The sequence below is a fragment of the Gemmata sp. genome (genome assembly GCF_051859125.1).
Lineage (GTDB): Bacteria > Planctomycetota > Planctomycetia > Gemmatales > Gemmataceae > Gemmata.
This window is the reverse complement of the sequence record NZ_JBHYGG010000212.1, coordinates 1-56,461: the sequence shown is the minus strand read 5'-3', so window position 1 is coordinate 56,461 and position 56,461 is coordinate 1. Positions and strand designations below refer to the sequence as shown.

The 56,461-nt window shown below is 70.3% G+C and carries 48 protein-coding genes and 3 pseudogenes (1 of these 51 cut by a window edge); 27 read left to right on the top strand and 24 right to left on the bottom strand.

What is annotated here, in order from left to right; all coding sequences use genetic code 11:
- A protein-coding gene (locus ACTIGN_RS17780; RefSeq protein WP_439626213.1) for an Ig-like domain-containing protein crosses the window boundary here: on the bottom strand, positions 1–105 show its beginning. Its footprint begins 3,264 nt before the window's first position; only the first 105 of its 3,369 coding nucleotides appear in the window; its start codon is at positions 103–105; its stop codon lies beyond the left edge, outside the window.
- 499 nt (positions 106–604) lie between these two features.
- Positions 605–2,080, bottom strand: a complete 1,476-nt coding sequence (gene pyk, locus ACTIGN_RS17775) for a pyruvate kinase (protein WP_439626211.1) — start codon at positions 2,078–2,080, stop codon at positions 605–607.
- 103 nt (positions 2,081–2,183) lie between these two features.
- Here pyk and ACTIGN_RS17770 point away from each other — a divergent pair, with 103 nt between their 5' ends.
- From ACTIGN_RS17770 to pyrF, 6 genes and pseudogenes are all read left to right on the top strand, one after another.
- On the top strand, positions 2,184–3,932 hold the full coding sequence (locus ACTIGN_RS17770; protein ID WP_439626209.1) for a DUF1559 domain-containing protein: 1,749 nt from the start codon (positions 2,184–2,186) through the stop codon (positions 3,930–3,932).
- A gap of 191 nt (positions 3,933–4,123) precedes the next feature.
- On the top strand, positions 4,124–5,695 hold the full coding sequence (locus ACTIGN_RS17765; RefSeq protein ID WP_439626207.1) for a hypothetical protein: 1,572 nt from the start codon (positions 4,124–4,126) through the stop codon (positions 5,693–5,695).
- A gap of 390 nt (positions 5,696–6,085) precedes the next feature.
- Positions 6,086–8,245 (top strand): elongation factor G, encoded by a 2,160-nt coding sequence (fusA, locus tag ACTIGN_RS17760; RefSeq protein WP_439626205.1) that lies wholly within the window; start codon positions 6,086–6,088, stop codon positions 8,243–8,245.
- 98 nt (positions 8,246–8,343) lie between these two features.
- Positions 8,344–8,774, top strand: a pseudogene (locus ACTIGN_RS17755) (element excision factor XisH family protein).
- A complete protein-coding gene (locus ACTIGN_RS17750) occupies positions 8,762–9,100 on the top strand; it encodes a XisI protein (RefSeq protein WP_439626203.1) in 339 nt (112 codons plus the stop codon). The pseudogene ACTIGN_RS17755 and the gene ACTIGN_RS17750 overlap by 13 nt, the downstream one beginning before the upstream one ends.
- A gap of 14 nt (positions 9,101–9,114) precedes the next feature.
- The gene (pyrF, locus tag ACTIGN_RS17745) at positions 9,115–10,032 is read left to right on the top strand and encodes an orotidine-5'-phosphate decarboxylase (protein WP_439626201.1); all 918 of its coding nucleotides are present in this window, start codon (positions 9,115–9,117) and stop codon (positions 10,030–10,032) included.
- A gap of 12 nt (positions 10,033–10,044) precedes the next feature.
- Here pyrF and ACTIGN_RS17740 read toward each other — a convergent pair whose 3' ends face one another.
- From ACTIGN_RS17740 to uppP, 5 genes are all read right to left on the bottom strand, one after another.
- The gene (locus tag ACTIGN_RS17740) at positions 10,045–11,442 is read right to left on the bottom strand and encodes a right-handed parallel beta-helix repeat-containing protein (RefSeq protein WP_439626199.1); all 1,398 of its coding nucleotides are present in this window, start codon (positions 11,440–11,442) and stop codon (positions 10,045–10,047) included.
- 94 nt (positions 11,443–11,536) lie between these two features.
- Positions 11,537–12,241 (bottom strand): hypothetical protein, encoded by a 705-nt coding sequence (locus ACTIGN_RS17735; RefSeq protein ID WP_439626197.1) that lies wholly within the window; start codon positions 12,239–12,241, stop codon positions 11,537–11,539.
- An 85-nt stretch (positions 12,242–12,326) separates the two neighbouring features.
- A complete protein-coding gene (locus ACTIGN_RS17730; RefSeq protein ID WP_439626196.1) occupies positions 12,327–13,106 on the bottom strand; it encodes a hypothetical protein in 780 nt (259 codons plus the stop codon).
- A gap of 74 nt (positions 13,107–13,180) precedes the next feature.
- Positions 13,181–14,791: a sigma-70 family RNA polymerase sigma factor gene (locus tag ACTIGN_RS17725; RefSeq protein WP_439626195.1), complete on the bottom strand. Its 1,611-nt coding sequence runs from the start codon at positions 14,789–14,791 to the stop codon at positions 13,181–13,183.
- Between the two features lie 214 nt (positions 14,792–15,005).
- Positions 15,006–15,887 carry an undecaprenyl-diphosphatase UppP gene (uppP, locus tag ACTIGN_RS17720; RefSeq protein ID WP_439626193.1) on the bottom strand — a complete coding sequence of 294 codons (882 nt, stop codon included), beginning with the start codon at positions 15,885–15,887 and terminating at the stop codon, positions 15,006–15,008.
- Between the two features lie 62 nt (positions 15,888–15,949).
- Between uppP and ACTIGN_RS17715 the strand changes: the two genes are divergently transcribed.
- The 3 genes from ACTIGN_RS17715 (at position 15,950) to ACTIGN_RS17705 (ending at position 19,568) form a co-directional block, all read left to right on the top strand.
- Positions 15,950–16,471: a hypothetical protein gene (locus tag ACTIGN_RS17715; protein WP_439626191.1), complete on the top strand. Its 522-nt coding sequence runs from the start codon at positions 15,950–15,952 to the stop codon at positions 16,469–16,471.
- Positions 16,472–16,699: 228 nt separating this feature from the next.
- Positions 16,700–17,860: a recombinase RecA gene (gene recA / locus ACTIGN_RS17710; protein WP_439626189.1), complete on the top strand. Its 1,161-nt coding sequence runs from the start codon at positions 16,700–16,702 to the stop codon at positions 17,858–17,860.
- Between the two features lie 172 nt (positions 17,861–18,032).
- Positions 18,033–19,568 (top strand): lipopolysaccharide biosynthesis protein, encoded by a 1,536-nt coding sequence (locus ACTIGN_RS17705; RefSeq protein ID WP_439626187.1) that lies wholly within the window; start codon positions 18,033–18,035, stop codon positions 19,566–19,568.
- Positions 19,569–20,193: 625 nt separating this feature from the next.
- Here ACTIGN_RS17705 and ACTIGN_RS17700 read toward each other — a convergent pair.
- From ACTIGN_RS17700 to rdgB, 3 genes are all read right to left on the bottom strand, one after another.
- Positions 20,194–20,493 (bottom strand): DUF167 domain-containing protein, encoded by a 300-nt coding sequence (locus ACTIGN_RS17700; protein WP_439626185.1) that lies wholly within the window; start codon positions 20,491–20,493, stop codon positions 20,194–20,196.
- Between the two features lie 3 nt (positions 20,494–20,496).
- Positions 20,497–21,468 (bottom strand): site-specific tyrosine recombinase, encoded by a 972-nt coding sequence (locus ACTIGN_RS17695; RefSeq protein WP_439626183.1) that lies wholly within the window; start codon positions 21,466–21,468, stop codon positions 20,497–20,499.
- A gap of 69 nt (positions 21,469–21,537) precedes the next feature.
- A complete protein-coding gene (rdgB, locus tag ACTIGN_RS17690; protein WP_439626181.1) occupies positions 21,538–22,146 on the bottom strand; it encodes an RdgB/HAM1 family non-canonical purine NTP pyrophosphatase in 609 nt (202 codons plus the stop codon).
- 258 nt (positions 22,147–22,404) lie between these two features.
- On the opposite strand from rdgB, the gene ACTIGN_RS17685 reads away from it, so the two are divergent.
- Complete coding sequence (locus tag ACTIGN_RS17685; protein WP_439626179.1) at positions 22,405–23,412, top strand: hypothetical protein; 1,008 nt, start codon at positions 22,405–22,407, stop codon at positions 23,410–23,412.
- 127 nt (positions 23,413–23,539) lie between these two features.
- Here the strand turns inward: ACTIGN_RS17685 and ACTIGN_RS17680 are convergent, their stop codons facing one another.
- Entirely contained in the window at positions 23,540–25,012 is a 1,473-nt protein-coding gene (locus ACTIGN_RS17680; protein WP_439626177.1) for a protein adenylyltransferase SelO, read from the bottom strand.
- Between the two features lie 360 nt (positions 25,013–25,372).
- Between ACTIGN_RS17680 and ACTIGN_RS17675 the strand changes: the two genes are divergently transcribed.
- Positions 25,373–25,717: a hypothetical protein gene (locus ACTIGN_RS17675; protein ID WP_439626175.1), complete on the top strand. Its 345-nt coding sequence runs from the start codon at positions 25,373–25,375 to the stop codon at positions 25,715–25,717.
- A 177-nt stretch (positions 25,718–25,894) separates the two neighbouring features.
- Here ACTIGN_RS17675 and ACTIGN_RS17670 read toward each other — a convergent pair whose 3' ends face one another.
- Complete coding sequence (locus ACTIGN_RS17670; protein ID WP_439626174.1) at positions 25,895–26,056, bottom strand: lmo0937 family membrane protein; 162 nt, start codon at positions 26,054–26,056, stop codon at positions 25,895–25,897.
- Positions 26,057–26,953: 897 nt separating this feature from the next.
- Here ACTIGN_RS17670 and ACTIGN_RS17665 point away from each other — a divergent pair.
- Positions 26,954–28,351, top strand: coding sequence for an FAD/NAD(P)-binding protein (locus ACTIGN_RS17665; RefSeq protein ID WP_439626172.1), 1,398 nt, complete (start codon positions 26,954–26,956; stop codon positions 28,349–28,351).
- Positions 28,352–28,354: 3 nt separating this feature from the next.
- Here the strand turns inward: ACTIGN_RS17665 and ACTIGN_RS17660 are convergent, their stop codons facing one another.
- The gene (locus ACTIGN_RS17660) at positions 28,355–28,549 is read right to left on the bottom strand and encodes a hypothetical protein (protein WP_439626170.1); all 195 of its coding nucleotides are present in this window, start codon (positions 28,547–28,549) and stop codon (positions 28,355–28,357) included.
- 760 nt (positions 28,550–29,309) lie between these two features.
- Between ACTIGN_RS17660 and ACTIGN_RS17655 the strand changes: the two genes are divergently transcribed.
- The 4 genes from ACTIGN_RS17655 (at position 29,310) to ACTIGN_RS17640 (ending at position 33,101) form a co-directional block, all read left to right on the top strand.
- A complete protein-coding gene (locus tag ACTIGN_RS17655) occupies positions 29,310–29,867 on the top strand; it encodes a helix-turn-helix domain-containing protein (RefSeq protein WP_439626168.1) in 558 nt (185 codons plus the stop codon).
- The gene (locus ACTIGN_RS17650) at positions 29,864–30,622 is read left to right on the top strand and encodes a transposase (protein WP_439626166.1); all 759 of its coding nucleotides are present in this window, start codon (positions 29,864–29,866) and stop codon (positions 30,620–30,622) included. Before ACTIGN_RS17655 ends, ACTIGN_RS17650 begins: the two co-directional genes overlap by 4 nt.
- Positions 30,623–31,126: 504 nt before the next feature.
- Positions 31,127–31,672 (top strand): DUF1501 domain-containing protein, encoded by a 546-nt coding sequence (locus ACTIGN_RS17645; protein ID WP_439626221.1) that lies wholly within the window; start codon positions 31,127–31,129, stop codon positions 31,670–31,672.
- A gap of 1,015 nt (positions 31,673–32,687) precedes the next feature.
- On the top strand, positions 32,688–33,101 hold the full coding sequence (locus ACTIGN_RS17640) for a hypothetical protein (RefSeq protein WP_439626164.1): 414 nt from the start codon (positions 32,688–32,690) through the stop codon (positions 33,099–33,101).
- Positions 33,102–33,659: 558 nt separating this feature from the next.
- Here the strand turns inward: ACTIGN_RS17640 and ACTIGN_RS17635 are convergent.
- Entirely contained in the window at positions 33,660–34,136 is a 477-nt protein-coding gene (locus ACTIGN_RS17635) for a molybdopterin dinucleotide binding domain-containing protein (RefSeq protein WP_439626162.1), read from the bottom strand.
- Positions 34,137–34,401: 265 nt separating this feature from the next.
- Complete coding sequence (locus ACTIGN_RS17630; RefSeq protein WP_439626160.1) at positions 34,402–34,728, bottom strand: molybdopterin-dependent oxidoreductase; 327 nt, start codon at positions 34,726–34,728, stop codon at positions 34,402–34,404.
- Between the two features lie 122 nt (positions 34,729–34,850).
- Here ACTIGN_RS17630 and ACTIGN_RS17625 point away from each other — a divergent pair, with 122 nt between their 5' ends.
- The 3 genes and pseudogenes from ACTIGN_RS17625 to ACTIGN_RS17615 all read left to right on the top strand — a co-directional run.
- The gene (locus ACTIGN_RS17625; protein ID WP_439626158.1) at positions 34,851–35,072 is read left to right on the top strand and encodes a hypothetical protein; all 222 of its coding nucleotides are present in this window, start codon (positions 34,851–34,853) and stop codon (positions 35,070–35,072) included.
- 808 nt (positions 35,073–35,880) lie between these two features.
- Complete coding sequence (locus tag ACTIGN_RS17620; protein ID WP_439626156.1) at positions 35,881–36,126, top strand: hypothetical protein; 246 nt, start codon at positions 35,881–35,883, stop codon at positions 36,124–36,126.
- Between the two features lie 262 nt (positions 36,127–36,388).
- Positions 36,389–37,576, top strand: a pseudogene (locus tag ACTIGN_RS17615) (IS701 family transposase); the annotation flags it as partial.
- A gap of 174 nt (positions 37,577–37,750) precedes the next feature.
- Here the strand turns inward: ACTIGN_RS17615 and ACTIGN_RS17610 are convergent.
- Positions 37,751–38,437, bottom strand: coding sequence for an IS5 family transposase (locus ACTIGN_RS17610; RefSeq protein ID WP_439626154.1), 687 nt, complete (start codon positions 38,435–38,437; stop codon positions 37,751–37,753).
- A 364-nt stretch (positions 38,438–38,801) separates the two neighbouring features.
- On the opposite strand from ACTIGN_RS17610, the pseudogene ACTIGN_RS17605 reads away from it, so the two are divergent.
- Together ACTIGN_RS17605 and ACTIGN_RS17600 are read left to right on the top strand one after the other, a co-directional pair.
- A pseudogene (locus tag ACTIGN_RS17605) lies at positions 38,802–39,895 on the top strand (ISAzo13 family transposase).
- A gap of 332 nt (positions 39,896–40,227) precedes the next feature.
- The gene (locus ACTIGN_RS17600; protein WP_439626152.1) at positions 40,228–41,388 is read left to right on the top strand and encodes an FG-GAP repeat domain-containing protein; all 1,161 of its coding nucleotides are present in this window, start codon (positions 40,228–40,230) and stop codon (positions 41,386–41,388) included.
- Positions 41,389–41,586: 198 nt separating this feature from the next.
- On the opposite strand, the gene ACTIGN_RS17595 is transcribed toward ACTIGN_RS17600, so the two are convergent.
- From ACTIGN_RS17595 to ACTIGN_RS17585, 3 genes are all read right to left on the bottom strand, one after another.
- On the bottom strand, positions 41,587–42,240 hold the full coding sequence (locus tag ACTIGN_RS17595) for an IS630 family transposase (RefSeq protein ID WP_439626150.1): 654 nt from the start codon (positions 42,238–42,240) through the stop codon (positions 41,587–41,589).
- 11 nt (positions 42,241–42,251) lie between these two features.
- Complete coding sequence (locus tag ACTIGN_RS17590; RefSeq protein WP_439626148.1) at positions 42,252–42,656, bottom strand: helix-turn-helix domain-containing protein; 405 nt, start codon at positions 42,654–42,656, stop codon at positions 42,252–42,254.
- A 299-nt stretch (positions 42,657–42,955) separates the two neighbouring features.
- A complete protein-coding gene (locus ACTIGN_RS17585; RefSeq protein ID WP_439626146.1) occupies positions 42,956–43,120 on the bottom strand; it encodes a hypothetical protein in 165 nt (54 codons plus the stop codon).
- A 774-nt stretch (positions 43,121–43,894) separates the two neighbouring features.
- On the opposite strand from ACTIGN_RS17585, the gene ACTIGN_RS17580 reads away from it, so the two are divergent.
- The 4 genes from ACTIGN_RS17580 to ACTIGN_RS17565 all read left to right on the top strand — a co-directional run bounded on the left by ACTIGN_RS17580 (position 43,895) and on the right by ACTIGN_RS17565 (position 50,536).
- Positions 43,895–44,362: a hypothetical protein gene (locus tag ACTIGN_RS17580; RefSeq protein ID WP_439626144.1), complete on the top strand. Its 468-nt coding sequence runs from the start codon at positions 43,895–43,897 to the stop codon at positions 44,360–44,362.
- A 48-nt stretch (positions 44,363–44,410) separates the two neighbouring features.
- The gene (locus ACTIGN_RS17575; RefSeq protein WP_439626142.1) at positions 44,411–44,617 is read left to right on the top strand and encodes a hypothetical protein; all 207 of its coding nucleotides are present in this window, start codon (positions 44,411–44,413) and stop codon (positions 44,615–44,617) included.
- A 763-nt stretch (positions 44,618–45,380) separates the two neighbouring features.
- The gene (locus ACTIGN_RS17570; protein WP_439626140.1) at positions 45,381–50,126 is read left to right on the top strand and encodes a beta strand repeat-containing protein; all 4,746 of its coding nucleotides are present in this window, start codon (positions 45,381–45,383) and stop codon (positions 50,124–50,126) included.
- Positions 50,127–50,266: 140 nt separating this feature from the next.
- Positions 50,267–50,536 (top strand): hypothetical protein, encoded by a 270-nt coding sequence (locus ACTIGN_RS17565; RefSeq protein ID WP_439626139.1) that lies wholly within the window; start codon positions 50,267–50,269, stop codon positions 50,534–50,536.
- A 117-nt stretch (positions 50,537–50,653) separates the two neighbouring features.
- Here ACTIGN_RS17565 and ACTIGN_RS17560 read toward each other — a convergent pair whose 3' ends face one another.
- The 3 genes from ACTIGN_RS17560 to ACTIGN_RS17550 form a co-directional block, all read right to left on the bottom strand.
- Positions 50,654–51,079 (bottom strand): hypothetical protein, encoded by a 426-nt coding sequence (locus ACTIGN_RS17560; RefSeq protein WP_439626137.1) that lies wholly within the window; start codon positions 51,077–51,079, stop codon positions 50,654–50,656.
- 237 nt (positions 51,080–51,316) lie between these two features.
- Positions 51,317–51,616, bottom strand: a complete 300-nt coding sequence (locus ACTIGN_RS17555) for an RNA recognition motif domain-containing protein (RefSeq protein ID WP_439626135.1) — start codon at positions 51,614–51,616, stop codon at positions 51,317–51,319.
- A 307-nt stretch (positions 51,617–51,923) separates the two neighbouring features.
- Positions 51,924–52,334: a hypothetical protein gene (locus ACTIGN_RS17550; RefSeq protein WP_439626133.1), complete on the bottom strand. Its 411-nt coding sequence runs from the start codon at positions 52,332–52,334 to the stop codon at positions 51,924–51,926.
- Positions 52,335–52,467: 133 nt separating this feature from the next.
- Between ACTIGN_RS17550 and ACTIGN_RS17545 the strand changes: the two genes are divergently transcribed.
- Both ACTIGN_RS17545 and ACTIGN_RS17540 read left to right on the top strand, forming a co-directional pair.
- Positions 52,468–53,682, top strand: coding sequence for a DNA polymerase Y family protein (locus tag ACTIGN_RS17545; RefSeq protein ID WP_439626131.1), 1,215 nt, complete (start codon positions 52,468–52,470; stop codon positions 53,680–53,682).
- A 21-nt stretch (positions 53,683–53,703) separates the two neighbouring features.
- Complete coding sequence (locus ACTIGN_RS17540; protein ID WP_439626129.1) at positions 53,704–54,171, top strand: hypothetical protein; 468 nt, start codon at positions 53,704–53,706, stop codon at positions 54,169–54,171.
- A gap of 262 nt (positions 54,172–54,433) precedes the next feature.
- On the opposite strand, the gene ACTIGN_RS17535 is transcribed toward ACTIGN_RS17540, so the two are convergent.
- Both ACTIGN_RS17535 and ACTIGN_RS17530 read right to left on the bottom strand, forming a co-directional pair.
- Positions 54,434–54,640 (bottom strand): hypothetical protein, encoded by a 207-nt coding sequence (locus ACTIGN_RS17535; RefSeq protein WP_439626127.1) that lies wholly within the window; start codon positions 54,638–54,640, stop codon positions 54,434–54,436.
- 468 nt (positions 54,641–55,108) lie between these two features.
- The coding region (locus tag ACTIGN_RS17530; protein WP_439626126.1) for a DUF1552 domain-containing protein at positions 55,109–56,461 on the bottom strand (1,353 nt) is incomplete at its 5' end.

Here is a 56,461-nt window from a genome sequence, read left to right as displayed (position 1 = left end):
GACCACCGAATCGGTGCCGTTGTTGGTCCAGCGGGTCCACCCGGACGGGAGGGCGGGGGCGGCGGTCGTGTCGAACGTTTCGGTAACGGGTGACGTGGAGGGCACTTCGCGGGCTTCGAGACACTCAATGCGCAGACAGGTCCGCGTGCGGTCCTTCATGGGGCGTCCTTGCGACGGAGTAGAGCGACAGAAGGTGTGGACAGAGAAATGGTCGGCGGGCGGGCGGCGACTTGAGGACGAAATGCGTTCCGGGAATCGGCGGGCGAATGACACCCCGGTGTCACCACACCGAGGACGGGTGCGACGGGCGCAACGCGACTCTCTTCCCACGGCACGTCGCAGGGGCCGGCACGGTCCCGGGGAGTTTTCCGGCGGGGGGCTCTGACCGGCCCCTCGCCTCCTCACCCACTCGACGCACCGCTCGGCGGTGCGATGCGCCTTCGGCCGCTCCGCGGCCCCGCCTCTGCACACAAGGGGCGCGAGGAGGTCCCGTCCCTTGCGCGTCGGTGGGGCCGGGGAGCGGCCGCAGCGGCGTCACCCCGCGGAGCGGGTGCGACGGGCGGAGAGCGATGCACCGAGCGTGCCCCCGGCCGCCCGCAGCGGCTCACCGTCCCGGTTCCAGAGCCTCGCCGTGCGGCCCGACCCGCACGACCCGCACGGTCGGGTAGTGCGGCCCGCCCTCGACCGGGTACCCGGCGACGAGGACCACCAGGTCGCCGGGGGTGACCACGCCGGCCCGGAACGAGTCGCGGACCGCGGCCGCCAGGCGGTCCCCGCCGAACGCCGTCGGCGACATCCGCACCCCCACGATCCCCCACACGAGCGCCAGCGCCCGCAGGGCCGCGTCGGTCGGCGCGACCGCCACCACCCGGGCGTTCGGCCGGTGCCGCACGATCAGCCGGGCCGTCCGCCCCGACAGGGTCGGGCTGATGATCGCCCGCGCCCCGATCTCGCGGGCCAACTGGCACACGCACAGGGTCAGCGGGTCGTCGATCCCGGCCCCCGGGCGGAAGTACCCGGCCCCGTGCCCGACGCCGGTCGCGTGCGCGTGGGCCTCGGCCTCGACCGCGATCCGGGCCATGCACGCGACCGCCTCCACCGGGTACTCGCCCACGGCCGTCTCGCCCGAGAGCATGACCGCATCGGTCCCGTCGAAGATCGCGTTGGCGACGTCGCTGGCCTCGGCCCGGGTCGGCCGCGGGTTGGTCCGCATCGAGTCGAGCATGTCGGTCGCGGTGACGACCGGCTTGCCGGCGGCGCGGGCCTCGGCGATCAGCGCCTTCTGGACCGTCGGCACCCGCTCCAGCGGCATCTCGACCCCGAGGTCGCCCCGGGCCACCATGATCGCGTCGAACGCCGCGACGATCTCCCGCGCCCGGGCCACGGCCTCGGGCCGCTCGATCTTCGCCAGCACCGGCACGCTCAGCCCGGCGGCGGCGCACGCGGCCCGCACGTCGGCGGCCGCCTCCGGCCCGCGGACGAACGACAGCGCGACCCAGTCGACCCCGGCCCGGGCCGCGACGGTGATCGCCTCCAGGTCGCGGGGCGTGAGCGTGGCGATGGTCAGCGGCGTGTCCGGCAGGTTCAGCCCCTTGTTCGGCTTCAGGAACCCGCCGACCACCACCGTGGCCCGCAGTTGCGTCGCCGTGGCCGCGGCGGCTTCGAGCTGGAGCCGGCCGTCGTCGAGGAGCATCCGCTGCCCGACCCGCACGTCGCACAGCACCTCCGGTTCGGTCAGGACCAGGTCGTCGGCGTGGTGCGGGTCGTTCGACAGGGAGAAGCAGACCGTGTCGCCGGGCCTCAGTTCGCGGGGCGCGTGGAGCCGCACCCGGAGCTTCGGGCCGGGGAGGTCGGCCATGACGCCGGCGAACTTCCCGACCCGGGCCGACGCCTCGCGGAACCGGGCCACGCTGGCGACGTGCTCCTCGGCGGTGCCGTGCGAGAAGTTGACGCGGGCGACGTCCACCCCGGCCCGCAGGACGGCGTCGAGTCGCTCGGGGGTGGCCGTCGCCGGCCCGAGGGTGGCTACGATCTTGGTCTGCCGGGGCATGTGCGCGGCCTCGCGGGGGTCGGTGGGCATGATGGGACGGCGGCTCCGTGCGGGGAGAGGTGGAACGGTCGGGAGAAGAGCACGGCTCGGTCCGCACTAGACTACCGGGAACCGTGCCGGGGTGCGAGGAGTTATGCGACACCGGGGTCCGATTCCGCTCGCGGCGCTGGCCGCGTGGGCCGCGGCAACAACCGCGTGCCTCGCGCTCGCGCTCGCCGACCCGGCCCGCGACCTGCGGCACCCGGCCGTGACGTGCAGTGCCGCGGTCACTGTGGGGTGGATGCTCCTCGCATGGGCCGCCGTGGCGTGCCGCGCCGCCCGCCCCGCCCGCGGGCTGTGGACGCTCGGCCTCGGGGCGCTCGCCGTTCACCTCGCGCTGGCGCTCTGGCTCGCCCACGGGTGGTCGCACGCCGCCGCCGTCGAGCACGTCCGCGAGGTCGGGGGCAGCGGAGCGGGGATTGCCGTGAACTACCTGTTCGCGCTCGTGTGGGCGGCCGACGTGGTCTGGTGGTGGGCCGCCCCCGCGGGCCACGCGCGCCGCCCGCGGTGGGTCGGTGTGCTGGTTCACGGGTTCCTCGCGTTCGTGGTGGTGAACGCGACCGTGGTGTTCGGCCCGCCCGGCGGGTCGCGTACGCCTTGGGCCTGGGCCTCGTCGCCGCTCTCGTCTGGCGGCGCTCGCCGCGGTCGCCGGGGAGCACGCGGTGACCACGGATGGGCGCGGCGTGCCCACCCGCCGGCCGCTCGGGGCTCGCACCCCGTCGCACGCCCTACGTTTCCTGGCGAACGTGCGAAGGGCACGGGAGTTGCGATGCCGTGGCTACGCAAGCCACCCGCAGGAGGTTCACCCGTCATGCCCCGCCCGACACGCTCCGCGTTCACGCTGATCGAACTCCTCGTGGTGATCGCCATCATCGCGATCCTGATCGGCCTGCTCCTCCCGGCGGTGCAGAAGGTCCGCGAGGCGGCCGCACGCGCCCAGTGCGCGAACCACCTCAAGCAGATCTGTCTGGCCACCCACAACTACGAGAGCGCGAACGGGAAGTTCCCCAACTCCAAGCGCATCGAGGCGAACCAGACCCTTCAGGAAGGCGCGAAGGGGTGGGCGCTCGAGATCTTCCCGTACATGGAACAGGGGGCCATCAACAACAACTACGACCGTGCGGCGAACTGGTGGGAACTCGGCGACCCCGTCGCCGAGACCGGGGTCGTGATGACCCACATCAAGATGCTCCAGTGCCCGTCGAGCCCGATCCAGAACCGGTTCCAGGACAAGAACGACGCCGCACCCCGGAAGAAGGGCGCGACGACCGACTACTTCCCGCCGGAAGGGCTCGGGGCGACGTTCGACGGGTTGCTCGGGTCGGACCCGGCGCTCGGGGTGAAGCCCGGCGTCCTCCAGCAGGCGCTCCTCTCCAACCCCGGCGCGCCGCTCGCGAGCCGGATCAGCCTCGACACCCGCACCACCATTCTGATGGTGACGGACGGCACGTCGAACACCATCGTGTACGGCGAGTGCGCCGGGCGCGAGGACATCTGGCGGGGCCGCCTCAGAACGGCGGCGCTCGCCAACAAGTCCGACCCGAACTGCGCTCGCGCCCAGGGCGGGGCGTGGGGGTCCAACGACGGCCCGTTCGCCCTCGGCAAGCCGACCCTCTGGTGCAACACCGGGAACGCCGCCACATCCGCGAACGTCGCCTTCCCCGGGCCGTACAAGATCAACGGCTCGAACGAGTCGGGCGGGCTGTACTACAGCTTCCACACGGGCGGGGCGAACTTCGCGTTCGCCGACGGCTCGATCCGCTTCCTGAGCGAGAGCACCCGGCTGTGGACGCTCGGGGCCATCACCACCCGGGCCGGCGGCGAGTCGGCGGAGCTGAACTGATCCGCCGCCCGTGCGGGCGGCACGCCCCGCCGGGCACACGGCGCCACCCGCACGGGCCGCACAGACGCACCCGATTACCCATCCCGGGTGCGTTTCCCCACTTGTGCGCACTGCCGCACGGTTTACAATTACGGGTATATTCGCGAGAGTAGCCCTTCTCGCACCCATCAACCTCCTGCGGGGTTGCCGACATGGCCGCGACTCACCTGACGCTCGAAGAAGCCGCATCGCTCCTCGGCATTTCCCCGGAAGACTTCAAGAAGCGCCTCAAGACCGACCCGCTGTTCAAGACCCTCGACCGGGGCAAGATCCGCGACGGCACGTCGTTCCGGTTCAAGGACACCGCGGTCCAGGAACTGGCCCGCGAACTCGGGGCCGGCAGCGACCCGGGCAAGAACATGCCGGTCGTCTCGTCCGGCCCGGCGACCCCGGCCCGCGGGACGCCGAAGGTCAAGCCCGAGGAGCCGCTCAAGCTCTCCAACGACGACGACGACATCTTCTCCCTGTCCAACGACGACTCCAAGTCCGGGTCGTCCGGGCCGAAGACCAGCAAGTTCCGCCGCAGCGACCTCCCGCCCGCCGAGGAGATCGCGATCGACTTCAGCGGCCCGGCCAGTGGGGTCGTGAAGCCCGGCGGCAGCTCGACCAAGCTGTCCGCCCCGCGGTCCTCGACCAAGCTGACGTCGTCCGAGAAGAGCGGCAAGAACCTCGGGGGCGGCAAGCCCCCCAGGGCCGGCGGCGGCGACGACAGCGAGTTCGAGCTGAGCCTCGACGGCGGCGACGACTTCGAGCTGAAACTCGGCGGCGACGGCGACGACGACGCGCTCGACCTGGGCGAGATGCCCAAGGACACCCCCGGCGGCAGCCGCGTGGGCCGCGGCGGCGAGAGCGGCATCCTGTCCCGCAAGCCGAACGACACGGGCCGGTCGCTGGAGGGCCGCAAGGACCCCAAGAGCGGGGCCAAGAGCGGGGCCAAGGGGCCGAAGAGCGGGTCGCTCCCCCCGCTGCCCAACGCCGGGGGCGGCGACCAGGACGTGGACTTCGAACTCACCCTCGACGCCGGGGCCAACGTCTCGTCCACCCGCCTGGGCGGGTCGTCCAAGAGCAAGAAGAAGCTGGTCACCGACTCGGACAGCGAGTTCGAGTTGACCCTCGACGAGCCGGGCTCGGGGAGCCTGGAGCACGCGGCCCTGGGCGACAGCTCGGCCGAGGTCAGCAAGGGCGACATCTTCGAGACCGACTTCGAGATCCCCCCGATGGACCCGTCCGGGTCCGAGGTCGTGTCCGACACGACCGACATCGAGGAGATCCTCGAAGAGGGCGGCGAGGACGGCGAGGCCGAGTCGAGCGAGGTCGTGCTCCTCGAGGACGACGAGGAGGCGCCCCGGCCGAAGGGCCGGTCGTCGGCCGCCCGGCTTCTCGACGACGGCGACGTGGACCTGGCCGACGTGGACGTGGACCTCGAGGTGGAAGAGGAGTCCGCGGCCGGCGCGCTGCGGGGCGTCAAGGACACCGGGGCCGACGACGACGAGGAAGAGGAGCTGGCGGTCGCCGGCGCGGCGGCGGGCGTGTACCGCCCCGTGCCGTGGGGCATCTGGCCGCTGCTGTTCCTGCTCCCGGCGTTCACCCTCACGGTCGTCGGCGGGCTGATGGGGTTCGAGTTGCTCCAGACGATGTGGGGCTACCAGCAGCCGCGGAAGCCGAACGCCCCGATCGTCCGCTCGCTGGCCCAGCAGTTCGACATGGAGATCCGCGACCAGTGACGGGGATCGTGGTCGCGGGGGGCGGGGGGGCGGGGGACCCCCCCCCCCCCGGGTGCGGCGCCCTCACAACCCCCCACGGCCCGTAGGGGCGGCGGGCTGGCCCCGCTTTTCGCATTGGTTAGCCGCCCCCGGTGCGGGGTCGGGTGGGGGGGGCGGGGGGGGCCCCTGAGTCCCCCGCTCGCCGCGTTTCCGGCTCCTTCACACACCCTTCGTGCCGGTGGGCTGGACGGCCCGTCCCTCTGCGATACGATATAGTATTGGCCCGCTCACCGCTGAACCCTTTGTCCGTTCGGCGTGTCTAAATTGGCACCGCCGCCCTTCCGTTGAGGGCGGTGGTGCCGTTCCCGTTCTCACCTCGGAAGGAGCCGGTCACAACCCCGGCCGAAGACGATGCTCGACAAAGTACGCAACATCGGGATCATGGCGCACGTCGATGCGGGTAAGACCACCACGACGGAGCGGATCCTGTACTACAGCGGCACCAAGCACAAGGTCGGCGACGTCGACGACGGGGACACCACGACCGACTTCGACCCGCTGGAGCGGCAGAAGGGGATCACGATCAACTCGGCGGCCGTGTCCATCGACTGGGCCGACCGGGCCGGCGACCCCATCGCCATCAACATCATCGACACCCCCGGGCACGTGGACTTCACGGCCGAAGTCGAGCGGTCCCTGCGCGTCCTCGACGGCGCGGTCGGCGTGTTCTGCGCCAAGGGCGGCGTCGAGGTGCAGTCCGGCACGGTGTGGCGGCAGGCCAACAAGTACAAGGTGCCCCGCATCGCCTACGTGAACAAGCTCGACCGCATGGGCGCGGACTTCTGGGGCTGCGTCGAGCAGATGAAGACCAAGCTCGGGGCCAACCCGGTCGTGGTGACGATCCCGGCCGGCCAGGACTCGGCCCTCGAGGGCGTCATCGACCTGATCGAGATGAAGCTGATCACCCGCGACCTGACCGACAAGACGAACCGCAAGTTCTTCACGACCGACGTGCCGGAGAAGTACCTCGCGGAGGCCCAGAAGCGGCGCGAGCAGATGCTCGACGGCGTCTCGGCCGCGTCCGACGAGATCACGGAACTGATCCTCGAGGGCAAGGACGTGCCCCACAACCTGATCCGGCAGGCGCTCCGCACGGGGACGCTCGGGAACATCTTCACCCCGGTGCACTGCGGCAGCAGCAAGCACTTCCACGGCGTCCAGCAACTGCTCGACCTCGTGGTGGACTGCATGCCGAGCCCGCTGGACCGGCCGCCGGTCGACGGGCTGCACCCGAAGACGAAGGAGGCCCTCCTGCGGAAGCCGGACGCGGCCGAGCCGATGAGCGCGCTGGCGTTCAAGACGGTCGCCGAGGTCAACGGCGACCTCGTGTACATCCGCGTCTACTCGGGCGAAATGAAGCCCGGCGAGACGTACACGAACACGACCAACGGCAAGAAGGAACGCATCGCGCGGTTCTACCGCATGATGGGCGACAAGCGGATCTCGCTGGAGAAGGCCGGCCCCGGCGACATCGTCGCGGCGATGGGCCTTTCGGACACGTACACGGGCAACACCCTGTCCGACCCCGACCGGCCGGTCGCGCTCGAGGCGATCCAGTTCCCGAAGCCGGTCGTCGCCCAGGCGCTCTCGTTCAGCAAGACGCTGGACAGCGGCAAGGTCGGCGAGGCGCTCAACCGCCTCGTCCGGGACGACCCCACGCTGAAGACGCACACCGACGACGAGACCAAGGACACCATCCTCTCCGGGATGGGCGAGTTGCACCTGGAGATCAGCGTCGAGAAGCTCAAGCGCGCCGTCGGCGTGTCGCAGGACGACGTGAAGTCGATCGTGTTGGGCAAGCCGCGGGTCGCGTACCGCCAGTGCCTCGCCCGGGAGGTCGATTTCGAGTACAAGTTCTCGAAGCAGACCGGCGGGCGCGGCAAGTTCGCCGTGATCTCGGTCAAGTACAAGCCGCTGACTCCGGAGGAAATCCAGGAGAAGGTGAAGGAGATCGAGGAGCTGGGCGACCCGAAGGTGAAGCCGGACCCGAACAACGTCTACTTCGTGAACGGCATCACCCAGGGGTCGATCTCGAAGGAGTACATTCCGAGCGTGGAGGAAGGGCTCCGGGAGGAAGCGAAGAAGGGGTACAAGTACCCGTTCCCGTTCGTGGACCTGGAGTTCCTGTTGCACTTCGGGAAGATGCACGACGTGGACTCGTCGCAAGACGCGTTCTACCTGTGTGCCCGGGAGGCGTTCCGGGAGGCCCAGGAACGCGGCGGGATCGAACTCCGCGAGCCGGTCATGAAGATCGTGGTGATCTCGCCGAAGGAGTACCAGGGCCAGATCTCCGGGAACATCAGCAGCAAGCGCGGGGTGATCGAGGAGACGAGCGAGGAGAAGGGCGTCGCGATGGTGACGGCGAAGGTGCCGCTGGCGAACCTGTTCGGGTACACCAACGACCTCCGCAGCGCGACGAAGGGGCAGGCGAGCTTCTCGATGGACTTCAGCCACTACGAGCGCGTGCCCGTCGAACTCGCCGACCTGCCGAAGCCCGACGCGAAGAAGTGACCGCCCACGCGGGACCGCGACAACCCACGAACCGGGAGCTTACGGGCTCCCGGTTTTTTCGTTACAGTTCGGGTGCCCGACGGTCCGCGGAGGTGTCGATGAGGGGACCCGTGCCCGCGAAGAACGCCTATCACGACGCGGTTGTCGATGCCGTGAGGGCTGACGGGTGGACGATCACCCACGATCCGCTCACGTTCAAGGTCGGGGAGCGCGACCTGCACGTCGATCTCGGGGCCGAGCGGTTGCCCCTCGCCGCGGAACGGGACGGGGAGCGGATCGCGGTCGAAGTGCAGAGCTTCTCCGGCCCGTCCCCGTTGCCGACCTCCAGCACGCGATGGGACAGTTCACCATGTACCGCCTCATCCTCGCCGACCAGCAGCCCGACCGGGTTCTCTTCCTGGCGATCACGGAGGCCGTGTATGATGGCATCCTGTCCGAGGAACTGGGCACGAAGATGCTGAAGGGCGCGGGCATCCGCACCCTCATTTTCAACCCCCTCACGCGGCGGGTCACGCGATGGATAAAGTAGCCCTTTACCGGGACATCATCCGGAAGGAGTTGCAGGGGTACGCCGACTGGCTGGCCCGGCCGGACCGTCAGGTCCGGTACGAGGTGGTGTTCGACCCGGCGCTCGACCACTTCGAACTCGTCTACAGCGGGTGGGACGGGCACCGCCGCGTTCACGGGGTACCGTTCCACCTCGACATCATCGACGGCAAGGTGTGGATCCAGTACGACGGCACGGACCGGCCGATCGCCGAAGAGTTGGTGCGGGCCGGCATCCCCAAGGACGACATCGTTCTGGCCGAGAGGCCCGCGGACCTGCGCCCGTTCACGGGCTACGGCGTCGGGTAAAGGAGCTGTTGCGCATGACGTTTTCCGACCGCCTCGCCGAAGCCGTTCGCCGCAAGGGGCCGCTGTGCGTCGGCATCGACCCGCGGTGGGAGTCGCTGCCCGCCGCGTACCGCACCGGCGGCCACCTCGACGACGTCCCCGAAATGGCCGATCTGGAGCACCCGCTCCGGGCCGCGGCGATCACCGGGAGCTTCGTCACCCGCGTGCTCGAACTCGTCGAGCCGTACTGCGGGGTGGTGAAGCCGCAGGCGGCGTTCTTCGAGCTGCTCGGCCCGGCGGGGACGGCCGCGCTCCAGGGGGCGCTCGCCGACGCGCGGGAACTCGGCCTCGTCACCATCCTCGACGCGAAGCGCGGCGACATCGCCAGCACCGCGACCGCCTACGCCGACGCCGCGTTCGCCGGGTGCAAGATCGACGGCCACACGCACCCCGTCTGGGACGCGGACTCGCTGACGATCAACCCGTACCTCGGCCGCGACGCCGTCGAGCCGTTCCTGACCGCGGCGCGCGCCGCCGACCGCGGCACGTTCGTGCTGGTGCGGACGAGTAACCCCGGTGCCGGGCTCTTCCAGGACCTGGTGTGCGACGGGAAGCCGCTGTACCGGCACGTCGCGGCCGCGGTCGCCGAGTGGAATGCCCCAACGATTGGGGAGTGCGGCCTGGGCGACGTCGGGGCCGTGGTCGGCGCGACGCACCCGCGGGAACTGGTCGAACTGCGGGCCGCGATGCCGGACGTGTGGCTGCTCGTGCCGGGCTACGGCGCGCAGGGCGGGACCGCCGCCGACGTACGCGCCGCGTACCGGGCCGACGGGCTCGGGGCGGTGGTCAACAGCTCGCGGGGCGTCACGTTCCCGTTCCACCCCGACGACCCCGACTGGGAGGCGAAGGTGGTCGCCGCGGCACAGAAGGCGCAGGCCGAGTTGCGGGGGTGACCGCGGCTCCGCTCACTTCGCGGTCGGCCCGGCCTTCCACCCGTCCACCGTGAACTCGCCCCGTGCGCCGCACTCGAACTTGAGCGGCGCTTCGAGCCCGGCCGGCTTGTCGGTCTTCTTGTTCTCGAACTTGTCGGCGTCGGCCACGTTGGTCAGGGCGTTGTTCTCGACGACCGCCCCGTAGCTCTCCTTCGCCCGCAGCAGGGGCCGCGGGGTGCCGACGCACTCGATCACGTTGTCCCGGATGGTGATGGTCTTGAAGTCGCACTTCGGGTTGAACCCGAACAGCCCCTCCTTGCGGGGCGTCGCGGTGGTGCGAGCGACGACATGGTTGTTGCGGACCACCAGGTTGTCGAACACCTCGTTGACCCAGATCACGCCGCGGCCGGGGTTGCTCACGAGGTTGTTGTGGAAGCTCGCCGGCCCCTTCGCGGCGGCGCTGCCGAACCCGGAGACCAGGTTCCCGTGGTCCTTCGCCGGGTCGAAGTCGAACAGGTTGTGGTCGATCTCGACCCCGTTGCGGACGAACTCGATCGCGTAGCTGTCCTTGAACCAGTTGTGGTGGAGGTGGAACGTGCGGCCGCTCTTGGGCACCGGCCCGCCGGCGTGCTTGGGGATCGAGACGGTGCCGGTGCAGACGTTGTGGTCGATCTCCACGTCCTCGTCGTTCTCGAACGGGAACTCGATCGAGAAGTTCACCTCGATCGTGTTGTGGTGGACCCGGCACCGCTTCCCCTGGCGGACCTTCACGCCGTAGAACTCGTGCTCCTTCGCCTGGCGGGTGCGGGTGAACGTGTTGTCGTGGATCTCGCTGTCGGCCATCCAGATGGCGAAGATCGCGCCGCCGGTGATGCCGCCCTTCACGCCCGGCGCGCCGCGCTCCCACCGGCCGCCCGCGTCGACGAACTCGCAGTCGTGGATCTTCGCGCCCTTCATCCCGAACGTCCGCACGCCGGTCCACTGCGTCTCCTTGATGCGGAGGTGGTGCAGGTGCAGGTCCTTGTTCTCCCACCCGAAGATCGCGCCGTGGAGTTGCGGGCCGCGGAGCGTCAGGTCGGAGATCGTGACGCCGGCCGCCTTGTCCTTCAGCCGGATGAGGTAGGCGTTCGTGTCCATCCCCTTCGTCGTCATCTCCGGGTCCGGGAGCGTCTTGGTCGGCGGCTTCCACCCTGCGGCGTGGGTGATGATCGTCTTGTCGATACCCGCCCCCTTGAGCGTCATGCCGGTCTTCGGCTCCAGCGGCGCGTCCAGCTCGAACGTGCCGGCGGCGACCTCGATGGTCGCGCCCTCGGCACCGTCGCGGACCGCGGCGACGAGGGCGGCGGCGGTGGCGACCGGTTCGGCGGCCGCGGCGGTCGTCGGGAGCGCGAGAAGGGCAATCAGCAGGGCGGGGCACCGGACCGGGGTCATGTGCGTTCCTCGATGGGAGGGAGGGGGCGGGTGTGAACGAGCGCCGCCCGCCCGGGGAGAGTCGGGCGGGCGGTGCGGTGCGGGCGGGGCGTGGTCACTTCTTGGTCTTGGCCTTCCCCTTCGGCGGGTCTTCCTTTGGCGGGTTCTTATCGTGGCCGAGGATGATCGCGTACTTCACCCGCAGGTCGTCCTCCTTGACCTTGTCGATCGGGATCTTGTGGTCGCGGATGAGGATGACCTGGACGATCGCGCCGGGGACGAGGTCGGCGGGCGTGGCCGCGTACCACGGCGCGCCGGCCGGGGAGCGGGCCTCGTTGAGCTCGGCCTGGTTCAGGTTCACCCGCACGCCCTTCTCGTCGGTCTTGATCGGGGCGTGCTTGTTGCGGACGAGCGACTCGGGCACGAACTCCAGGTCGTAGTCGTGGTGCTCTTCCTTGGTCACGAACCGCGGCCGGTTCATGTTGTTCGCGTAGGGGTTGCGGTAGTTCCGGTTGTTGTTCTTGCCGCTCAGGTTCGGGCGGCGGTTCCGGTTCCGGTTGTTGTTGTTACCGCCCTGGTTCTTCTGCTGCTCGGTCTCGAACCACGTGATGCGCAGGACGAGCCGGTTGCCGTCGGCCTTCACGATCTCGCCCACGGCTTCCGCAACGTAAGAATACTTCGACCAGTCGGTCGGCTTCTGGTCCCCAACGTCTGTCGGCGACGCGGGTTTCGTCTCGTCGGCGGCGCTGAGCACCGGCAGCAGCGCCAGCGCGTACCCCAGGGCCACGGTGGCCACGATCTTCGGAACCTTCGGCGACATTGGCAGCCCTCCCGCAAGCCGGCACAGCTACCAATTGGAACACGACCGGGCCTCAAAAGTTCCGCAAAGCGCGATTCCGGTCCGTTCACTTCGGGCTCACGTCGAAGTCGGTGGGCTTCAGCTCCATCGTGGCCCCGGCAATCGCGATCAGCTCGCCGAACCGCCCCTCGGCCCCGCCGCGGACGCCGTTCTCGTGCCAGTACACGATGCGGAACTGACCGGCCGGCGCGTTCTTGATCTCGAAGTTGCCGTCGGCGTCGGTGACCGCGAAGTACGGGTGGTCGAACACGCGCACGTACCCGGTCATCCACGGGTGGATCGTACACTTGTACTGGATCGAGCCGCTCTCCGTCGCGAGTGCGTTCGCCATCGTCCAGTTCTGCCCGGCCGGGATGTTCACGTTGAAGTCGCCGTTCTTTGCGCTGGTCCAGAAGAAGTTGTGCGCGACCGGCGACGGGTTCTTCACGACCAGCGTGTCGCCCACTCGCGCAACGGTCACACGGGTGACGAACATGCAGCACGGCTGGTCGATCGCGACCTCTTGCGGCTTCCGCTTCGCGTCGTCGGGGTGGATCTCGGCCGGCTTGAACTCCTTGTCCTTCGGGTCGAGCGGGCGGAGGAACACGACCACGTTCCGCACGCCGCGGTTCTTCGGGTTCACGATCACCGACTCGTCGAGGATCGCGCCCTTCCCGAGACAGTGCGCCTTGTCCTGGTTGACGTTCAGTTCCGCCCGCTTCGGGATGTCTTTCCCCTCGGGGAATACCACGCGGCCCTTGATGGTCGTCCACGCGGGTTTCGGGTCGTCCCCGCGGGCGAAGGTGGTCACCAGCGCGCAGCACAGCACGCACGACAGCAGTCGCATGGGAAAGTCTCCGGGGTAAGGGACAGGTGTTTGGTGGGCAGGCAAGAATGCCTGCCCCACCAGGAAGGCAGCGATCAGTCGCCCCAGCCGGGGCTCGCGTGGACGAGCGGGCCGAGGTCGAGCGTTCCGTTGGCGGCGACCGTGACGCGGTCGCCGAACCGGCCGGCGGCCCCGTTGCGGTAGCCGACCTTCTCGTGCCACACCACCACCCGCCACTCGCCGGCCGGGGCGCTCGGGATGGTGAAGCGGCCGTCGGCGTCCGTGACGGCGAAGTACGGGTGCTCGAACGCCCGGACGTGGCCCTGGACCCACGGGTGGATGTTGTCGCGGTACGTGTCGATGCCCCGAAGCGCCGGCACCGGGCCGGTGGCGTGCGACCCGCCGCCGGGCAGCAGCACGTTGAAGTTCGCGAGCGCGTCGTCGGCGGCCGGGTCGAGCGCGGCCCCGCGGTGGTAGTTCACGTTGAACGGAACCTGCGTGGGGTTGCGGAACGTCAGCCGGTCGCCGGCCCGCACCGCCAGCACCCGCGGAGCGAACCCGTCGGCCCCCGCGGTCAGGTGGTGCTCGCGGGGCGTCGGGTTCGCGAGCGCCGGGTGGACGCGGTCGGCCGGGAACGCGGCGGCCGGGTCGTCGGTGTCGGGCCGGAGCCAGACCATCGCGTTCGCGATGCCGCGGGTCTTCGGGTCGATCGACACGTCGCCGATCGCCGCGCCGCCGAACAGCTCGGGGTCCTTGGCGAACCCCTCCGCAACGAACCGCACGCTGGGAACGTCGCGTTCCTGTGGAAACACCGCCCGCCCGGTGACCGTCACCCATAGCGACCGCCCGGCCACTCGCGGTGCGGGTGCGGCTTCAGCTTCGTGGCGAGCGTGCAGCGCCTGCGACGGCGCGTCGGCCGGCGGCGCGTTGCTCGTCAGCCCGAGCCCGAGACCCGCGACCGCGAGCAGCGCCACTGCCGCGAGCGCGAGCTTCGCGCCGAGCGTGCCGCGAACGGCTGTCGCGGCGAGCGTCTTCGCAAGAACCGACGGCTCGGCAATGCTCGCGATCAGTGCTTGCGGCACCGCGGCCCGTGCCGACGGCGCGAACGCGCCCGCAAGCAACCCGCCGGCCAGCGTCGCGCCGCGGCGGGTGAGCCGGGTGCGGAGGAGTTCCTTCCCGTGTTCGAGCCGCCGGCGCAGCGTGCTGAGGCTCCACCCGAGGTGCCGCGCCGCTTCGTCCTGGGTGCGCTCTTCGAGGAAGCACGCGACCAGCGGCTCGCGGTACGGTTCGGGGAGTTGGGCGAGTTCCTCGTCGAGAACGCGCAACAGGTCGTCGAAGTCCGGGGCGCGGGGCTCACCCGGCGGCCGCTCGACGCCCGCGAGTCGCTTGTGGCGCTCCTCGTGCCGGCGGGCCGCGAGCCCGACCCGCCGGGCGACGCCGAACAGCCACCCGCCGACTGACGCGGCCCCGGCCGCGCGCTCCGGGTTCCGGGACAGCACGAGGAACACGGCCTGGAAGGCGTCTTCGGCGAGTTGCGCGTCGCGGACGGCCCGGCGGCACACGCCGTACACCATCCGGGCGTGCCGGCCCACGAGTGTGGCAAAGGCCGATTCGTCGCGGTCGGCGGCGAACCGTGCGAGCAGCGCCTGGTCGCCCTCGGCGGCGAACGCGGCGGTCAGCTTGGCGGGGAGGGTGAGACGCGGCATCGGCGGGGCTCCTCTACCCGTATCATGTCCGCCCGCGGGGAAAGGTGTTCAGAAATTTCGCGCGAGAAGGCCGCGAAGCGATGGCCCGCGGACGACGCGGATGAACGCAGGAGGAAGACCGATCAGGCCGCGAGCGATTTCTCGCCACCACGGTCTTCTCTGATCCTCTTGATCCGGTCTTGGTTCCGCGTCGTCCGCGTGCCATCGCTTGGTTCTACCCGCCCACTACCCCCGCAGCGAGGAGCGTCAGGATGACGGCGGCGAGGGCGAGGCGGTACACGACGAACACCGTCATCGTGTGGAACTGGAGGAACCGCATCAGGAACGCGATCGCGAGGTAGCCCACCGCCGCCGACACGACCGTGCCCACCGCCAGCGCCGCGACGGCGTCGCCCGACGCGAACAGGCTCACCGGCTCGTCGGGCTTCGGGGCGGCGAGCTTCTTGTACTCGTCGAGCAGTTCCTTCAGCCCCGCACCGAGGATCACCGGCAGCGACAGCAGGAACGAGAACCGGGCCGCGGTCGCACGCGTTAGCCCGGCGAACAGCCCGCCGGAGATCGTCGTCCCCGACCGCGACCCGCCCGGCATCAGCGCGCACGCCTGCCACAGCCCGACCCACAGCGCCTCGCGCCACGTCAGGTCGGCCTCAACCTTCGCGGCTAGTCCGAGCCGCAGCCGTCGCGCCGACCACCACTCGGCCGCGGCCATCAGCAGTGCGAACGCGATCGACACCACCGCGATCGACGGCAGGTTGAAGAACGTCGCCTTCAGCCACTTCTGGAGCGCGAACCCGACCGCCACCGCCGGCACCGTGCCCAGCACGATGAGCCACCCGGTCCGCGAATCGGGCGTGCTGGCGAGCGTGCGTGAGCGCACGTCGCTCCACAACCCCGCGAGCAGGCGAGCGACGTCGGCCCGGAAGTAGACGAACACGGCGGCGAGCGTGCCGAGCTGGATGACGACGGTGAAGGCGTCTTCCGGGTGCGCGTGGCCGAGCAGCTTGCGGGCGACGAGCAGGTGGGCCGTGCTGCTGATCGGCAGGAACTCCGTGAGCCCCTGCACCACCCCGAGGAGGACCGCTTCCCACACCGACATGCCTGCCTCCGGGCCGCGGATTCGGTATGATGATTATCGGGATCGTCACACCGGAACTCGCCATGCGAACGCGCCTTCTCGTTCTACTTCTGTCACTCGCGGCCGTCGCGTTGTCGCCCGCCGCTGCACTCGCCCACGACCTGCGGCTGGTCGTGAAGCTGCCGCCCGACGAACCGACCGTGGTCGTTCTCGAAGCCGGGTTCGACGACGACGCGCCGGCCGAGGCCGCGACCGTCACGCTCATCGACGCGGAGCAGTACATCATCGCCGAGGGCAAGACGGACGAGCGCGGCGTGTGCCGCCTGCCCCGCCCCGGCCCCGGGAAGTACACCGCAAAGGCCGTCGCCATCGGGCACCGCGACCGCGTGCCGTTCGAAGTGGTCGGCCCGGCCCCGGCGACCGCGGCGGCCCCTGACGCCGCGCCGACCGAGTACCGCGGGTGGCGGCCGGACCAGACGCTCGGCCTGTGGGTCGGCGTCGGCGGGCTCCTGCTGGCGTCGGCCGCGTACTGGTGGCTCCGTGGGCGAAAACGTGCCCCAGTGCTTCCGCACCGGGCTAAAGACGCCGACCCCCTACGGGGGTGAAGAGCACCAGTCCCCGGTTCCGGGTTCCCGCCCCGGAGGGGCCGGCGTCTTTAGCCCGGTGCGGAAGCACTGGGTTCTTGTGGCTCTGTGGTTAAATTCCCTTCCGTGATGCTGCTGACATTCCCCCGCACCCCGCGTCCGGGGTAGACTCCACCCCGTTGCGACGCACACACTCCAAAACACCGCGGCGCAACCACTCACAACCCAGAGCCGAAGAGGGGGCTTACGATGGCCGAGAAGGAAAAGGACAAGCGGGAGGGTAAGGACAACAAGGAACTCAAGACGGCGCTCGCGGCCATCGAGAAGGAGTTCGGTAAGGGCGCGATCATGTCGCTCGGCGACATCAACGTCGACGACATCGAGGGCATCTCGACGGGGTCGCTGTCGCTCGACATCGCGCTCGGCGGCAAGGGCCTGCCCCGCGGCCGCGTGGTCGAGATCTACGGGGCCGAGGCCAGTGGCAAGACGACCGTCGCGCTGCACGCCGTCGCGCAGGTCCAGAAGAACGGCGGCGTGGCCGCGTTCATCGACGCCGAGCACGCTCTCGATCCGACGTGGGCCAAGCGGATCGGCGTGAACCTCGACGAGTTGCTCGTCTCGCAGCCGGGGTACGGCGAAGAAGGCTTGCGGATCGCCGAGATGCTCATCAAGTCCGGGGCGGTCGACCTCATCGTCGTGGACTCGGTCGCGGCCCTCGTGCCCAAGAACGAGATCCAGGACAGCGAGATCGGCGACACGAAGGTCGGGTTGCAGGCCCGGCTTATGAGTCAGGCGATGCGGATCCTGACGCCGGTCATCAACAAGAGCAAGACGTGCCTGCTGTTCATCAACCAGATCCGGCAGAAGATCGGCGTGATGTACGGCGACCCGAACACGACGACCGGCGGGCTGGCGCTGAAGTTCTACGCGAGCGTGCGGATGGAGGTGAAGCGGGTCACCCACGTCAAGGACGGGGACGAGACGATCGGGGCCGAGACCCGGGTGCGGGTGGTGAAGAACAAGATCGCCCCGCCGTTCCGCAACGCCGAGTTCGAGATCCTGCACGACCGCGGGATCAACTACGAGGGCGACCTGCTGAAGCTCGCCATCGAGGACGAGCTGATCGAGAAGGCGAGCGGCGCGCGGTTCAGCTACAAGGGCCAGCAGATCGGCCACGGCGAGGCGAACGCGGTGCAGTACCTCCGCGACAACCAGGCGGCCCGCGAGGAACTCGCGGCGGCGATCCTGGAGAAGCGGAAGCCGAAGGCCGCCGACGCCGCGGAGCTGGAGGCCGCCGCGAAGGAGGAGGCCGAGGCCGCCGCCGCACTCGCCGAACTCGGCGAAGCGCCCGAGGAGCAGCCCGCGAAGAAGAAGCGCGGCAAGGCCGCCGCCGAGAAGCAGGCCGAATAGAGAATCGATTACAAGCGATGGAACGCGGATGACGCGGATGAAAGACAGGATTGAGTACCGATCAGACGAGACCCGTTCTTGGAACTGAGGCCTCGTCTGATCTTCTTTATCCTGTCTTTCATCCGCGTCATCCGCGTTCCATCGCTTCCGCTGCTCGAACAAGGAAGTTCGCATGTCCGCCAAGCGCTCGCTGTTCCTCGGAGCGGCCACGAACTGGGCCGCGTTCGCGCTCGCCCTCGCCGTCAGCTTCTTCCTCGCCCCGTACCTGATCCGGCACCTCGGCGACGGCCGCTACGGCGTCTGGTGCGTCGTCGAGTCGGTCCTCGCGTACTTCACCCTTTTTGACCTCGGCATCGCGGCGTGCCTCGTGCGGTTCGTGGCGAAGTTCCACGCGACCGGCGAGCGAACCGAGTTGAACAAGCTCGTCTCGGCGTGCCTCGTCATCTTCTCGCTCGCGGCGCTCGGGGTCCTGGTGATCGGCGGCGCGGTCACGCCGTTCGTCGCGCCCGGCCTGGAGCGAAAGCTCGGCGAGGCCGGCGACGTCGCGCCGTTCATGCTGCTGATGCTCGCGAACCTTGCCGCCACCCTCCCGCTCAGCGTGTTCCCCTCGATCCTTGACGGGTTGCAGCGGTACGCGGTGAAGAGCGCCGTGCGGCTCGCGTTCCTGTTGCTGCGGGTCGGCGGGATCGTGTACGTCGTGGAGACGCGGCCGGGGCTGTGGCCGCTCGCGGTCGTGTTCACGGTCACCAACCTCCTCGAACACGCCGCAATGGCCGCGCTCGCGTTCCGCTTCCTCCCCGGCCTGCGGCTCTCGCGCCGGAGCGTGGACCGCGAGACGCTGCACCGCGTGAAGGGGTACAGCGTCGACGCGTTCCTCGCGATGCTCGCCGGGCGGGTCACGGTGCAGACGGGCGCGATCGTGGTCGGCGGGTTCCTGACGGTCGCGGCCGCGGCGCACTATGCGATCGCGGCGCGGCTCGTGGAACTGGCGAAGAACCTGCTCCGCTCTGCGACGACGACGCTCACGCCGGCAATCAGCGAGCGCGAGGCCAAGGGCGACCTCGACGGCGTGCGCTCAGTCCTGTTGAACGCGACGAAGTGGGTGCTGTACCTCGTGCTGCCGATCCACCTCGGGATGCTGTTCTTCGGGCGGCCGTTCCTGACGCGCTGGGTGGGCGGCCCCGAGTACGCGGACTACTGCTTCCCGGCGGTCGCGGTGCTCTCGGCGACGCTGACGATCGGCGTCGCGCAATCGGTGGCCGCTCGCATCCTCTACGGCATGGGCAAACTGCGCCTCTTCTCGCGGCTCGCGCTGGTGGAAGCCGGTGTGAACCTCGTACTGAGCCTGCTATTGGTGGGACCGTTCGGGCTGGTCGGCGTGGCGGTGGCGGTGGCGGTGCCGAACGTGCTGTTCTGCCTGTTCGTGATCGGCTACGCCTGCTTCGTCCTCGAAGTGCGTGCGATGCGCTACCTGCTCACGAGCTGGCTCCGCCCGCTGTGTGCGGCCTGCGTCCCGGCGTGCGTCTGGTGGTTCGTGACCCCCGCCGACCCCACCTGGCTCGGCATCGCCACCGGCATCGCGACAGGGCTCGTGCCGTTCGCGCTCGTGGCGGGAGCAGTTGAGCTGGCCCCACAGGTGGCTTCCGTTATCGCCGCGCTGAGGGTAGGCAAACCCCGCTTGGATGAAGTCAATTTCACCACCGATTGACCTCACAAAAGCGGACATCATTCCCGATAGGGCACACAGCACGTCGTAGGTCAGCGTGTGGACCGAGCCGTTGCAGTCGGTGGTGACGTGTGCTACCAAATGGCAAGCACTATCGATGTCACGATCAGCATTATCCCAGCCATCCTAAGACCCCAAAGATAGACACGACTCCGATAATACGCCTCAAGACTGCGCGATCCCATTCTAAGTGCCACCTGGATCTGGTGGTCCTGAATAGGCTTAGCAAAACCCAAAAAAATCACACCAACTGGCAACGCTAGAAAACTCGGGCTACACATTATCAACCCCACAATAATGACTTCAAGGATCGATTTAATCACGAACTCGAGGCCCACTGTGTCAATTCAATAATTGAATGAAGTGTGGGGCGGGCTTCAATTTAGTATTGACAAGTAGTTTTATCTAAAGTTCATTCGGCGATGAATGATTGATATCCTGATTGCAGCGCGGTGGTCCGACGAGTGCCCCGAGCGGTTGCTTCGGCGCGTCTCGGAGCGCGGCCAACATTCTCGCGTGCCGGGCGGCCTCGTCGGTGTCCTGTCTCCCTTTCGGAAAGCCTGTCCGCATAAATGGCTGAAATGAGTAGGTGAATTCCCTCCTCAATTCACACCAACTTCGCCGCGACGAGTGTGCCCAACTCCTCCGGGGTCACGCCGCGGATCAGGAACGTCTTGTTGCGGTTGGTTGCGCCGGAGATCAGCTCGACCTGTGAGCGCTTCAGGCCGAGCCAGTCGCGGAGCAGGTCGGTGAGGGCCGCGTTGGCGCGGCCGTCCTCGGGCGGGGCGGTCACCGCGACCTTCAGCGCGCCGGCCTGCTCGCCCAGAACCGCGTTCCGCTTCGCGCCGGGCTGTGCGCGAACTGCGAGCGTGGCGCCCTCCGCGTGGGCCGTGATCGTGATGGGCATGGCTCACCCCGCCTTTGCGGTGCCGTCGGGGGGCGGTGGGTCGGTCGGTCGGCCCCCGCGGGGGTGGAACTGGCGGTGGATCGCCTTGAGGCGGTCGCGGTCGACGTGCGTGTAGTGCTGCGTCGTCTGGATCGAGGCGTGGCCGAGCATTTCCTGCACCGTGCGGAGGTCCGCCCCGCCCGCGAGGACGTGCGTCGCGAAGCTGTGCCGCAGCGTGTGCGGGCTCACCTTCGCCGGCAGCCCGGCCCGCTTGCAGTACTTCTTCACGAGCGCCCACAGGAAGATCCGCGTCAGCGGCCGCCCGGTCTTGCTCGTGAACAGGTTCGGGGACGCCTCGTCGGGCGAGGAACCGGGGGACTGACGCCCGCCGGTCGTCGCCCCTTCTCCGAGGTACGCGCGGATCGCCGCGATCGCCGGGCGGCCGAGCGGCACCACGCGCTGCTTCTTGCCCTTCCCGAACGCCCGCAGGAACCCCGCGTCGAGGTACACGTCGGCGATCTTCAGGCCCACCACCTCCGACGCCCGGCACCCGGTCGCGTACATCGTTTCGAGGATCGCCCGGTCGCGGAGGAAGAAGCGGTCGCCGGGTTGCGGGGCGTTTAGCAGCTCCTCGACGGCGTGCGGCGGCAGCACCTGCGGGATGCGCTCCCACAGCTTCGGCGAGCCGAGCAGGTCCACGGCCGCCGCGTCGGCGCGCTCTTCGAGCCGCAGGAAGCGGTAGAACATCTTGAGCGAGACGAGGTGCCGCGCGACGCTCGGCGCGGCGAGCTGCTCGTCGTGCAGGAACGCGAGGTAGCGGCCGAGGTCCTTGAGCGTCGGCGTGGTGTACTCGGTGAACCGCACCAGCCCGCACCACCGCACGAACCGGTCCAGGTCGCGGCCGTAGGCCTGAACGGTGTTGTCCGACATCCCCCGCTCCGATTGCAGGTAGTGCCGGAACGCCGCGATGTCGGAGTTGAGTTCGGCGAATGACATGTCGTGCCGGGTGTTGGGAGTCGGGTGTGGGGCGTTGGGAGGACGGCGTCGGGCGCGCGCCACACCCCGCTACCCACCAACCGCCAGGATGCGCTCGATCACCGGCCGCAGTTGCTGGAACGCCATCGCCCGGTGGCTCATCGCCCGCTTCACCTCGGGCGGGAGTTCGCCGAACGTCTTGCCGAACTCGGGCACGAGGAACAGCGGGTCGTACCCGAACCCGCCCGCCCCGCGGAGGGCGTCCACGATGACGCCGTGGCACCGGCCCTCGACCTGCGCGACCACCTTGCCCGTCGGGTCGGAAAGCACCGCCGTGCTGATGTAGTACGCGGCCCGCGCGTCGCCCGTGAGGTTCGCCATCTCGTGGAGGAGCTTGGCGTTGTTGGCCGCGTCGTCGCCGTGGGTGCCGGCGTAGAGGGCGGAATCGACCCCCGGGTCGCCGCCGAGCGCCGGCACGCACAGGCCGCTGTCCTCGCCGATCACCCACTGGCCGAGGACGGGCGCGAGTTGCGTCGCCTTGAGCGTCGCGTTCCCGACGAACGAGCCGGCCGTCTCCTCGACGGGCGGCGCGTCGGGGTACGGCGTCAGGTCGGTTACCTCGACGGGGAGGTCGGCGAGCAGCTCGACCATTTCCCCGAGCTTCTTCTTGTTGCGGCTGCCGAGCACGAGGCGGAGCATGGCGGGACTCCGAAGGCGGGTCACGGACATTATCCGCCGTTCGGGGCGCGGCGGGAATGCGGATCGGGCGCGGCGCGGCGGGGGCGGCGCGAAACTCTGCCTCGCGTTCCGGCTGCGGAAGCTGTGCGGCGCAACTCGGCTGGAACGCGGGGCGGAATTCGGCGAAACTGTCGGCCGCTCGCCCGGGTACAATACGCCGGGGCCGTGGACCGGCCGGAGCGCCGGCGGCCGAGTAATCTTCCGAAAAAGGACCTTTCCATGACTCGTCTGTCCCGCACGCTCCTGGGTGCCGCCCTGGTGGTCGGTGCGCTCGCGTCCGCCCCGACCGCCCGCGCCGCGGAGCCGGACAAGCTCCTGCCCCCCGAGTCCGACCTGGTCGCCATCGTCAACCTGAAGCAGATCCTCGACTCCGAGATCGTCAAGAAGTACGCCCTCGAGCAGATCAAGCAGACCCTCGACGGCCAGGACGCCAAGAAGCTCCTGACCGACCTCGGCCTGGACCCGCTCAAGGACGTCGACACGATCGTGGCCGCGTCGATGGAGACCAAGTTCGGCAACCAGGCCGAGGCCAAGTACATCCTCATCGTCCACGGCACGTTCGACGCCGAGAAGATGTACAAGACGGCCGAGGCCGCCGCGAAGACCAACGGCGACAAGTTCCAGATGGTGAAGGACGGCGCCACCGTCATGTTCAAGGTCCAGCCGGACAACGGCCAGCCGCCGATGTACGCGACCGTGGTGAATGACAAGACGGTCGTCGCCGCCAGCGAGAAGAAGCTCATCACCGCGGCCCTGGCCGCCGACGCCGCGAGCAAGCCGGCCCCGCTCAAGAAGGAACTCGCCGACCTGATCCAGAGGGCCGACGCCAAGGCCTCGGTCGTCGCCGTCTCCCTCCTCAAGGGCAAGCTCGACGAGGTCAAGCTCCCGGGCGGCGGCAACCTGCCGGTCAAGCTCGACAAGTTCGAGAAGGTGCTCCCGGCGATGGAGGCCGTGACCGTGACCGTGAAGATCGGGGCCGACATCAACCTCGACGTGGTCATCGGCATGAAGGACGAGGACGCGGCCAACGACATGCGTAACGCGCTCGACGACCTGATGAAGCAGGTCAAGCCGCTGGCCCAGTTCGCCGGGGCCGCCGACCCCCGCCTCAAGCCGCTGACCGGCATCCTCGAGAGCGTGAAGACTGGCTCGAAGAACAAGGACGTGACCGTGAGCGGCAAGGTCGCCGGGGCCGACATCGGCAAGATCATCAACCCCGAGAACTGACCGCACCGTGAATTGTGATAAACCGACGGGCCGGGGGCAGTTGTGCCCCCGGCCCGTTCGCGTTCCTACCGGGACCCCGCGCACCTCCCGGGTGTGCGAGTCCCGGTTCATCGGGACCGGACCCGGCTCACGTCCCGCAGAACGTCCGGTAGCCGCACTCGTCGGCCGGCGGCTCCTTGAACCCTTCCAGCCCCGGGCGGTCCTCGTACGGCGTCCGGAGGACCTCGACCAACCGGTGCAGCACCGACAGGTCGTCCCGATCCTCGGCGGCGGACAGCGCTTCCTCCACCCGGTGGTTCCGCGGGACGACAACCGGGTTTGCGCTCCGCATCAGTTCGTACGCCGGGCCCCCGGCCGGCCCGAGCCGCTGCTGCCAGCGGGCGTACCACGCTCGGAACCCCTCGTCCTGGTACCGTTCGCCGGCCGGCGGGCCGCCCGCCGACAGGTCGCGGAACGTGTTGGTGAAGTCGGCCCGCGCCGCGTACATCCAGTCCAGCAAGGCCTGGGCCAGTTCGGCGTCGCCGTCCTCGTGGGTCCGCAGCCCCAGTTTCTGGCGCATCCCGGCGAGCCAGTACCCCTCGAACCGGGACGGGAACTCGTTCAGCACCCCCGTGGCCGCCGCGACCGCCTCCTCCGGCTCGGTGCCGATGAGGGGCAGCAGGGTCTCGGCGAAGCGGGCCAGGTTCCACTGCACGATGTTCGGCTGGTTGCCGTAGGCGTACCGCCCGCCGCTGTCGATCGAGCTGAACACGGTGTCCGGGTCGTAGGCGTTCATGAACGCGCACGGGCCGTAGTCGATCGTCTCCCCGGAGATCGCCGTGTTGTCGGTGTTCAGCACCCCGTGGACGAACCCGACGAGTTGCCACCGGGCCACGAGGGCGGCCTGGCGGTCGCTCGTCGCACGGAGGAGTTCCAGGTACTTGTGCGGGGCGTGGGCCAGGTCCGGGTAGTGCCGCTCGACGGCGTAATCGGCCAGGGCCCGCAGGGCGTCCGGGTCCCGGCGGGCCGCGTACTCGAACGTGCCGACCCGCACGTGGCTGGCGGCCACGCGGGTGAGGACCGCCCCCTTCTTGGTCCCGTCCCGGTACACCGGCTCGCCGGTGGTGACGACCGCCAGGCTGCGCGTGGTGGGAACGCCCAGCGCGGCCATCGCCTCGCTGATCACGTACTCACGGAGCATCGGCCCCAGGGCCGCCCGCCCGTCGCCGCCGCGGGAGAACCGCGTCCGCCCCGAGCCCTTGAACTGGACGTCCACGAGCCGGCCGTCGGGCCGGCGGTGCTCGCCGAGGAGGACGGCGCGGCCGTCGCCGAGCATGGTGAAGTGGCCGTACTGGTGGCCGGCGTACGCCTGGGCGATCGGCCGCGAGCCGGGGGGCAGGTCCTGGCCCGCGAACAGTGCCGCCGCGGCCCCCGGCGGTAGGGCGCTCAGGTCGAGCCCGAGTTCGGCGGCCAGACCGTGGTTCAGGACCACGAGCGCCGGCGCTCGCACCTTCGCTGGTTCGGCCGGGGCGAAGAGCGCGTCCGGGAGGCGCGTGTAGGTGTTGTCGAACCGCCAACCGGCGGTGCCGTGTTCCGCAGTCGTAGCCGTCGAAGTGGCCATCGATCCCCCAGGTGAGGCGCACAAAGGCTTCCAGTTTATAGAGGGTGCGATGACGCGGGGGGATTCACCCGGGCGTAGTTTCGCGAGTCGAGAGCCGGCACGGCCCCTTCGCCGCGGTTCCCACTTCGGCGCGACGTGCCCCGTCGCGCACCGGGGCCGCACACGTGAGCGACCGAAATGGGCGGCTCCCATCGCCGGCCGCGGACCGGTCCCGAGCCTGGCGGGGTGCGTTTGGGTCACGCGTACCCTGCTATTGAGTCCGGCGGGGCACGCTGTTAAGTTGCCGCCCCGGCGAACCGCCCCGGGACCGGCTGGACCGGGTGAGCCGTACCTCCACACCACAACCGCGAGCGACCCGCCGTGCGAAAGTTCCTGACCGGCCTCTGGGCGTGCGTGGTCTCGGGCGTGATCCTCTACCTGGGGGTTGGGATCGCGATGTTCTTCTACCGGGACGTGACCGACCGGTCGCGGGCGGGCGAGCAGGCCCGCGCGCAGGTGGCCAAGGACTACCCGTCCGCCACCGTGACGGACGTCACGGTTACGCTGCGGCGGGAGAGCGGGGACGTGCGAGAGTACGCTGTTGAGGCCACCATCTACCTGAGCGGGGAGGCCCGGGTGGCCGGGTTCGTGTCCTCCGCCTGGCACCCCCACTTCCTCCGCTGGTGGCAGCCGACCCAGCAGCACATGGCGGCCAGGGCCGGGTAGCACCGCCCGCGTCGGCCGAGGTTCTGGCCGAAATGTTGCCGGATTGCCCCACACGCCCCGGGCGTCGCACCGGGACCGTACGCTTCCTCGGCGGTGCCAGAGGTCGGTCCTCGTGGTCACCGTCGAGGTCGTTCACGTCTCGGGTTCCCCGGTCTTCGCCCGCCGCGGGTGCGGCCGTCAGAGAACCCGGCGGCCCTGGAGGAGGCGGACCACCACGACCACCAGGATGATGACCAGCAGTAAGTGGATCAGGTCGCTACCCACCGGAGCAATGAACGCCCCCAGCAGCCACAGGAGGACGAGGACGAGGATGACGGTTTCCAGCGCATAGCGGGGCATGTCTGACTCCACGGTTCGCGACTCGGCCGCGGGGTGCGGCATCCGCTCCCTTTATCGCCCCCGCGTCCCGCCTCCGCCCTGGAACCGCGGAAAAGTTGCGACCCCGTCGGACCGCGGCGGCAGGACGGGCGGCGCATGCCGGACCGTCAGCACGGGTTGACGCCACAGATCCGCCATTCGCATTTCGACGCTGTCGTACCCGACTGACTCGCCCGATGGCCGGTGCGGCACGGGAGTCCGGTGTGGTGCGTCCACCGGGCGAGCACTCCAACGTAGTTTCTTCCGGAAGAATGGAATGGTTCCGGACCTGAAACGTTGGTTCCGGACCTCAATAAATGGTTCCGAACGTGGGGTGGGTGAGTCGCCCGGAACCATTCTCGCACCGCACCACAACGACGCGCGACAGCTCATCCCGGATCTGTTGGATGCGTATTGGTCCGAGCCGGAGCGCCGAGCGAGGGTTCACGTTGCTCCTCGCTCGGCGCTCCGGCTCGGACCCGCACCACGGTTCCGGTTCCATCGGACTTGGTATCACCCACTTCGGTCCGGATTCGGGTGGCACGCCCGGACTTCTCGCTGGACCGACCCGCCGACCATCCACCAGGACGAACTGGAGGATCCACCCGCCGTACGGATGACTTGGCGTCGGCAATTGGCGGAGCGACGGCCCCAGGGAACCCGGGTGAGTGGCGGTACGCTGCGCGAGAAGGGACCGTGGCGGGGTCCAATCTGACCGCGACGACCGCGGCTTCAAGAACCGCCCGGGGCTCCCACTTTGTCACCTCGATTCGCTTCGCCCGAACTTGGGTGGACAGACCCGCGGCCCGGTCGCGATGATGGGGGCCGCCCGAGCTCGCGGGAACCGGACCCGCGCACGAGGGTAAGGAGGCCGACGCGATGCACGAGTCGTTCACGGTGGCCGTGGTGGGGGCCGGGTTCAGCGGCGTCATGACCGCCGCGCACCTGCTCAGGGCGCGGGCCGCGGCCCCCGTCCGCGTGGTGATGGTCAACCGCTCCGGCGTGTTCGCCCGCGGCGTCGCCTACGGCACCAACTCGGCCGCCCACCTCCTCAACGTCCCTGCGGGCCGCATGTCGGCGTACCCCGACGACCCCGGCCACTTCGCCCGGTTCGCGAGCGCCCGCGACCCGGCGGTCACGCCGGCCACGTTCGTCCGCCGGTCGGTCTACGGTGAGTACCTCGAAGACACCCTCACGGCCGCCGTCGCCGGCGGAGCGCCCAACGCGCTGGAGCAGGTCGTCGCGGGGGTCCGGTCCGTCGAACCGGGGCCGGACGGCGTCACGGTCACCACCGAGTTCGGCGAGCGCATCCGGGCCGATCGCGTCGTCCTCGCCGTCGGCAACTACCCGCCGACCCACCCGCCGGGGCTGCCCGGGGCGTTCCTCGCGTCGCCGCGGTACGTCCGCGACCCGTGGAAGCCCGGCGCGCTCGACGCGGTGCCCCGTGGCGCGCCCGTGCTGCTCGTGGGAACCGGGCTGACGATGTACGACGTCGCCCTCGACCTCCACGCCCGCGGCGTCCCCGGCGCACTCGCGGTGTCGCGCCGCGGGCTGCTGCCGCGACCGCACGACCCCGCGGTTCCGCCCGCCGAGCCCGCCCACCGGCCGCCGGGGATCGAGGCGGCCGGCACGGTCGTCGCGCTCGCCCGTGCGGTCCGCCAGCAGGTCCGGGCCGTCTCGATGGCCGGCGGCGACTGGCGGCAGGTACTCGACTCGTTGCGACCGATCACTCCCGCGATCTGGCAGCGGCTCGAAGCGAACGAGCGGGCGAAGTTCCTGCGGCACCTGCGGCCCTACTGGGACGTCCACCGGCACCGCACCGCGCCCGAAATCTGGGACGGCGTCGATCGGCTCCGACAGCAGGGCTGGCTCCGGGTCCGGCCGTGTCGGTTGCTTGGAGCGAAGGACGTTGGCGGCAGCGCCGAAGTGAGTTTCGGCCCGCGGGGGACGGACTCTGTTGAGTGTGTGTCGGTGGGGGCGGTCGTGAACTGCACCGGCCCGGCGACCGACGTACGCGCGGCCGGGGACGCGCTCCTCGAAGACCTGTTCCGCCGGGGACTGGCCCAGCCGGACCCGCTGGGGCTGGGGATCGAGGTGGCTGCGGACGGGAAACCTCTGGGCGCGACCGGGAAGGCGTCGCCGGTGCTGTACTACGTCGGCCCGCTGGTCCGGGCCCGCGACGGCGAGGGGACCGCGGTCCCGGAACTCCGCGTGCAGGCCCAGCACGTGGCGCACGCGCTCCTCGACTCGATCGGCGAGCGCCGCGCGGCGGTGTGAGCGTCAGCGGGCGGCCGCGGGCGGCTCCAGAACGGCGGAACGGAGCGCCCGCCACAGCGAGAGTTCGAGGTCGGTAAACGGCCGGTCCGGGGTGTGCCGCAGCGCCACGTCGTAGGCGACGCGGGCGAGTCGGGCGACGAGTGCCTCGGCCTCGGACGGGGTGAGACGGCTATGGGACGCGGTCGCGTGCGCAACCATCGGAACTCTCCAGGAAGAGGTGGGAGAGAAAAACCGCTCGCACCGCCCGGTTCCTGCTCCTCAACAGAAACCGGGGCAGGGCACCGAAGTGCCGCTACCACGCGCCGGGTGCTCTCTCCTTCACCCGGTTGGCTGCGGTGCGAGCGGAAGACGCTGGCGGCCTCAGATTCGGCGAGGCTCGCTACATAGACGACAATCTTCATCGAGATAGTAATGTAGCCTCGTTACTGTTCGAGGTCAACCGCTCCGTGGCACGATTGGCGAACGGGAATCACTACTTCGTCAGGTTGTGGATGCGGGCCGGGCCGGCAGAATTGGTTCGGCAGCGCCACGATCAGAAATTGCGGGTGTAAACCCACCGGGCGGAACCCCCGGCGTTTGCAGTGCTTGGCATACTCCGTGTGCCGCTCTCGGGTGCAGCGCACGGAGTGTGTCTGGTGCTTTTGTTCGACAGTCCTATTCCTACAGCCGTAGAAGCTAGAATTGCCCCGGCGCCCGGAGTGCGTTGGGGGAAGTGGTCACGCCAGGACGACCGGCGGGGCAGGACGTCGCGGAGTGGACGAAAGGACTCGCCGCAGTGGCGGAGCGGATCGGCCGACACTTCACGCGGAGTGAGCCACGCGAGCGGGCGGAGGGCTGCACCCGCGGGCTCGCCGCGGGCCGGGCAGTGACCGGCCTGGAGCTAGTGGGTCACTTGCCTCGCCCGTGGCCATAACTCTCGCTGCGGCTACTCTGGGTGTAACTCACACCAGGAGTAGCAATGTCCCGTCGCCGGAAGGATCCGCTCCGCACGCTGACCGACGACGAGCGTCAGGAACTGACCCGCCTGAGCCGCTGTCGCACCGCCCCGGCCGTCCGCGTTGCACGCGCCGTCATGCTCTTGGCCGTCGCCGACGGCTCCGACCACCAGCAGGCCGCCCGCGCCGCCGGACGCAAGAGTGGTGACGCCGTGTCCCATCTCGTCACCCGGTTCAACCGCGAGGGGTTGGACGCACTCGACCCGCGTCACGGCGGGGGACGCGAACCGACCTACGACACCGCCGCACGAGATCGCATCCTGCGAGAGGCCGCCCGCACCCCGACGCCCGAAGGTGACGGGACTGCCACGTGGTCGCTGACGATCCTCCGCCGGGTTCTGCGTGCCGCTCCCGACGGGTTGCCCAAGGTCTCGACGTTCACCATCGGGCAGGTGCTCCACGGGGCCGGGTACACGTTCCAGCGCACCCGCACCTGGTGCCCGACCGGGTCCGCCGTCCGCAAACGCAGAGCCGGCGTTGCGACTGTCACCGATCCCGACGCCGGTGCGAAAAAAAGTTGATCGAGGACGCCTACACGCTGGGGGTGTCACTGGGATTGGCGGTGTGGTGTGAGGACGAGGCCGGCCCGTTCCAGTCGGTGCCGCACCCCGGAACGTCCTGGCGACCCGAGGGGCATCCGGCCCGCCAACCGCACGAGTACGTCCGCAACGGCACAGCCAAGATGTTGACCCTGTTCCGCCCTTCCGACGGGCGGGTGCGGGTCGAGGGCGCGACCTCGGTCACCAACGCGGTTCTTCACCCGTGGGTGAAGCGGGAACTGACCACCGTCCTGGCCGAGTTGCCCACACCACCCCCGACGGCCGATGCGTCACGAGCCGCATGGGAGCGGTGGCAGATCGGGTTGACCTTGCCGATCACGCTGCCGGAACAACTGCCGGCTTTGCGGGTGCTGTTGGTGCTGGACAACTTGACCGGTCACAAGACTCCGGCGTTCGTGCTGTGGCTGTTCGCGCACGGGGTGATGCCCCTGTACACGCCGGTGGGCGGGTCGTGGCTGAACATGGCCGAGAGCATCCAACGGGTGCTGAAGCGGCGCGCTCTGGACGGAGAGTATCCGGCCAACCCCGGTGAAATCATCGCCCGGTTCGAGTCCGTTGCGGAGCACTGGAACGCGGCCCCGACACCGTTCGTATGGGGCGGCAAGCGGGCCGCCCGGAGGAAGCGAGAACGAGAGCGACGCCACGCGGTGGGGGGGTCGGGAGCCTGCACCCGGCAGCCGATCCGACGGCGTTATGGCCACGGGCGAGGCAAGTGACCCACTAGCTGTACCTGCCCAAGGAATGGGCACAGGACAAGGACCGGCGGAAGGCGGCCGTGCGACGGGATCGCCCGCCGCGAACTGCTCCGCGCCGGCGGCATCGGCGTCGCCGGCCTCACCCTCCCGGCCCTGTTCAGGGCGGAGGCCGCCAACACCGCCGCCCCGGCAGTGACCACGAAGCACGGCACCGCCCGGTCGGTCATCGACTTCTGCACCACTCGGACACGGTCCACCCGTCGGCCCTGTACTGGACGCTGTGCGGGGCGAAGGTCCCGCGGGCGGTGGCGCGGGACTCGGCGACGATGAGCCGGGAGGACCGCCCGCAATTCGGGTCGGTGGCGACGAAGCTGCTCCCGGGCAGCAAGGACCTGCCCGGGTTCGTCATGATGCCCGCGGCGACGGGGCCAAACGGCCCCGAGTGGCCCGGCCAGTTCGCCGGGTTCCTGGGCGCCGCCCACGACCCGTACCGGGTGAACAGCTACGCGGGCGAGCCGAACTTTAATCCCGGCGCGGTCGCGTCCGACCCGACCCTCCCCGGGCCGGATCGAGGCCCGCCGCGCCCTGCTCGCCCAGGTGAGCGAGGGCGCCCGGCACCTGGAGCAGCAGGCCGCGACGAAGGGGCTCGACCCGCACCTCGCCAAGGCGTTCGACATGGTCAGCTCGTCGGCGGCGCAGAAGGCGTTCGACCTCGACGCCGTGCCGCGGGCGGTCCGCGAGAAGTACGGGGCGCACACGTTCGGCCAGCAGTGCCTGCTTGCCCGGCGGCTGGTTGAGGCCGGGGTGCGGCTCGCGCAGATCACCTGGCCCCGGTCGGAACATCGGCGGCCGCGGTGGGCCTGGTACGACACCCACCAGAACGAGTTTCCGGCTGATCGAGACCGACCTGTACCTGGCGACCGACCGGGCGACGAGCCCCGCCGGCCGCCGGCGGCCCCGCGCATCGCCGCCGGCCCCTGGGTGAGCTCCCTCATCGCCAGGGGGCACGAACAATTCTTCGGCCCGGACGGCCTCTTCGAAGGCATCCGGGCCAAGTCGGCCGGCAAGTGAGTTGGGGCAACCGCGTCCGGAGCGCTACCCGTGAAACGGCTCACCGCAGCGGCCGGGTTCGTGGCGCTGGTCCTGTCCGCCGGACCGGGCCTCGCCACGCGCCGGCAGGTGGACCCAGACTACCGGACGTTCGCACCGCACACCCGAGGTGCTCCCCAGCGCGGCGCGGGCGGGAGTGTTTCTCCGGCCCGCCCCCCGCCGCCCCCACCCGACGGAACGACCCGGGGCGGAGCCGTGGACGTGCAAAAGGACCTCTACCCATTCCTCCGCAAACACTGCCTCTCGTGCCACAACAACGTGACGAGGTCGGCAAAGACTTCGCTGACCAACTACCAGGACCCGGCCGCAGTCCGGAAGTACCGTGCCACTTGGCTCGACGCATTACGCTCACTGCCGACGGCTCGATGCCCCCCGCCAACAGCCCACGTCCGCCCGGGAAAGTCGTTGAGCGATTCACTCTGACGGCCCGCCGGGTTCTCAAAGAGAAGTGACGCCTGCGGTTCCGGGCAGGGACGGTGCTCGCGTCGATGGAGTGTTTACTTCACGCACCGGGTTGTGGTGTCAGGAGGAGTTGGGCGATCGCACCGGTGGACGGTACCGCGAGCCTGTCGGACCCAGTCATGCGGGGCCATTCGTCTGTGGAGCGGGCGGCGGTCTGCGGCCCGACCTGGGCCGGGCGTGGGACGTGGCGGCCGGCATGTGCCGGCCGTGGTGGGACTGTACCCGGCCCGGGCGGGCGAGCACAGTCACGACCGGCCCCAGGTCGGGCCGCAGGCCGCCAACGCGATCAACCCGTCCGACGGCCTCGCCACCACGCACGACGGACCCGAGCCGGGGCGGACCGAGACCGGCGCGCCGGCACAATCGGCACGACCGGTCCGTGCCCCGCAATTCCCCACGACCCGGCCGGCCGGCCCATCGACGTTGCACCCGTCGCGTGGCATGATACCTGTACGAACCGCCCAACCGCTACGGACGGCGGCCCCAGGCACGACACCATCGAAGAGGCCGTCCCATGCCGCTCCCCGTCCGGCCCGTGCTCCGCGAGATTCTCGCCAACGACATCGAGCAGTCGACCCAGGACGTCATCCGCAGGGCCCGGGCCCGGGGCGTGACCGCGTCCGACTCGTCCCTCCGTGAGGCCGTGTACGAGGTCAAGGCCGAGCTGCGGAAGGCCAAGCCGAAGCCGGCACCGGCCGCGGCCCACGCGACGAAGGCGAAGACGGAGCCCGCGGCCGACCAGGGCACGGCTGCCGCCGACCCGTCACCGGTCCTGGCGAACGTCGCGCTGGTGAACACGGTCGTGACCGTGGCCGGGGGCGTCGAGCAGGCCCGGAAGGTCGCCGAGGCCGTTCGGGCGTGCGGGGGCGTGGACCCGTTCCTGCTCCACCTCGACCTGGTCGCCCAGGTCCGCGGCACGACCTCGTGATGACCCAGAGCGGGAACGGGCGGGGCCGTCTGGTCTGGCCGGGCACGGCTCGGCCCGGACCCAGGAGCGCGAGAACCCGCGGCCTCACCACCGCGGTGTCCATTTCCTCCGCGGGCCCAACCCGCACGTCAGTGCCCGTCAGCGGGGTGACCGCGTTGGTGGCCAGGGACACGCACCGATCGTCCTCCTCGCATTCCCCCAGAGCCGCTCGTATCGCCGCCTATCGTTTCCTCTTCGTTGAGGATGCCATCGTGTCCGACGCGTCTCTCCGCTCCCGTGCTGGCGCCGCGCCCCGGCGGTGGGTTGAACACCTCGAACGCTTCGCGGCCGACAATCGCACGGTGGTCGTGTGCAGCGCCGCCGGATGGGTGTCCGAACCCAACTTTTACTTGTGGCGGTGACGCCTCATACCGAATCTCATGTATTCGTTTCGATCTGGTGGGGCAGGCATTCTTGCCTGCCTCCAGTCGCGTCCGGAGGCAGGCAAGAATGCCTGCCCCACCAAGGGCAACTGATCCACGCGATTCGGTATCACTCAACCCGTTGCGACGACGGCGATCACTCACCCCAGCCACCGGAGTCGTCGATCGGTGTCACGTCCACTGGGACGCCGTTGAACGCGGCATTCCCGCTCAAGGCGTCGACGGCGAGGGGGTCGGTGATGTCATTCGCACTCGCACCGAGATGACGTGACGCCGGGCGCAGCCGCACACCGTCCCGGGCGTGGCCCCACCCGTGGGGCAGGCTGACCACACCTGGCATGACCTCGTCGGACAGCGCGGCCTCGACCACGATACTCCCCACGCGGGACGTCAGCCGCACCCACCCCCCGTCCACGGCTCCGGCGTCAGCGGCGTCCTCCGGGTGCATGAGCAGCGTGCAGCGGGGCTTCCCGCGTACCAGTCGCTCGCTGTTGTGCATCCACGAGTTGTTACTGCGGAGGTCGCGCCGGCCGATCAGCACGAGTTCCGGTCCGGTTGCCCGCGGCGCGGTCGCGGAGAACCGGGACTTGAGGCGGGTCACATCGGCACGCATCGGTTCGGGGATCAATTCGATCCGCTGGGATTCGTTTTCGCAGTAAGCCGGGTAGCCGCGGCGTCATCGGCCCGAAGTCGATGCCGTGGAGCGAGCGCTTCAGTTCGTTCAGCGTCAGTCCCTCGTTCCACCACCGCCACCCTGCACCGTACGGGCCGAACCGCAGCCCCAGGTCCAGCACCCCCTCCGGACCCAGCTTTCGCAGGGCGGCCCGTCGTGCCTACGCGAGGAAGCCGCTGACCGGGCCGTTCGAGAGCAGCCGGGTCTACACCTCCAAGCTGATCTCCCAGTCGTGCCGCGTATCGGGGCCGGGCGCGAACAGTGCCGGCGAGAACCGGGCCGTGTTGCGAACCGCCAGCTGGCGGTAGGCGAGGTCGTAGTTCTCGTGTTCCAGTTCGGTGGTCGGCGGCAGAATGATGTGTGCGTGCCGCGTCGTCTCGTTCAGATAGATATCGACGGAAACCATGAACTCCAACCCGGCGAGCCCGTCGTCCAGTTGCCACCCGTCCGGACCGGACAGAACCGGGTTGCCCGCCGATGTGAGCATCGCTCGAATCTGTCCATCGCCGGGCGTGAGCGTCTCTTCGCCCATGACCGCGGCCGGCAGTTCGCCGTCGAACTCCGGGAGTTTGCGGACGCGGCTGTGCCACCGACCGAAGCCGCCGTAGCGCGACAGTCCCGCCCCGGTCGGGCCGCCAGTTGCCCGAGGACCCGGTGGCGTTCGCCCGCGGGCTCCTCTCCGGCGCGTTCCGCCCCGAGGACCTGGACCCGCGCCACCCGCACCACACCGGGTGGCTCGCCCAGGTGTGCACGATCCTCGCCACCCTCCCACACGAGTACCAGGCGTGGGAGGAGGGCGCGGGGATCGACGCCGAGGCCAGGAGTCAGGACGCCGCGGGGTTCGCGGCGCTCGACTCGGTCACGCGGCGAGGCTGAGTTCGGTATCGAAGGGGCGCCTTGGCGGTGCAACGCGAGGGTCGCCCGGCCGGTGAGGTGCTGAGTCGGCCGGTGGGCGGGACCGCTCCGGTGAAGGCGGCCACGTTCACCGCGAACGGCCGGGAGGTTCTCACCACAGGGGCCGAACCCGCCGCCCGCCGGTGGGACGCGCGGACCGGAGAGCTCCTCGGCGAGGTCCGGCTGCCCATGGGCATGGCCGACCGCATGGCCCTGGTGCGGTTTCAGTCGCCGGAGTTGCTGGTGGCGGATTCGGCGTTCGGCGGGGCCGAGTTCAACCTGCGGACCCGCAAGGCGCGGCTCTTGGAGCGGAGTCCCTTCGGGGAGGTCGCCTGGGAGGCGTTCCGCTCCGGGGACGGGTGGGCGGTCGAATTCTGGGCCGCCGACGCCGAGGCGCGCCGCCTGAGTCAGGGGCGTATCGAACTCCGATTGGGGCGGGTCGGGGAAGCCGGGCGGCGGACGCTTGTGGCGTTCGAGGCCGATCGAGCGGCGGCGAGTTTCGACCGCGGGCGGGTGCTGCTGGCGTACGACGACCGCGAGGGGGCCCGGCGGACCCTGATGTGCTTCCGCGTCACAGACACGCGCTCGCGGCGGGCGTGGGTCCGCCACCTGCCTGTGGGGCCGGAGTTCACCGACACGTACGAGGACCGGCGCCGGGCGGACTCGTCAAAGGTGGGTTCGGTGCTGCCGGAGTTCGCGGTCCTCTGGGCCCCGGACGGGGCGACGGTGCTGGTCGTGCCTGGCCGCGAGCAGGTGCCGTTCCTGATCGACCCGGGGACACGCTGGGGGTGTGGAAGACGGCCGTTCGCCGGCCGCACGCGGTTCACCCGTCCCGGCCGGTCCTCGCGACCGCCACGCCCCGCGGCGACGGCTCGTCCTGGCGGACTGGCGGACCGGCGTGCGGCACTCGGTGCTCATGGAGCAGTGCTACCCGCACGCCCTGGCGTGGTCACCCGACGGCACCCGACTGGCCGCGTCCGGCCCGGACGGAACCGCGTGGGTGTTCGGCCTCGACGCGCTGGGATCGACCCCCTGAGCGTCGCTCCTGAACCGAGTTACCGCGACCCCGCAGGGCGGGATGGTCCGCCGTGCTCGTCGGCCCGCGTGCCGGGTGCGACCGACGGCGCCGAACCATCCGGCAAGTGGAGGGGTAGGGTACCCGTGTGCCAAAAGAACCCGCCCTGGGCGTTCACCGGCGTGTCCGTCTCACCTCGACTGGTGCCGATTCTCAGCGGCCGTCCGTGGGTTAGCATGAGGGCTGCTGACGACCCCATGGCTCTCGCCCACGGACGGCCGCCATGATTCTACCACCCGAGGCCCACCCGCTGGTTCAGGTTCTGGCGCTGCACTTCACCAGCCCCACCTACCAACGTGCCTCCGCACTTCTGGCCGGGGCCATCCTCACGACCGGGCGGCGCACCATCGCCAACCTGTTGCGCACCCTCCGGCAGCTGGCACCGGGCCACCCGACCGCCTACCGGCGCGTCCTGTCCCGCGCCCCCTGGTCCGGGCTCCGGCTGGGCTGCGCCTCGGTGCGGTTCCTGCTCGACCACGTGGTTCCTGCCGGCCCCGTCGCGCTGGTCGGCGACGACACCGTGGACGGGCACCCCGGTCCGAAGGTGTACGGCAAAGCCCGGCACCGGGACGCCGTCCGGTCCAGCCACGCCTACACGGCCTGGCGGTACGGGCACAAGTGGGTGGTCCTCGCCGTCCTGGTCCAGTTCCCGTTCGCCACGAGGCGGTGGGCGCTGCCGGTACTGATTGACCTGTGCCGCACGCCCGAACGCGGCCGGGCCGAGAAACGTCCGCACAAGACCCCGGCCCAACTCATGTGCCGGTTGCTGCGCCTGTTGCTGGTCCGGTTCCCCGGGCGGACCTTCGTTTTTACTGGTGACTCGGGCTACGGGACCCGCGAGGTGGCCCGGTTCTGCCACCGCCACCGGGACCGGCTGACGCTGGTCAGCAAGCTGCACCCCGACGCCAACCTGTTCGAGCCGCCCCCGCCGTACGCCGGCAGCGGCCGCCCGCGGGTCACGGGCGCTCGGGTTCCCAAGCCGCGACAGGCGGCCGCGACGGCCCCGCGCGCCCGGTTGACGGTCGCGTGGTACGGGGGCGGAACCCGGCGGGTCGAGGCGTCCACCGGGACCGGGCACTGGTACAAGGGCGGGTGCGGGCTGGCCCCGGTCCGGTGGGTGTTCGTCCGGGACACGACCGGCACGCACCGGGACGAGTACCTGTTCACCACCGACGTGGCGCTCTCGCCCGGTGCGGTGGTCGCCGCCTACTGCGGCCGGTGGAACATCGAGACCACGTTCCAGGAGGCCCGCTCGGCGCTCGGGTTGGAGACCACACGCGGGTGGTGCAAGAAGACCGTCCTGCGCGCCGGCCAGTGCCTGCTCGGGTTGTACACCGTGGTCGCGACCCTGTTCCACGCCCTGCCGGCGGCGAAGCGGACCGGTGCGGTCGCGTGGCCCGGGAAGACGACCGTCACCTTCTCGGACGCCTTGTGCGCCGTCCGCCGGTGGTTGTGGGACGAGGCCGTTTTGCCACAGGCCGGGGACGGCACGGCCCTGAAGGAACTCCCCCCAACCGATCCGCGAACTGCTGCTCACCACGCTCGCCCCGGCGACCTGAACGCCCAGAATCGACACCAATCGAGCTCACAGTGTGTCTTGAAACCTACCCGGCTGGGTGCGCCACCTGACCATCCGGTGGATCATGGCGGCGTAGATCATGGCCTCGCTGGTCTCGGTCATGAACTCGTGGTCCCTCCCCAACCGCCGGTATCGCACCACCCAGGCGAAGGTCCGCTCGACCACCCACCGGCGGGGGTGGATCTTGAACCCCGCGGGGGCGTTGTGGGTGGTCGTCACCCGCCACCCGCACCACCGCCGGACCCAGTCGATGAACCGCTTGGTGAACCCGGCGCCGGCGACCACCTCACGCACCCGCGGCTCCCGCCCGCGGACCGCGTCGAGCAGCCAGCACCCGGCGTCCCGATCCTGGGCGTCGGCCGTCGTCACCAGAAGGGCCCAGATCAGCCCGAGCGAATCGACGGCCACGAACCGCTTCCGGCCGAGCGTCTTTTTTCCCCCGTCGTACCCCCTCGGGCCGCCGCGGTGCGTCCTCTCGACCGTCTGGCTGTCCACCCGCAGGGTTTCCGGGGTCGGCGGGGCACCCGCGTCCAGCCGGCAGTCCTCCCGGAGCCGGGCGTGGGCCGCCTCCCACACCCCGGCGAGCAGCCACGCCCGGAAGTACCCGTACACGGTCTGCCACAGCGGGAAGTCGTGCGGCAGGAGCCGCCACGCCGACTCGCCCCGCAGGTGATGGAAGATGGCGTTGGCCACCTCCCGCAACTCGGCCGCCGGCCGCCCTTGCGAGTGCCGGACTTCGGCTTCGGGAGCAGCGGCTCCAACCGCTCCCACTGGTCGTCGGTCACGTCGGTCGGATATGGCTTCCGTGTCATGCCCGATATCGGTAAGGAACCGTCCGTTTGCTACTTCGCGTTCTGACGCGAGAGCCGTACCCTACCTGGATCACCAGGAGGTTCCGGGATGGAACGCCCCGTCCACCAGTGCCCGTGTGAGGCGTGCCGGGCCGGCACCGGCCCCCAGGCCGAGTACCACCGCCGCCTCAACCTGACCCTCAGCCGGCTCGACGAGCAGCAACGGCGTTGGGTCGCCGCCCTGGAGGCCCAGCGGCTCGGGTACGGTGGGTACAACGAGGTCGCGGCCATCACCGGCCTCCGCCCCGAGACCATCCGCCGGGGACGGGACGAGTTGGCCGACGACCTCAAGGACCGCCCGGCCGACCGCGTCTGCCTGGCGGGGGCGGGCGGCCCCTGTCAAAAAAGACCCGGCCCTCGTCCCGGACCTGATCAAGTTGGTCGAACCGGAGACGGCCGGATGCCCGGCCACCGGCGAGCGGTGGGTTCGGACCAGCCTCCGCGGGTTGTCCGCGGCGTTGGGGCACCGGGCCTGTCCGACCACCATCGGGCGGTTGCCCCGGGCCAACGGGTACGGCCTGCGGGGGCACCGCAAGCGACTCGCCCGGAAGACGCACGCCGACCGGGACATCCAGTTCCGGTACATCGCCCGGCAGCGGCGGTCGTTCGTGGGGCTCCGCAACCCCCGGATCAGCATCGACGCCCAGAAGCGGGAGCGGGTCGGGGTGTTCAAGAACCCGGGCCGGCGGTGGTGCCGCAGGCCCACCGCCGTGAGCACACACGACTTCCCGACCGACGCCGTCGCCCAGGCCGTCCCGTACGGTGTGTTCGGCCCGGAGTTGAACCGCGGGCACGTGTGCGTCGGGACATCCGGGAACACGCCGACCTGGCCGTGGACGCGGTCCGCGACTGGTGGCGGCAGAAGGGGAAGCGGCTGTACCCGGACGCGACGGCCCTGCTGATCGAGGCCGACGGGGGCGGGAGCAACGGGCCGACGTCCCGGCGGTTCAAGTTCCGGCTCCAGGAGTTCGCGGACGAGACGGGTCTGACCGTGACGGTGTGCCACTCCCCGCCGGGGGCGTCGAAGTGGAACCCGATCGAGCACCGGTTGTTCAGCCAGGTCAGTGCCACCTGGGCGGGGATCGTCTTGGCCACCCTGGCGGTGCTGGTCGGGCTGATCCGGCGGACGACGACCGCGACCGGCTTGAAGGTGACCGCCCGGGTGATGCCCGGAGCGTACCCGACCGGGCGGAAGGTGACCCCGGCCGAGTTCAAGGCGATCAACCTGACACGCCCCGAGACCTGCCCCCAGTGGAACTACACCATCCACCCCAGGACTGCGGGCAAGAACACGAAGTAACCAGTAGACGGTTCCTAACCCCAGGCGGGGCACGGACGGATGCCGCGGGATGCTCGCAACTGGTGGCGCTGTCAACCGGGCCAGTCTCTCCCGCATCTCATCGACGAGGATCCGCGTCGTCCCAAAGTGGCACGCGGCGTGCACCTGTACCCGTCGGCGAACTGCCTCGGACGGGACACCGTCACTTCTGCCGGCACGCGCTGCCGGTGAGCCCTCAGCCATTCCTGGGTTCACGCAACATGACTTTCCACCCTGCGACCCGCGCCCGTCGGCCCCGGCCCGGCACCCCGACCGTAACACGCCTCGCCGTCGAACCGTTGGGGGACCGCCTGGTGCCCGCGGCGATCTTCGCCGTCGGCAGCGCCGACGGCTTCGCCGCCCTCGTGAACGCGGACTCCGGCGCCCCGCTCGCCGACGGCCTCCGCCTCCTGGACAGCGCACGCGAGCCGTACACGGGACTCGTGCAGGTGGCCCTGGGCGACCTCAACAGGGACGGCTGGGACGACCTGTTCGTGTCCGCCGCGAGGCCCGTGGGCGTCGCCGGGCTCGACGCGTCGAAGGCGGGCAAGGTGTTCGTCTACGACGGCAAGCTGCTCCAGGCGGGGTTTTTACCGCCGAACCCATTCCACACGTTCACCCCGTTCGCGACCACCAACGGCCCGAACGGGACCGCGGGGGCGTACACCAACGGCTTGAACATCGCCGTCGCCGACGTGAACGGCGACGGCACGGTGGACCTCATCGCCGGCACCCGGGGCGGCTCCGCGGCCGGTGGCAATTCGGAGTACGGGCGGCTCGCGGTCGTCAGCGCCGGGGCCGCCGCCGACGGGAGCGGCGACGCCCTCATCGGGGGCACCATGACGCCGTTCGGGACCGGGTACCAGAAGGGCGTGGTCGTGGCCGGCGGCGACTTCAACGGCGACGGCAAGTACGAGGTCGCCGTCACGCGGGGCGGACCCGTTGCCGCGACGAACCCCAACAAGTCCGTCAAACTCAAGGTGCTCGCGTTCTCCGGCGGCGGGCTCACCGAACTGAACCTCACGGGCACCGGCGAGGTGCTGGCGCCCTTCGCGAAGGTGACCAACGCCCGCGGGCGGGGGATCGAGCGCGACGCCCGCCTGACGGCGCTCGACTCCAACGGCGACGGCAAGGACGAGCTGGTCTTCACGGCCCTCGACCGGATCACCGACCCCGCCACCCCGCGCATCCGCGCGGGCGTGTTCGCGGTCGACGTCGGGACCGGGCTCGCGACGCTCGTGAGCACCGGCGTCGACTCGCCGGACCCGAACACGTTCCTCATCGGCGACAACGTCGCCGACCACGCCATCACGCGGGTGGACACCAACGAGGATGGCCTGAGCGACCTCGCGGTACTCACCGAGAGCGGGCCGTTCTTCGGCGTCAAGTTCCTCGATCCGATCACCGGCGACGTACGGCCCGGGGGCCTCGGTTTCGCCCTGGTGAGCGGCGGGCTGGCGATCGACGGGACCTGACCCCGGTTTCGCCGCTCCCGCAGACGCCCCACGTCCCTGTGCCGCATGCGAAGACGGCGAAGTGAGGGCTGGGCAGTGGTGCCGTATGTCGGGCCGAGTCGTCGGGCCCCGACGGAGCCACGGGGGGACCCCACCGGCGGCCGCGGGGCTGTAGAATCACCTCACCGCCGGGGCGTGGAGACCCGACCCGACTATACTCTACGCGGCCAGGAATGAGGCGTTGTCGAACGTCTGGAACTTGAGTGTCATCAAAGAGGCAAGAGCGTCACGATGGTCCGTGTGGATGCGATTGAGACAGTCATCAATGGCTCCCAAGAAAGTCGCGAAGTCAGGGTAGTGCTTTCCCCGCAGCGCCTTCTTCTTCGTGATCTTCCACAGCCTCTCGGTCAGGTTCAGGTTCGGCGAGTACGACGGCAGGAACAACAACTCGATCCCCAACCGCTTCGCTTCCGTCTCCACCGCCTCGCACCGCTGGTACCGTGCGTTGTCCAGGACCACGGTGATCGCCCCCTTGGTCCGCAGCGCGATCTGCCCGAGGAGTTCGATCATCGTGTCGGATGACACCCGCGTGTCGTTGGTCACGCGGATCAACTCCCGGGTGACGCCGTTCCACGCCCCGAGGACGTTGTACCGCCGCCGCCCCGACGAACCGCGCACGAACATCCGCACCAGGCACCACACGCAACACAGGAACGACCCCTGGACGAAGTGGGCGGCGTCCACGAAGAACACGCTTCGCCGTTTTGCCCTGGCTTGAGCCAACACCGGTTCCAACTTCTCCCTCAGGAACGCGGCCTGGGTGCGGTTGTGTTCCTCGACCGTCTGCTTCGGAGGCAATGGGATGGCACCCATGCACCGCCACCTCAGCCCAAGACTTTTTTGAGGAACGCGCGGACTTGCGTTTCCTTCCGGCACACGCCCGTGAGTGCCTCGATCCGCTGGATCGCCTCGGCCACGGTGTGCGGCGGGCGTTTGCGGAACTCGGGTTCCAGAGCCGTGCGATGCTTCTCCAGGACGCTGATGGGCTTGACCCAAAGGAACTCCCGCAAGCCAGGAAGACCGCTCTTGCGGAAGAGGGCCACGTATCGCTCGACGGTGGCCTTGGAGACGCCCGCCAACTGCCCGGCGCGGGCTTGGGTTTGACCCTGGCTGAGCAGCCAGAGAACCTCCATGCGTTGTTGGACACGAGGGTCGGGATGCCGGTAGCGCTCGGTTGCGAGCGTGGAGCGGTCGTCATCGCGGAACGTGAGAGGTACGCGAGTGGCCATCCGTGGCTCCAGACAAGGTTGAGGCGGGAGGCTCGAATTCGACCACAAACCCGAACTCGCGACAACCCCTCATTTCAAGCCGGGCGGAGTATAACGAAATGCAAGCACCCCACTGGGGATCCAGCGGGGTGTCGCGTTTTCGGATGCCTTCCCGTCGAGGGTGCGGGCGCGGTCCAGGGTGAGCCCGCCGAGGTTTACGGACCCCGAAACGCGACTACGTGTTTCTGGCACCTGATGACCGCCGAACTGCTTTTCGCCGTGCGTTCACTATTGTGCACGCCCGTGAGTATTGCGGGAAGTCACGACCCCGCCCCGGACCCCGGGGCAACGGCCGCGAGGTCCATCGCCCCGTTGGCCCAAATCGAATCGTTCGGGACTACCGCCTCGGTCTGACGGGTCGCGTCAAGCTTCGCCTCAACGCGGGCGAGTTGGGCCTGGATGCCTTCGAGGATGCCGGTGGTCATTTGAGGTACGTAGGGTGGAAGGTAAACTCCACAACTCAGTCACTAACACATGCCGATTCACAACCGATTTGTGCCAATAATACAAAACGTTTATACGATCCAGGAAAACGGCGGGCGTGAGGGGTGCTAAGACATTTGTGATACTCCGGTTCCGACCATATCATCCACAGGGGGTTCGCCGGTGCTCGGGGTGCTGTCGATGGCGTTCAAAGAAGTGCCTCACCAACTGCGGGAGCAGTCCGGATTCACCCAACAGCAGCTCACCGAAAAGCGGGCATGCCATTGAGCAGCCTGCGCAGTCACGAGCAGGGACAGCGTGCCCCAGTTGGGCCGCTGTCGTGAAGCTAGCCCGAGCGTTCGGCGTGACTGCCGACGCCTTCTCCGAGTGCGACGAGGTGGCCGACGACGAGCCGGAAGAGAAGCCCGCCGAGAAGCAGGCGAAGAAGTGATGCGCTCCCGGTCCGCACAGGCCAACTGGCACCGAACACGTTGGACCACGCCGAACGGGAAGTGCGGCGCGTGCGGCGGCGACCGCGACAGGGCCGCCTCGCCGCGTTCCATCCTGGGGCGGCAACCTTTTTCCGCCCGGACGCCTTCCCACCGGAGTGGCGAACAAGAACGGTGACCGCACGAGCCCGCGAATGTACGGCCCGTGGGACTCCGCTTCGATGCCGAACCGGCGGTACCAACCGCTCAGAGCCCGCCGCTCCACGCTGGCGGGGGCACGGGGCGCGTGTAGGCTACTTTCTTCCCCCACGTTCCCCGGACCCCCGCATGCTCGTTCGCGAACTCACCGGCGGCGACCCGCCACTCACGTGCAAAGTGATCTTCGTCGACGAGCCGCTGCGGTTCGGCCACCGCGTGACCGACGGCGGGCGACTCGTCGAGCACGTGCTGACCCGGAGAGAGGACTTCGAGCGGGCGGTCGCGGAGCAAGCGGCCGCGGGGTTCGCGGAGACCGAGCGGTCGCTCACCCGGCGGGTGCTCGCGACCGCGGACCAGTTCTGGATCGGGACCCTGGACGGCAACGCCGTGTGCGTCCACTCCGGCGGAATCCGACCGGACTGGAACGAGGCGATGGGGCAGAAGCGGAGCAGGTTGTACCGGGACCGCCGCCGCGCCGTTGCGGCGTACCACCGCGCCGTCGCGGGCAAGCTCGCAGAGGGGTACGTCGAGCAGTACGCCCGGGAGGTGGCGATCCCCGACGGCGCGGGTGAGCCGGGAACGAAGGGGGCACGGTGAGTCGCCGCGGCACCCGCGGGCGGACACCACGGAAGTGAGGGGGGCGCGATGCGTGTGCCGCTGAGGTCGTACCGGTGCGGGGTGTGCCGGTGGCAGGGGCGGTTGGAGCCCGAGGACGCGGGGGACGCGGCCCCGTGCCCGCGGTGCGGGGTGTACCTGTACCCGCTCACCTGGGCGCAGACGTGGGGGCTCGCGCTGCTCCTGGTCGGCCTCAGCCTCGGCGGCGTCTTCGCCGCGGTCCGCCTCGTGCGGTGAAGCGGTTTCCGTTGCCAGGCGCCCCGGGTCGGGTCGGATCGCTCGTCCGGGGCCGCTCCCGTGTCCGTCACGGGGTCGCCGGTGACCGACGCTCCAGCGCTCTGGGCCGCGTGCCTCGCCGACCCGCCCCCTCTCGTCCTTACGGACCTGCTCCGCGAGTTCGATGATCCGGACCGGCAGTCCAGGGGGCGGTTCCTCGGGGCCGGCGTGCCCCCACCTTCTGTCCGCCGGCGACGCCCCGCTCGGGCGGCGCAAGCGGCGATGGGGCCTCCCGAAGTTCGGGGGCACTGCAACGAACCAAGTGGCACGCGCGGGCCCCGTTGTCCGCCCCCGGGCACCGCGCTCGGGGCTGTTTTCGTGCCCCGGGGCGGCCCCGAACCGCACCCGGACGCTCGCGTGCGCCCGTCCGGGTAACCGGGAGAATCCCGGCGTTGCGCAACTCCAACGGGGAAAGTGCCGCGAAGCGTGAGGGGTCCTGCATAAGATGCACACTCCCCCCCCTACCCGGTTCGATCTAGCCCGGGACCTGCGAAGTCTGCTTAAGTACGGCGCGGACGGGTGCGTGCCCTTCGGGCTCGTCGCTCGTGATGGAACTGCTGTCCTCGAAGTCGCACCACGAAAGACCTTCATGCGTCACTCGGTTAAGCGCTGGATTCAGTCCGTTCAGGCCTCATTCCGAAGTCGGTCTGCACAACCCGTTCGCGGGCCCCGGGGCACAACGGGATCGCCGCCGCTGCGACTCGAAGCGCTGGAAGACCGCGCGTTGTTCGCCGTCGCGGCCGTCGTTAATGGTTCAGAGTTGGTCATCTCCACCGACGCCCACGACAGTGTCACGATCTCCGCCGCGGCCGGCGTGTTGACCGTTTCTAGTTCGACGGGCCTCGTCAACGGCAATGCGGCCGTCGGCGGCGTTTCCACCGCAACGGTCAACCTCGACGATTTCACCTCGATCAACGTTCTCAGCGAGAACGACTTTGCGCTCCGGTTCGAGAACGCCGAGGTCGCCGGCAGCGCGGCGTTCGCGAACGAGTTCCTCAACGTTCTTGCCAATCACGTTGACTTCACGTCGGGGCCGCTGAGCGTGAACGGACTGGCCGTCGCCACTGCGGTCCGTGGTGCCACGGTCACGATCGACCAGACGATCACCTCGACGGGAGACGTGAACATCTCGCCGCTCGGTGCCTCCGTCGAAGTGCTCGCACCGATCAACGCGGCCGGGAGGAACGTCACACTGTTTGCGGGCACGGCGGTCCCCGCCGATTTCACGGTGGCACAAGACCCCGCGGGGGTGATCACGGCTGCCTCCCTGTCCGCCCAGGGTGCGGGAGGCGTCGATCTCTCGCAGGCCGCGAACGTGGTGGGGGCGATCGCGGGGCGCGCGTCGTCCGGCGACTTCACGTTCGCGGGCGCCGACGACCTGAGCGTGGGAACGGTCAGCGGCGTCGCCGGAATTGCGACGGTCAGCGGGGGCGTGCTGTTGTTCGTCGCGGCCGGGAAATCGATCACGGTCGGCGAAGCGGTCACGGCGGGCGGGGCCGGCAAGACGTTGGCCCTCGCGGCCGACGCCTTCGACCTCGACGCGGCGAACGCCCTCACGGCGGACAACCTCGTCCTGCGGACCGTCGGCAGCGGCGTGAACCTCACCCTCGGGGCCGCGGGCCTGACCGACGCCGAACTCAACGCGATCAGCGCGAAGAACCTGACGGTACAAGCCTCGGGGACACTCACCACTTCGGGGGCGATCGCACTCGACGACGACGTCTCGGAGGTGATTACGCTCAAGGCCGACGCGATGGTCCTCACCGCCGGGACCGTCGACGCGGGCACCAGGACCGTCGCCCTCGTTCCGAACAACCCCGGCACGCAGATCCTGCTCGGCGGGGCGGACGCGAGCGGGATCCTGGGGCTGATGAACACCGAACTCGGCACCATCACGGCGGGAACCCTCCAGATCGGCGACGCGACCAGCGGGGCCATCACCGTCGCCGGGGCGGTCGCGCCGGCCGCCGTGGGCACCCTGCTGCTCACCACCGGGGCGAACGTCGTTGACAGCAACCCGAGCGGCACCGACATCACGGTTTCGAACCTCGGAGTCACCGCGGGCACGGGCGTGGCCACCGCGGCGGACCCGCTCGAGACGGCCGTTTCGAGCCTGACCGCGACCACGACGACCGGCGGCGTCTTCGTGGCCGACGCCGGGCCCCTGTCCGTCGGGGCCACATCGGCCCCCGGGGACATCAGGATCTCCGCCTCCGGCACACTGACCGTCGCGGGCGAGGTCGCCTCGTCGGCCGGCAGCGTCGCCCTGACGGCGACGGGTGCCGGGAGCAACGTGGCCTACGGCGGGGCGGGCTTCTCCAACGCCCTGGCCGGCACCGTCACCGTGAACGCCGGCGGGGCCATCACGCACGCCGGGTTCGGGGACGACATCCGGGCGTCGGCCGTGGTGCTGAACGCGGCGGCGGGGATCGGCGCGTCCGGAGCCCCGCTCGACATGAGCGCGGGGTCGGTCGCCGCCACGAACACCACCTCGGGCGACGTGGTCATCCGGCTCAACGCGAACCGCGGGTTCACGGCCACCACGGCGAGTGCCGTGAATACCGCCGCGACGGGGAACGTGACGGTCACCCGGGTCGGCGGGACGCAGCTCGCCGTCACGTCGGCCGCGGCCACGAACGGCTCGGTCACCCTCGGCACCAACGGGGCGAGCCTCTCGCTCACCGGCGTGGGCGCCGGCGGGGCGAACCACGACGTGACCGCCTCGACCACCGGGTCCGGGAACATTGCGGTCGGCAGCGTCGCCGCGACCCGGCTCGTCGGCCTGACCGCGGGCGGCGCGATCACCGACGACGGGAGCACCGCGACCGCCGTCACCGCCCCCTCGCTGGCGCTCGCGGCCGCGACCGGCGTCGGCACGTCCGCGGCCCCCGTGAACACGGACGTCGACAAGGTCGAAGCGACGACCGGCACCGGCGGCGTCTTCGTGAGCAACGCGGGCGCGGTCACGATCGGCGGGGTCGACGGCACGCTGACCGGCGTGCGGGTCACCGGCGCGTCGGGGGACATCGACGTCACCGCCACCGGCACGATCACGGTCAACCAGGGGGTCCAGGCCCCCGGCGACGTCGCCCTGACGGCGACGGGCGGCACGTCCGACATCGTCACCCAGGGCGGGAACGGGAACGCCGTCGCGTCCAGCGGCGGAACGGCGACGCTCCGCGCCGGCCGGCATCTGACCCTGGGCACGTCGAGCGCCTGGGGCGACGTCAGCGGGGAGGGGCTCGTTCTGGAGGCGGGCGGCGACATCGTCCTGGACAACACGACGTTCGCGGAGGCCAACGGCGCGGCGGGGCTCCGGGTCACCGCGGGCGGCGACGTCAAGATCCTCCACGCGATTAGGGGCGGGTCGATCCTCAACAGCAACTCGCCCGGGGCCAACGTCACCATCACCACAGGCCCGGGCAAGTCGTTCATCCTGGACCAGGGCCGCGACGGCGGCGTCGGGGCCAGCACGGATGGGGACATCACCATCAACTCGGACAACATGGTCCTGACCTCGGGCCGCGTCGGCACCACCGGCACGGTCACGCTGGCCCCGGTAACCTCCTTCCGGGCGATCAACCTGGGCACCGACGTGACCGATGCCCTGGCCCTGACCGACGCGGAACTGGACCTCGTCGCTGCGGGAACCCTCGTGATCGGGTCGGCAGGCGTCCCGCGCATCACCGTGTCGGCCGACCTGTCGCGCCCCACCGCCACAAAGCTCGAACTCGTGGCCCCCTCCATCATCCAGAACAGTGACGGAGGGTCGATTAACACCGCCGGCGGCGCACTCTCCTTAAGGAGCAACGGACTCAAGACCTATGCCCCGGGCCGCACCGGCCCGGACGTTACCGCGTCCGGGCTGAGTTTCGACAGCGGCCGGGATCTGTACTTTACGCTCGGTGGCACGACCGCGGACACGGAGTACACGCGGTTGACCGTAGCCGGGACGGTGAACCTCGCGGGCACAGGCCTCGTACTCGTGTTCCCGGGGAGCATCGTGCCGAGCACGGGCGACGTGTTCACCATCGTGTCCGCCACGAGCCGGACCGGGGTATTCAACGGGTACGGGGAGAACAGCACGGTCCCGTTCCGGGGCGTGACGCTCCGGGTGAACTACACCGACACCACCGTCACGCTCACGGCCATCGGTGCGCCGACCGCGGCCGCGCAGTCGCTCACCCTCGGCCAGGACAGCGCGGGCGTCCCGGTCACGTTGACGGGCACCGACCCGAACACGCCGGCGCTGCCGCTGACGTACGCCGTCACCGATCCGCCGGACCACGGCACCCTCTCGGGCACGGCCCCGAACATGGTCTACACCCCGGACCCGGGGTACTCCGGCCCGGACGCGTTCACGTTCGCGACGAGCAACGGGTTCCTCAACAGCAGCGAGGCAACCGTCTCGCTCACCGTGGCCCCCCCGCCGGCGGTGGCGTCGGCCGCCGCGACCGTGACGAACGCGTCGCCGATCCCGGTGACGGTGACGTTCTCGGAGTCGGTCACGGGGTTCGAGGCGACCGACGTGGTGGTCGGGAACGGGACGGTGACGAACTTCGCCGGGTCGGGGGCGACGTACACGTTCGGCGTGGTGCCCGCCGGCCAGGGCGCGGTGACCGTGGACGTCGGGGCGGGGGCGGGGCAGTACGCCTCGGGCTTCGGCACCCCCGCGGCGGCTCGACTGACCCGCACGTTCGACGGCCTGGGGCCGGTGGTGGCGATCAGTGCTCCGGTGGTGGTGGGGCCGGGGGTAGTTGCGTACACGGTCACGTACACCGACGACCGGTTCGCGGCGAGCGACCTCGGCACCGGGGACATCACGTTGAACACGACCGGGTCGGTCACCGGAACCGTGAGCGTGGACACAGGCACCGGGAAGATTCGGACGGTGACGGTCAGCGGGATCACCGGGGTGGGGAACCTGAGCATCTCGCTCGCGCCCGGGACCGCGGAAGACACGCTCGGGAACCCGGCTCTCGCGGCCTCGAGCGAGACGTTCGGGGCGCGGCGGCGGTTCGACATGAAGGCGAACTCGATCGGGAAGCAGTCGGCCGGGTGGGAGCGGGTCATGCCCGGGACCAAGTACAGCGCGGCGCTCGGGTACGGGTGGGCGACGACCGGGAGCGTGGGCGGGTCCACGGGGGGCCGGGTGCCGGCGGGCGGGGACGCCCGGGTGCTCGGGGACTATGCGTACGGGCTCACCCCGGTGGCGTTCAAGGTGTTCGTGGGGGCCGGGCAGTCGGCCACGGTGACGGTCCACACGTACTCGGCCCCGACCCAGGGGCTCCAGGGCGTGCGGGCCTCGATCGTGGGTGGCACCACGCAGACGCTCCGCGGCAGTGGGACCGTGACGGTGAGCGGCACGGCGGGGGCCGACGGGGTGCTGACGGTCACGTTCAGCACCGCCCCGGGCTCGTCCCTGTGGATCGTCAACGCCGTCGAGGTCACCCCCGGTCTCCCCGTGTGACCCCGGCGGCGCGCCCCCGGAAATCCCCGGACTACTCGTCGGAACTCTCCGAGTTTCGCGGCGGCGGGTCCGAAATCCTGACGTCCAAAGGACACCGGGCACCCGACCTTGCACCCGGGAGGAGCCACGGGAGGGTGGACATGGGGCGCGACGAGATGGGTGGGAAGCGGCTGTTGCGCGAGGCGCGAGCACTGCGGGACGCGTTCCCCGACGCGGACGCCCTGCGGGGGTTACCGGTCAGTGCGGTTCCCGCCGGAACGGCCCCGGAGGACGCGGTCCCGTGCCGGTGCCGTGCGGCACTCCGGTGCCTCCGGGACGAGATGCTCCTGGTCCGGTCCGGGGCGGCCGGCACGCTGGTCGTCCTCGACGACGAGATGGCCCGGGTCGAGCGCCTGCTGCGGGACGGGTGACCGCCGCCGGCGTGGGCCGGACGCCGCCCCCACGGTCGCCCCGTGCGAACTCGGGGCGGGATCGTGGTCCCGCACACCCCCGCCGATCGTGGAGCCCAGACCGTCCCGGCCGGCCGCTCACCGGAGGGAGGCGTACTCGGCGTCGAGCCGAGCGAGGACCGCGTCCCTCCGGCCCGGGTCACGCTCGAGTTCGGTGCCCACCCGGATCATGACGTACCGGGCGACCCGGTGCCGGAACGTCGGGGGCGGGTCGTTGGCCCACGCGCAGTCGAACCCGGGCCGCTCCCGGAGGCCCGGTTCCAACTCGTCCACGGCCGCGGACAGCGGCACCGCGCCGGCGATCACCCGGTCGGCGACCCGACCCGACGCCTCGCCCTCACGGAGCACGCGGACCCGCTGGGCGTCGAGGGCCGCGGCGTCGTTCTCGTGCCCGCGCACTTCCTCCCGGGCATCGATCCCGAGGCACGCGTCGACCCCCAGGGCGGAGAGGGCGAGGCCGAGCAGTGCGGCGGCCGAGGCGGCCCCGGTGCGGCGGGTGGTCATGGGCGAACCTCCTGACGGGGCCCCCGGCCGCGTGAGCCGGTGCGGCGCGGGAGCCCACCACTACAACTGCGGCTCCTGTCACCGGGGAACAGAGCGGCTTGCCCGACCCCGCTGGCGGGACTGCTCTCACTTGGAACGGGCCCCTCCGCCCCGGCGCCCGGACCTCGGGTTAACGTAACCGGCCCCGGCAACCTAAGTGGATTGCCGGGGCCGGTTACGTTGTGGCGATCGATGTGGTCAGTAGCTGCGGGGGGACCCGCGTCCGGCACCGGTCCGGCCCGCGGCGGACACCCCGCCCTCGCGCGGCTTGGCCTCGTTCACCGTCAGGGTGCGGCCGCCGAAATGCGCCTGGTGCAGGGCCTGGACCGCCTCCTCGGCCCCCTCGGCCAGCTCGACGAACGCGAACCCGCGGCTGTCCCCGGTCTCGCGGTCCGAGCAGATGGTCGCGCTCAGCACCCGGCCGTACGGGGTGAACATCTCCCGCAACTCGTCGGCCGTGGCGTTGAACGGCAAGTTGCCAACGTAAAGCTTCTTCAAAAGAACTCTCTTCTGGGCGTTCGGCCCGGGGAACGGACGGCGCACGGCCGAAGTGGCCGCGGCCGGGTCAGGAGTCGCACGGCCCGGCGGCCCTTGGTACTGTGGGTAGGGGGCACAGGACGGGCGAGCATGGGCGGACCAATCGCGGATCGTCTCCTGACGGGCGGACCGGTCGGTCCGCGTGCGGGCATTATACACCGGCCCCGGCACCGCGTGAATGCCGGTCCCGGCATCACGGCGGTTGCGGCGCAACCGGCTCTCGGGCGCACCCAGCGGCGGGTTGTCGGAGGTCGAACGCCCGCCGGGCTCAGAACAGGCTCGGGGTACTGTCCTTTCTCCAGGCCGGGAGCCGGTAACCCCTCCGGTCCCGCGGGTTCACCAGTTCGCCCGCCGCCGTCAGGTCAGCGAGCGCCTTGGCCACGGTTCCCGGCCCGTGCCTCTTCCCCGCGGCCTTGAGCACCCGGAGCACCTCCTTGCGGGTCAGCGACCGGCCGGCCGCGGCGACCACCGCCACCACGTCGGCCTTGCACCCGGCCCGCCCGCCCGGGGACCGCCACCGGACCGTGGGCATGGCCCGCTTCGCGTCCCACACGAGCACCAGGCACGCCACGCCCCCCTCGACGTCGGTCACGCGAACCGTCGGCGGGGGCTTCAGCTTCGACAGGGCCTCGACCACCGCGCGTGTGGCGGCCTCGACGGTGGAACGCGGGGTGTGCATGGCGGGGGACCCGGGGCCGGAACATCGCGGAACACGCCCAACCCCCTCCTGCGGCTGGCCTTCACCTCCCCTGAGTGTAATACTTCTCTCGCTACTAGTGAACACCCAATCACTAACAGCAGGGAGGTCGGCAATGGTGGGGCATCTGGACGCGGACTGCTTCTACGTGTCGGCGGAGCGGGTGCGGCACCCGGACCTCGTGGGCAAGCCGGTCGGCGTGTTGGGCAACAACGGGGCGTGCGTCATCGCCAAGAGCTACGAGATGAGGGCCGCCGGCGTCAAAACCGGCACGCCCATCTGGGACGCGGTGAAGCTGTGCCCCCACGGGGTGTACGTGAAGCGGGACTTCTACTGGTACGAGGTCCTGTCGCGGAAGATGCTGGAGGCGGTGGGCCGGCACTTCGGCCCGCTCGAATACTACTCCATCGACGAGTTCTTCTTCCGCGCCCAGGCCCCGCGGGCCGGTCAGTCCCTCCACGACGCGGCGCTCGCCGTTCGGGACCACGTCCTCGAAGCGTGCGGGCTGCCGGTGACCATCGGCGTGGCCCGGACGCGGACCCTCGCGAAGTTGTTCAGCGACACGGCCAAGCCGTTCGGCGCGGTCACGGTGACCGACCGGGACCACGAGCGGGCGCTCCTGGCCACGATGCCGGCGACCGAGATCAGCGGCATCGGCGGCCGGCGGGCCGCGCGGCTCGCGCCGTACGGCATCCGCACCTGCCTCGACTTCGCCCTCGCCGACGGGAAGCTCATCAAGAAGCTCCTCACGAAGACAGGTCACGAACTGTGGCTCGAACTCAACGGGCACCCGGTCACGCCCATTCGGCCCGAGCGCGCACCCCACCAGGTGCTGGCCCGCGGCGGGAGCCTCATGGGGAACGTCGATGATCCGAGCGTGCTGTGGGCGTGGTGCGTGCGGCACACCGAGCGGCTCATCGAGGAGTTGCACTTCCACCACGTCCGCACCGACGCGCTGGGCGTCCACCTGGCGTGGAAGGACGGCGGGTCCACGGCCGGCCTGTGCAAGCTGCCCGTCCCGTCCGACCGGTTCGACGAGTTGCTCGACGGCGCTCGGACGGCACTGCGGCGGGCGTACCGGCCCGACCAGCCGGCCACGCACATGCACGTCGTCGCCCCGAAGTTGCGTCGGGCGCGGGGGTTCCAGCTGAGCCTGTTCAACCCGCCGGACCCGAAGCGGGAGGCGGTCGCGCGGGTGAAGACCGCGATCAACGAGCGGTACGGGCGGTTCACGCTGCGGAGCGCGTCGACGCTGCACCTGCCGGCCGTGTACGCGGACCCGGCGAACAACTTCGACATCTGCGACGTGCGGGGCAAGGTGTGCTTCTGAGGTGGCGTCGAGGGCTTGGCCGTGTGTACCGCGATCGCCCTCGCCACCAGCGAACTCCCGCTCTCGCTCCTGGAGCAATACGGACTGACGGACCGGGTCCACGACCGCGGGGGTGAGAAAGAGGTCCGGTTCTACTGGCAGGCCAACCCGACGCTGTTGCCGGTGTGGTGGGACGGCCGGCTCCGGATCGTCCGGTGGGGGAACCGGGACCGGGCCGAGCGGAAGCTCCCCCCGACCGGGTGGACGTGGAAGGAGTCGGTCGAGGAGGGCAAGTGGTCGGCGCTGTCGCCCGAGCCGGTCCTCGTCCCCGCCACGTACGCGCTCGCCAACGGGGTCTGGTACCGGGTCAAGCAGGGGGTGCAAGGGCTTCTCGTACGGGACCGCGTCGGGCTCCCGATCGTGTTCCTGGTGACCGAGCCGGCCACGCGGTACTACCGGGTCATGACCCGGGCCGAGTGGATGCCGAGCCTCGTCGGCGAGGTGATCTGACGGCAGGCAAGAGTGGGGAAGCTGGTAGCGGGGAGTTGATCGAGGGCGGCCCGGAGCCGGGCGTGCTCGACACGCTGTGGCCGCCGATGATGAAGCGACGGAACGCGATGCCGCCCGGATGGGCGGGGCGGGGTGCGATGTCGGTTGGCGTATCCCGCTCAGGTGCGGGCACGGCCCGCACCTGAGCGGGATCGGTTCCGTCACGATTGACGCAACCCGGGCGGACACGCTCCGCGGCTCCCGCAGTCACTTGTTCGGCCTCTCACCCCGGCCGGGGCCGCCGCGGAGGGGCCAGGGCGACCGTGAGCTTGCTGGCCAGGTCGCGGGCGGCCTCGACCAGGGTCGGCCCCACGCCGATCACCCCCGCCTTGGCCACCCGGACCCACCCGCCGGGGGCCGCGCTGACCGCGGCCGGGAACGTGAGGAGTCGCCGCGACGTGCCGCCGGTGGTGCCGTCCCGCCAGTCCATGTGCGTCTCCAAAGGAGGGGCGTGGGCCGAACCCGAACGCCCGGCCGGCGGGGACTTGCGCGCCCCCACGGGGCAGACACCGCCCCGGCTGGGCTTCAGGTGTCGACCGTGTCGACACCTGAGGCCGTGACGCCGACCCCCGGCGGCCACTCCGGGCCCACACGGGGTACGCTCATGCGGATGCGCCGCCGCGACGTGTTCGTCGTCCCTGCCGCGCATCTCTGCGGCGGCGCCGGGACCATCGACCTGACTGACGTGACGACCAAGGCCCGCGGGTCGACGTTCACCGGCGGGAGCGTGGCGACCACGGGGGCAGGTGTGCCGGAAGCACCGGCGCAGCGGGGACTGACCGCCCGGAGGCGGCGGAGACAGCCGCGGCCGCGTCAAACCCTGAACCCGCGGCGGCAGCCGGGGCACAGGCGTAGAGAATCATTACCGGCAGCGGCGTGGGAGAGAACACGGCCGCACTCACGCGAGCAGTTCCGAGATCGGGCCGGTGCTCTCCTTGAACGCCGTCACCGGGCAGCCGAGCTGCTGGAGGATGGTCAGGTACAGGTCCGACATCGGCTTCTTGTCGGTGTCCCACTTCAGGTGCTGGCCGTGCCGGAACCCGAGCTTCCGCCCGCCGGCCACGAGCGTCGGGAAGCTCTTGCCCGAGTGGCTCGAGATCTGCGCCCCCCCGAACAGCAGGACCGTGTGGTCGAGGAGCGTGCCGTCGGCGGCGCGGACCCCCCGGAGCTTCTCCACGAGCCGGGCCAGGCACCCGACCAGCATCGCGTCCCGCGCCGCGAGCACCTTGGAGTCGGGCGCGTCCGGGTCGCCGCTGCCCTTGTGGTGGACGTCGTGCGCCCCGCGGACCGGCGCGCCGGCCTTCTGCGCCCAGTCCTTGTACTCGTCGTAGTTCGGGCCGCCCTCGCCGCCGAGCGAGTGCGTCACCACCCGCGTCATGTCGGTCTGGAACGCCAGCGCGATGAGGTCGGTCATCAGCTCGATGTGCTCCCGCATGCTGTTCTTGGCCTGCGGGTCCACCTTCACGGCGGCCTCGTCGAACTTCGGGCGGCCGCGGTCGAGGATCGCCCGGCTGTCGCCGAGCCGCTTCTCGACCTCGCGGACCGATTCGAGGTACTGGTCGAGCCGGCGCCGGTCCTCGGCCCCGAGGTGCCGCTGCGCGTCCCGCACCCCGCCGGCCGCCGTGTCGAGGACGCTGCGGCTCAGCGCGAGCCGGGCCTCGGCCTCCTTGAGTTGCCCCCGGTCGGCGGGCGGGAACAGCCGCTCGAACACGGTGCGGTGGCTCGCCGTCGCGGGGACGTCCACGCCCATCGAGTTCCGCGACAGGGTCGTGGTGCCGACCCCGTCGGCGAACGACAGCGCCAGCGACGGCACCCACGTCGGTCCGAGGTGCTTGGCCGCGACCTGGTCCATCGACACGGTGTTGGTGACCGTGCCGGGGACGATGTTGATGTTGTGGCCGGTGAGCCAGTTGTACGGGTGGACGTGGCCGGAGATGCGGCCGGTGATGTGCGACAGGTTCGTGAGCACCGAGCACTCGTCGCGGACCTTCTCGAGCGGCTTGTGCGAGTCGGCGAGGGTGTAGTTCCGGCCCGTGTCCCTGGGGAACCAGGCGTGCCGGTTGATGGCCCCCGGGACGTAGAAGCACGCCAGCCGCCGCGGCTCCTGCGTGCCGGCCGCGGCCGCGGCGGTCCCGCCGCCCATGATTTCCAGGTACGGCAGGGCCAGGGTCGCGCCGAACCCGCGGAGCATGGTGCGGCGGGTGATCGCGTGGGTCTTCGGGTTCATGGCGGTCTCGGGGGTGGGGGCGGG

What these genes read in the sequence shown, in the direction of transcription:
- pyk (WP_439626211.1), bottom strand. Translation starts at nt 2,080, where the DNA reads ATGCCCACCGACCCCCGCGAGGCCGCGCACATGCCCCGGCAGACCAAG.
- ACTIGN_RS17770 (WP_439626209.1), top strand. Translation starts at nt 2,184, where the DNA reads ATGCGACACCGGGGTCCGATTCCGCTCGCGGCGCTGGCCGCGTGGGCC.
- ACTIGN_RS17765 (WP_439626207.1), top strand. Translation starts at nt 4,124, where the DNA reads ATGGCCGCGACTCACCTGACGCTCGAAGAAGCCGCATCGCTCCTCGGC.
- fusA (WP_439626205.1), top strand. Translation starts at nt 6,086, where the DNA reads ATGCTCGACAAAGTACGCAACATCGGGATCATGGCGCACGTCGATGCG.
- ACTIGN_RS17750 (WP_439626203.1), top strand. Translation starts at nt 8,762, where the DNA reads ATGGATAAAGTAGCCCTTTACCGGGACATCATCCGGAAGGAGTTGCAG.
- pyrF (WP_439626201.1), top strand. Translation starts at nt 9,115, where the DNA reads ATGACGTTTTCCGACCGCCTCGCCGAAGCCGTTCGCCGCAAGGGGCCG.
- ACTIGN_RS17740 (WP_439626199.1), bottom strand. Translation starts at nt 11,442, where the DNA reads ATGACCCCGGTCCGGTGCCCCGCCCTGCTGATTGCCCTTCTCGCGCTC.
- ACTIGN_RS17735 (WP_439626197.1), bottom strand. Translation starts at nt 12,241, where the DNA reads ATGTCGCCGAAGGTTCCGAAGATCGTGGCCACCGTGGCCCTGGGGTAC.
- ACTIGN_RS17730 (WP_439626196.1), bottom strand. Translation starts at nt 13,106, where the DNA reads ATGCGACTGCTGTCGTGCGTGCTGTGCTGCGCGCTGGTGACCACCTTC.
- ACTIGN_RS17725 (WP_439626195.1), bottom strand. Translation starts at nt 14,791, where the DNA reads ATGCCGCGTCTCACCCTCCCCGCCAAGCTGACCGCCGCGTTCGCCGCC.
- uppP (WP_439626193.1), bottom strand. Translation starts at nt 15,887, where the DNA reads ATGTCGGTGTGGGAAGCGGTCCTCCTCGGGGTGGTGCAGGGGCTCACG.
- ACTIGN_RS17715 (WP_439626191.1), top strand. Translation starts at nt 15,950, where the DNA reads ATGCGAACGCGCCTTCTCGTTCTACTTCTGTCACTCGCGGCCGTCGCG.
- recA (WP_439626189.1), top strand. Translation starts at nt 16,700, where the DNA reads ATGGCCGAGAAGGAAAAGGACAAGCGGGAGGGTAAGGACAACAAGGAA.
- ACTIGN_RS17705 (WP_439626187.1), top strand. Translation starts at nt 18,033, where the DNA reads ATGTCCGCCAAGCGCTCGCTGTTCCTCGGAGCGGCCACGAACTGGGCC.
- ACTIGN_RS17700 (WP_439626185.1), bottom strand. Translation starts at nt 20,493, where the DNA reads ATGCCCATCACGATCACGGCCCACGCGGAGGGCGCCACGCTCGCAGTT.
- ACTIGN_RS17695 (WP_439626183.1), bottom strand. Translation starts at nt 21,468, where the DNA reads ATGTCATTCGCCGAACTCAACTCCGACATCGCGGCGTTCCGGCACTAC.
- rdgB (WP_439626181.1), bottom strand. Translation starts at nt 22,146, where the DNA reads ATGCTCCGCCTCGTGCTCGGCAGCCGCAACAAGAAGAAGCTCGGGGAA.
- ACTIGN_RS17685 (WP_439626179.1), top strand. Translation starts at nt 22,405, where the DNA reads ATGACTCGTCTGTCCCGCACGCTCCTGGGTGCCGCCCTGGTGGTCGGT.
- ACTIGN_RS17680 (WP_439626177.1), bottom strand. Translation starts at nt 25,012, where the DNA reads ATGGCCACTTCGACGGCTACGACTGCGGAACACGGCACCGCCGGTTGG.
- ACTIGN_RS17670 (WP_439626174.1), bottom strand. Translation starts at nt 26,056, where the DNA reads ATGCCCCGCTATGCGCTGGAAACCGTCATCCTCGTCCTCGTCCTCCTG.
- ACTIGN_RS17665 (WP_439626172.1), top strand. Translation starts at nt 26,954, where the DNA reads ATGCACGAGTCGTTCACGGTGGCCGTGGTGGGGGCCGGGTTCAGCGGC.
- ACTIGN_RS17660 (WP_439626170.1), bottom strand. Translation starts at nt 28,549, where the DNA reads ATGGTTGCGCACGCGACCGCGTCCCATAGCCGTCTCACCCCGTCCGAG.
- ACTIGN_RS17655 (WP_439626168.1), top strand. Translation starts at nt 29,310, where the DNA reads ATGTCCCGTCGCCGGAAGGATCCGCTCCGCACGCTGACCGACGACGAG.
- ACTIGN_RS17640 (WP_439626164.1), top strand. Translation starts at nt 32,688, where the DNA reads ATGCCGCTCCCCGTCCGGCCCGTGCTCCGCGAGATTCTCGCCAACGAC.
- ACTIGN_RS17635 (WP_439626162.1), bottom strand. Translation starts at nt 34,136, where the DNA reads ATGCGTGCCGATGTGACCCGCCTCAAGTCCCGGTTCTCCGCGACCGCG.
- ACTIGN_RS17630 (WP_439626160.1), bottom strand. Translation starts at nt 34,728, where the DNA reads ATGGGCGAAGAGACGCTCACGCCCGGCGATGGACAGATTCGAGCGATG.
- ACTIGN_RS17595 (WP_439626150.1), bottom strand. Translation starts at nt 42,240, where the DNA reads ATGGGTGCCATCCCATTGCCTCCGAAGCAGACGGTCGAGGAACACAAC.
- ACTIGN_RS17590 (WP_439626148.1), bottom strand. Translation starts at nt 42,656, where the DNA reads ATGGCCACTCGCGTACCTCTCACGTTCCGCGATGACGACCGCTCCACG.
- ACTIGN_RS17585 (WP_439626146.1), bottom strand. Translation starts at nt 43,120, where the DNA reads ATGACCACCGGCATCCTCGAAGGCATCCAGGCCCAACTCGCCCGCGTT.
- ACTIGN_RS17580 (WP_439626144.1), top strand. Translation starts at nt 43,895, where the DNA reads ATGCTCGTTCGCGAACTCACCGGCGGCGACCCGCCACTCACGTGCAAA.
- ACTIGN_RS17575 (WP_439626142.1), top strand. Translation starts at nt 44,411, where the DNA reads ATGCGTGTGCCGCTGAGGTCGTACCGGTGCGGGGTGTGCCGGTGGCAG.
- ACTIGN_RS17565 (WP_439626139.1), top strand. Translation starts at nt 50,267, where the DNA reads ATGGGGCGCGACGAGATGGGTGGGAAGCGGCTGTTGCGCGAGGCGCGA.
- ACTIGN_RS17560 (WP_439626137.1), bottom strand. Translation starts at nt 51,079, where the DNA reads ATGACCACCCGCCGCACCGGGGCCGCCTCGGCCGCCGCACTGCTCGGC.
- ACTIGN_RS17550 (WP_439626133.1), bottom strand. Translation starts at nt 52,334, where the DNA reads ATGCACACCCCGCGTTCCACCGTCGAGGCCGCCACACGCGCGGTGGTC.
- ACTIGN_RS17545 (WP_439626131.1), top strand. Translation starts at nt 52,468, where the DNA reads ATGGTGGGGCATCTGGACGCGGACTGCTTCTACGTGTCGGCGGAGCGG.
- ACTIGN_RS17535 (WP_439626127.1), bottom strand. Translation starts at nt 54,640, where the DNA reads ATGGACTGGCGGGACGGCACCACCGGCGGCACGTCGCGGCGACTCCTC.